This window comes from Amycolatopsis sp. WAC 01376 (genome assembly GCF_003947415.1).
Lineage (GTDB): Bacteria > Actinomycetota > Actinomycetes > Mycobacteriales > Pseudonocardiaceae > Amycolatopsis.
Genome location: NZ_QHKL01000001.1, coordinates 282,152 through 338,559 on the forward strand (window position 1 = coordinate 282,152; position 56,408 = coordinate 338,559).

Genomic DNA, 56,408 nt, shown 5'->3' on the forward strand with positions numbered 1-56,408 from the left:
CTCGACGAGCACGGTGTCCTGCCCGATCTGGCCGTTCACCAGGCCGTACAGGAACAGCGAACGCGCGAGCCGGTGCTTGAGCGAGCCGGTCGGGTGGACGGACTCGTCCTTCAGGTAAAGGTCGATGCCCCATTCGGCGGGCAGCGGGAAGACGTGCAGATGCGTGTCGGCGCTGCGGTTCGCGTCGGCCTCGATGATGCGGACGGCTTCGCGGACCCAGCTGCGGCTGTGCAGACGGCTCACGCGGTGCCGTCCGCTCGGTCGCCGCGCAGCTGGGAGCGCAGTTCGGCACGGGCGCGAGCGCGCTTTTCGTTGCGGCGGGCGAGTCCGGCGGTCACGCGCGCGTTCAGCGGGCGGAACAGCAGCAGACCCAGCGGCAGCCCCACGACCAGGCCGATCAGCAGCGCGACCAGCAGCGGGACGTTGACCAGCAGTAACCCGCCTGCGATGACCCCGACCAGGAGAAACCTGGCCAGTACGTACAGCGTCAGGTCACGGGGCAGGTGATTATCGCTCACATCAACGCAGGCTACGCGCTGCCGTTGCGGCCGTCCTCCAGGCCCGCGTTGTTGGGGCGCCCTTCGAAACGAGTGGAAAGCACGACGGTGGTGTTCGTCCGGCCGACGCCGGGAATCCGCCGCAATCTGCCGAGCGTCCGCTCCAGATCGTCGACGGTCGCCACCCGCACCTTCACGACGAAAGCCTCGTCGCCCGCGACGGCGTAGCAGCTTTCGACCTCGTCCAGGGCCCCGAGCGCGTCCGCGACGTCGTCTTCGGTCGCGGTGTCCGTGGGGTGGATGCCGACCAGCGCCGTCACGCCGAGTCCGACCGTGTTGGGGTCGACCATGGCGTGGTAGCCGGTGATCACGCCGGCGGCCTCGAGTTTGCCGACCCGCTCGTGCACTGATGAAGCCGAGAGCCCGACAGACCGGCCGAGGTCGGCGTAGGTAGCCCGCCCGTTCTCCCGCAATGCCGCGATGATCTTCCGATCCACCTGGTCCACCGCTACACCTTAGGTGCCACGGCCCGATTCGCGTGATCAGGGCGCGTTTTCGTACATCCGTGACAAGACCTGGGCGGCCACGGGCGCATGTCTCGGTTGTCGGTTTTGACCTTTAAGGGCTCTTTACTGTTGGACAACCGTTCGAGTACCTGACGGGTGAGATGCAACGATTGCCGTGTTGGCTACCCGGCACGACGGGCATTGGGCCCGCCTCCGGTTTAGCACTGGAACCGTGAAGGAGGCGGAAAATGACCGCGACCATGGGCGGCAGGTTGCTCACCCCCGGTGAAGTGGCGGCCCTGTTCCGGGTCGACCCGAAGACCGTGACCCGCTGGGCGACCGCGGGCCGGATCGGCTCGATCCGCACTCCCGGTGGGCACCGCCGGTTCCGCGAGGCCGAGGTGAACGAGCTCCTCGCCGAGCTGACCACCGACGCCAGCGAGTCCGCGCGCAAGGTCTGACCTGGCATTTCCCTTAAAAAGGACTCCGGTGACGAAGGGCACGAAATCGCCCTTCGTCACATTGGGGTATCCATGAGTCCCCCCGCGCGCGGCAAAGAGGCTAGCCTCGTGGGACTGAGCAACGTCCTCCACGCGGAAAGGGACCGAGCATGATCTATTTGCTCGCGGCCATCGGAGCGCTCACCGTCGCCGTGGTCTTGTGGCGCGCGTTCGGGATCGAGCGCGTCGGGGTGCCCTCGTCGCGACCGACACTCGCCCCGGACGACGACCCGGACTTCCTGCGCAAGCTCGGTGAGCAGCAGCGCAAAGGTAAAGACGAGGACAAAGAGTAAAGTCCGGCCCTAGGGCTGAATCGGCTGGTAGTGCTGGCCGCCGAAGCCGTCGGCGACGGTGGCCGCCAGTTCCAGCAAGGCCAGCCGCGTGTCGTCGTCGAGCCGGTCCAGTTCGATCTCGGCGCCTTCTTCCAGGTGCGGATCGAACGGGATACGGCAGACCGAGCGGACCCGTGCGCCGAAGTGCGCGGAGAGCTTGTCGAGATCGACGGAGCCGCCCTTCGGCCGCACCGAGTTGATCACCGCGACGGATCGTTTGACCAGGTCGCCGTAGCCGTGCGCCTCCAGCCAGTCGAGCGTGGCCGACGCACTGCGCGCCCCGTCGACGGAGCCGGACGAAACCACGACCAGCGCGTCCGCGACGTCCAGGACGCCCTTCATCGCCGAGTGCATCAAACCGGTCCCGCAGTCGGTGAGCACGATGTTGTAGAAGTGCTCCAGCAGGTTGACCGTGCGCCGGTAGTCGTCCTCGGAGAAGGCTTCCGAAACCGCCGGATCCTGCTCGCTGGCAAGGATCTCCAGCCGGCTGCCGCCCTGCGACGTGTACGACCGGACGTCGCTGTACCTGGTGATCTTGTCCGCGTCCCGCAGCAGGTGCCGGACGGTCGCGGTGGTCTCGATCGGGATCTTCTGCGACAGCGTCCCGCGGTCCGGGTTCGCGTCGACGGCGACGACCCGGTCACCGCGCAGTGAGGCGAAAGTCGAGCCCAGCGTGGTCGTCGTGGTGGTCTTGCCGACGCCGCCCTTGAGGCTCAGCATCGCGATCTTGTAGCACCCGCGCAGCGGCTGGTTGATCTGCGCGATCAGTTCACGCTTGCGCGTGTCCTTGGGGCTCTCCCCCGGGTTGACGAGCTTGCCGGTGCCCACGTAGAGCGCCTTGCGCCAGCCCGACTGCGGCTTGCGTTTCTGCGGCTTCACCAGGCTCGCGGTGGCGAGTTCGTCCGGGAGCGCGTGCCTGCCCTGCGGCTGCGGAAGCCCGGGCACGCCGGGCTGCTGGACCGGCTGTTGCTGCGGCGGCGGCGCGTACTGCTGCTGCGGCGGGTACTGGGCGGCCTGCTGCGGTTGCGCCTGCTGAGGGTGCAGCGGGGGCAGGTTCTGGTCGTAGGGCTGCTGATACTGCCCCTGCGACGGCTGCGGCAACGGCGGCTGCTGCTGTTGAGCGGGCTGCTGTTGCGGGTACTGACCCTGCTGCGGGTACTGGGGCTGGACGACCTGGGTCGGCTCGGCCTCGAAGCCACCCGCGTTCGGATGCGGCGCCGAATCCGTCCTGTCCTCGGAGAACAACTCCGAGGGTGGGACGCTCTCGGTGGGTTCGGGGTGGCCAGGAGCCGATTCTTCGCTGGGTCCGGTCACCGCTGAATTCCTCCTCCGCGCACGTCTTCCCCCATTACCTCAGTATTGACGGTAGTCGGCTCGCGTGCAGCGGCGGCGGTCAGCCCCCGGCGTAGGAATGCAGGCCCGACGTCACCAGGTTCACGAAGAACATGTTGAAGATCGTCGCGGAGAATCCGACGATGTTGATGATCGCCGCCCGCTGCCCGCGCCAGCCCGCGGTGGCACGGGAGTGCAGGTACGCCGCGTAGACGACCCACGCCACGAAAGCGACGGTCTCCTTGGGGTCCCAGCCCCAGAACCGGCCCCACGCCGCTTCGGCCCACACCGCGCCGCAGAGCACGCCGAAGGTGAAGATCGGGAAGGCGAAGATGGTGGTGCGGTAGGCGATGCGGTCGAGCACGTCCGCGGCGGGCAGCTTCGAGCCGAACTTGGCGAACTTCGCCGGGTTGTCGTCGTGGGCGGCGCGGAAGAGGTAGAGGACGCTCGCGACACCCGGCACCAGGAAGACACCCGAACCGATGATCGCCGCGGAAACGTGGATGATCAGCCAGTACGACTGGAGCGCGGGCTGCACCGGCGCGGCCGTCGTGTACAGCATGGTGCCGTTGACGAACATCAGGATCACGACCGGCAGCAGCAGGAAGCCGCTGAGGTGGCGGACCGGGAACTTCCGCATGATGACGAGCCAGGTCACGACGGCGATGAAGGTCGTCGCCATGCCGTATTCGTAGAGGTTGCCCCACGGCGCGCGGTGCACGGCGAGCCCGCGCAGCACGATCGCGGCCAGGTGGAGCAGCGCGGCCAGCACCAGCAGCGCGGCGCCCATGCGGCCGATGCGCTCGGGGCGGCCGATCTCACGCGAGGGCTCGATGGGCGTCCCGTAAGCCGGCGGACCGCCCGCGCCGACCAGTTCGCGGGAACGCTGGATGCTGCGTTCCGCCGCCAGACGGCCCTTCGCCCCGAAACCCTGCTCGATGAGGGCGAACATCAACGCGACGACGTAGATCGCCGCCGCGGTGGTGTAGGAGTAGTCGCTGTACTGGGACAGCGTCTCGTTGATCGGCATGACCTCTAGTTGCCTCTCTGCCCCTGGACCAGCTTGGCGCTGATCCGCTGGAACTCTTCGCCGTAGCCCGCCTGATCGGTGCGCGCCAGCCCGGCGACCTCGATCACGGTACCCGTCTCACCTTCGCGCGCCGGGCTCACCCGCACCCACACCCGGCGCCGTTTGACCAGCAACGATCCCGCCAGCCCGATCAGCATCGCGACCGCGCAGACCAGCACCCAGCCCTGCACGGGATCGTGCGAGACCTGGATCGCCACCCATTGCTGGACACCGTCGAAGCGGACCTTCGTGCCGTCGTCCAGCACGGTCTCCTGGCCCTGGTCCAGGTTCTGCCGGGTGAGCTTCTTGAGCCTGCCGTCCGCGACGAGCGACTGGTCGATCTGGAAGATCGACTGGCCTCGACCGGCGTCGAGGCCGAGGTCGCCGCGGTAGATGTCGACGGCCACGGCCGGCTTCTTCGCCTCGGGCCTCGACGACGTCAGCACGTTGCCGTGCATGAACGCGGTCGGCGCGAGCAGGCCGGTGATCGCGAGCTGCCGGGTGCGGCGTTCGATCGGGTCCGCGATCCCCGGCTGGTCGATCTTCGTGGCGCCTTCGGAGAGCTTCGTCGGCTCGTCGGCGGGACGCCACGGAGTGATGTTGGTGCGCACGGTGCCGTCGGGGAAGGTCACCGTGAACTTCGGCGAGTAGCCGAAGTTCAGCAGGTAGACGCGGTCGCCCGCGGTGCGCAGCGGCGAGTTGACCTCAAGCCCGTACGGCTTCCACGCACCGGTCTTCAGGTCTTCGCCGGACTGGTACTCCATGTTGGAGTGGTAGTAGTTCGCCTGCCCGCTCTCGGTGTAGCGCGCCTCGAAGTCCTTCAGCCGGATGCAGAACGCGTTGAGGTCTGTGCCGTCGACGCGCAGCCCGGCGTTGAAGGTGTCGTAGCCGAGGATGCCGGAGTTGCACCACGGGCTGTTGTCGGCCTGGACGATGACCTGGCCTTCGTAGCCGAACAGCTTGCCCAGCGCGAAGAAGATGATCAGGCCCAGCATGCCGAAGTGGAAGACGAGGTTGCCGGTCTCGCGGAGGTACCCGCGTTCGGCGGAGATGCTTCGGGTTCCGTCGGCGTCTTCGTGCTCGACGCGGCGCCAGCCTTTGAGCAGCGCGTGAGTGTCCTTCATGACCGTCTCGGGGACCCGGTCGGTCGTGGTGGACACGTGATGCGGCATCCGCGAGAGCTTGCGCGGCGTGAGCACCGGCTTCGCGCGCATCGCCTTCGCGTATTCGAGGCTGCGCGGCGCGAGACAGCCGATGAGCGAGATCATCAGCAGGATGTAGATCGCGGAGAACCAGACGCTGCCGTACACCTCGAAGAACTGCGTGCGGTCGAGCAGTTCGCCCCACCAGCCGTGCGCGGCGATGTACTCGTCGGTCTTGGCGACGTTGAGGTTCCGCTGCGGCAGCAGGGCGCCCGGCATCGCGGCGAGCGCGAGCAGGAACAGCAGCACCAGCGCGGTGCGCATCGACGTCAGGCCGCGCCAAGTGTTGCGTAGGAAGGCGAGGACGCGCTTCAGCGGCGTCGGACGGTATCGAGTGGTCACAAGGGCAGCCTGAGGTCGTTCACGAGGGTGTTCCGGATCCAGCCGATCATGTCGCCCCACAGTCCGGTCACCAGCAGCACACCGACGATCATCAACAGGACGCCGCCGAAGATCTGCACCTGACGGCCGTGGCGGCGCAGCCAGTCCGTCGCGCGGACGGCCCAGCGGGCGCCGACCGCGATGAGCAGGAACGGGACGCCGAGGCCGAGGCAGTACACGAGGATCAGCGCGTACCCGCGGACGGCGGCGCCGCCGGTGGCGCTGGCCAGGGTGGTGACCGCGGACAGCGTCGGCCCGATGCACGGCGTCCAGCCGAGCCCGAACACCGCGCCGAGCACCGGCGCGCCCCACAGTCCGCCGCGCGGCACGTGATGCGAACGGAACTCGCGCTGAAGCCCCGGAATCCAGCCGAGGAAGACCATCGCCATCGCGATGGTCAGCACGCCGCCGAGGCGCTGGAGGAGGTCCATGTTGAGCTGGACGGCGTCGGCGATCCACACCAGCGTCCCCAGTGTCACCACGAAGACGACGGTGAACCCGAGCACGAACAGCGCCGCCGCGCCGACGACGGCGTACCGGCCCTTCTTGCGCCCCTCGTCCGCGCTGACCGCGGGAGCGTCGGCGCCGACCAGCGCCGCCAGGTACGCGAGATACCCGGGCACCAGCGGCACGACGCAGGGCGACGCGAAGGAGATCGTCCCGGCCAGCAGCGCGACAGCCGCGGCGAGCAGCAGCGGCCCGGACAGCGCCAGCTCGGTAACACCGTTCACGCAAAGGAGCGTAGGCAGTGTGGTCCAGGTGAAAACGCCGGGGCTGGCCCAACGGGACCTACGTCGCACCCGGTCAGGACCTTGGTCCCGGCCCCTTCATCGCGTTTCGTCCTCTGAATGCGGTAGTTGCACACGCAAGGACCGCATTCAGAGGACGAAACGCGGGAAGTGGTCAGGCGGGTTCGGCGACCAGGCGTTCGACGACGGGCAGCAGGTCCGACGCCAGCAGGTCCCGCAGGAACACCGCCGCGACGCGGTGCTGTTTGTCCAGCACGATCGTCGACGGGATGATGTTGCGCGGATAACCCGAAAGCTGCAGCAGCGTCCGCCCCGACGGGTCGTAGATCGACGGGTACGTCAGCTTCCGGTCCCGCATGAAGTCCTGCGCCGGTGCCCGGTCGTTGTCCCGCAGGTCGATGCCGACCACCTGGACGCCGGATGCCTTGGTCTGGTCGTAGACCTTCTGCATCTCCGGCGCCTCGACGCGGCACGGCCCGCACCATTGGCCCCACAGGTTCAGCACGACGACCTTGCCGGGGAAGTCCGCGATCGAAAGCTGTTTGCCCTCGTTCATCAGGTCGTCGCCGGACAGGGTCGGCGACGGCTGGCGGTCCGCGACGTCGTAGGTGATGTCGACCTTCCCGCCCGGCGACACGAAGTTGAACGAGCCGCCGGTGACGACGGCGTCCTTGCCGGTGGTGCAGCCGGTGACGACGAGCGCCAGCCCGACGACGGCCGCCACGAGTCGCTTCATGCGCCGGTCACCTTCGGGTCGGTCGTGCCGGCGGGCTCGCTGTAGACGATCCGCACGAGTTCTTCACCCTCGAAGACCAGGCTGGTCAGCGACGCGAGCGAGCACTGCCGGTTGCGCGGGTCGTGCCAGAGCCGCTTCGCCTCCAGGAAGCGCCGCACGGTCCAGATCGGCAGCTGGTGCGAGACGCACAGCGCCTCGTGCCCCTCGGCCGCGCGCCGCGCGCGATGGATCGCGCCGAGCATGCGGTGCGCGATCTCGACGTACGGCTCGCCCCAAGACGGCCGGAACGGGTTGACCAGCTTCGGCCAGTGCTTCGGCTGGCGGAGGGCGCCATCGCCGACGGCGACCCGCTCGCCCTCGAACTGGTTGTCCGCCTCGATGAGCCGATCGTCGGTGTCGACGTCGAGCCGGTGCGCGGCGGCGATCGGCGCCGCCGTCTCCTGCGCGCGCTGAAGCGGCGAAGCGACGACGTGCGTGATGTCGTGCTTCGCGACGGCTTCGGCGACCGTCAGCGCCTGGCGCTGGCCGCGGTCGGAGAGCTTGAAGCCGGGAAGACGGCCGTACAGGATCTTGTCCGGGTTGTGCACCTCACCGTGGCGGAGCAGGTGCACGATCGTCGTCTCGCTCACGCCTGGACCGCCTCGGCGGCGGCGCGGGCGGCGACGCGCAGCGCGGACTCGATGATCTCGAACTCGGCGTCGCCCATGGCCGCGTTGACGAACCAGGCCTCGTACGCGCTCGGCGGCGCGTACACGCCGTTGTCCAGCAGCGCGTGGAAGAACGCCGGGAACCGCCAGGTCTCCGAGGCCTGCGCGCCCGGGTAGTTCGTCACCGGGTTCTCGCTGAAGAACACGCTGACCAGGTTGCCCGCGTACTGCACGGTGTGCGCGACGCCCGCCTCGGTCAGCGACCGGTCGAACAGGTCGCCGAGCCGCTTCGCGTTGGCGTCGAGGGCGGCGTACACGGCATCGTCGGCCGCGCGCAGCGTCGCGAGCCCGGCGGCGACGGCGACGGGGTTCCCCGACAGCGTCCCCGCCTGGTACACCGGCCCGCCCGGGGCCAGTTTCGCCATCACGTCGGCGCGGCCGCCGAAGGCCGCGGCCGGCAGTCCGCCGGACATCACCTTGCCGAAGGTGTACAGGTCACCGGCGACGCCTTCGAGGCCGAACCAGCCCGCCTTCGAGACGCGGAACCCGGTCATCACCTCGTCCATGATCAGCAGCGCGCCGTGCTCGTGCGCGATCTCCTTGAGCCCGGCGTTGAAGCCGTCGGCCGGGGCGACGGCGCCCATGTTGCCTGCCGCCGCTTCGGTGATGATCGCCGCGATCGAGTCCGGATTGTCCACAAAGGACTTCCGGACCGCGTCGAGATCGTTGTAGGGCAGGACGATCGTGTCGGCAGCCTGCGCGCCGGTGACACCGGGCGACGTCGGGAGGCCGAGGGTCGCGACGCCGGAGCCCGCTTCGGCGAGCAGCGCGTCGACGTGGCCGTGATAGCAGCCCGCGAACTTGATGATCTTCGCCCGGCCGGTGAATCCCCTGGCCAGCCGGATCGCGCTCATCGTCGCCTCGGTGCCGGAGTTGACCAGACGGACCTGCTCCACCGGTTCGACGCGGCCGATGATCTCCTCGGCCAGTTCGACCTCGCCGCTCGTCGGCGTGCCGAACGACAGTCCGTTGACGGCCGCTTCGCGGGCGGCGGAGACGACGTCCGGATGCGCGTGCCCGAGGATCATCGGTCCCCACGACGAGACCAGATCGACGTAGCGGTTGTCGTCGGCGTCCCAGAGATACGGACCCTCACCGCGCACCATGAACCGCGGGGTGCCGCCGACGGAGTTGAAGGCCCGCACCGGGGAGTTCACCCCGCCCGGGATCGCGGCCTTCGCTCGTTCGAACCATGCCTTGGACTGATCGACTCCGGTAGTCACCTCCCCAGTCTCGCAAATCCCGGATGACACCCGCCGCCGAGTCCTCGCGGTTCCGGGCATGGCGTGACCAGGCCCACTAGGGTGGGAGCACTCCCGCCGAAACCCTCGCGGAGGAACCCACGTGTCCACGGTGCCGTCACCACCGACCCACCACCGTCGCCTGCGCTGGCAGGCCTTGGCCGGATTCGTCGCCATGTCGGCGATCGTGGGGATCGTGGCCGGGCTGGCGGTCGCCACCCGCTCCGAGACGCACAACGCGCTGGCCCGCCCGTCGTGGGCGCCGCCGGGCTGGCTCTACGGGCCGACGTGGTCGGTCCTGCTGCTCCTGGTCGCCTTCGCGGGCTGGTGCTACTGGCGCACCGACGGCGAAACGCGCGGCTTCGCCTTCTACGGCGTCTGCCTGCTGCTGACCCTGCTGTGGACGCCGCTGTTCTTCGCCGGCGGCGCGCACGTCCTGGCGCTGGCCGACGTCGTCGTACTGGACTTCGTGGTGCCGATCACGATGATCGAGTTCGGTCGCCGGTCGAAGCTCGCCGCCTGGCTGCTCGTGCCGTATCTGCTGTGGCTGCTGTTCTCGACCGCGGTCAACGCCGCCGTCGTGTGGCTCAACTGAGCTTGGGTTCCTTGGGCTTGCGTCCCTTGGCCCGGACGGCGAGCAGGAACTGGCGGATCGCGTCCACCACCAGGATCGCGGCCAGCACGCCCAGCCCGATGGCGCCGGCGAGCGGGCCGCCGAAGTAGCGCTGTGATTCCAGCGTCGTCGTTTCGCCGTAGGTGATCACGACCGGGACGACACCGGCCTTCCAGCAAGCGAAAGCACCCCACACGGAGAGCGCGGCGAGGATCAGTTCGACGGCTCCCACCACGGCGCGCAGGGGTTTGTGCAGCCGGGCGTTGCGCCGGGTGTCCTCCGGTGGCCACAGATCGGCGCCGGTCGGCTGGGGAAGGTCGATCACAGTGAGCAGCTTCTCATGACTCTGTGGTGCGAGCACGCACCAAATCCTGGAGAGCCTCGCGGAGGGCGTCCGGATCCTGGGCCCAGGCGCGGACGAAAACGCCGTCTTCGAGCTTCAAGCCGACTTCACCGTGCTTCTTGGGGATCGTCCAGCCGCCGCCGAGGACCCGCGCCCCGACCGGGGCGTCGTCTTCGAGGACTTCGGCGATCCGGGCCGCCTCCAGGGTTTCCCTGCCCTGCCGGTAGCCGTCCGCGGTGACTTCGAGCGAGAGGTACCGGCGGCGCGCGTACACCCACGGCACGGTGATCGCCACCAGCCCCACCGCGACCAGGATCCAGGCCAGCCAGTGGACCGGCCCGCCGGTCGCCAGTTCCGCGAGCAGCCCGGCGAGGGAGAACAGCGGCGCCCACAGCAACGCCGTCCAGCCGACGCCGGGTTCGGCGTAGAGGGCGGGCTCCGGCGTCATGGCAGCTTGCGCCCGACCTTCGGGAAGTAGCCGGCGACGCTGGGCAGGTACATCAGGATCAGCGCGATCACCGCGATCAGCGTGGCGATGACGACGAAAAGCGCGCCACCGAGGACGAGGAGCCCGACGAGGGCGAGGAAGACCGCGAGGCCGGTCAGCACCGCCCTGGCCGAACGCGTTCCTTCGCGGGCCTTGTAGGCGAAAATGGCGAACAGCACGGCGAACGTGATCGCGCCGACGAACAGGTTCGTGATCAGCCCGTCGACACTGTCGACGATCCGCGACGGGTCGACCCTCAGCGCGGGGTCAGGCTGCTCCGCGTTCTGCTTGAGGTACGTGTCGATCACCGTCTGCCTGCCGATCAGCAGATAGACGGGCCCGGCGATCAGGGCGAGACCGGTCGCGATCCACAACCAGAACGAGAGGGCGACAGGCTTCGGCACGACGTGGTTCGGTGCCTCCTGGCCAGGCAGGATCGGGTCGGGCGCGCGTCCCCGCTTGCGGCGCTCGTCGTCCGTTTCGTCGGCTTCGCTGTCGCTCACGCGAGGCAGCCTAGTCCAGCCAACCCGCGGCTTCGGCGGCCCAGTAGGTGAGGATCATGTCCGCGCCCGCACGGCGGATCGAGGTCAGCACCTCGAGGATCGTGCGCTCGCGCTCCAGCCAGCCGTTCGCCGCGGCGGCCTCGACCATCGCGTACTCGCCCGAGATGTTGTACGCCGCCAGCGGAACCGGCGACGCCTCGGCGGCCGCCCTGATGACGTCCAAATAGGACAGCGCGGGTTTGACCATGATCATGTCGGCGCCCTCGGCGATGTCCAGCTCGATCTCGCGCAGCGCTTCACGCACGTTGCCAGGATCCTGCTGGTACGTCTTCCGATCGCCCTTCAGCTGCGAGTCGACGGCCTCACGGAAGGGGCCGTAGAACGCGCTGGCGAACTTCGCCGAGTAGGCGAGGATGCCGGTGTCCGTGCGCCCGGCGCGGTCGAGCGCGGCACGGATGACGCCGACCTGGCCGTCCATCATGCCGCTGGGCCCGAGCAGATGCGCGCCCGCTTCCGCCTGCGCCAGCCCCATTTCCGCGTACAGGCGCAAGGTCGCGTCGTTGTCGACACCGCCGTCGGCGTCGAGGACGCCGCAGTGGCCGTGGTCGGTGAACTCGTCGAGACACGTGTCCGCCATCAGGACCGTCGAGTCACCGAGTTCGGCCTTCAGGTCACGCAGGGCGACGTTGAGGATGCCGTTCGGGTCGATCGCGCCGGACCCCTCGGCGTCCCGCGTCTTCGGGATGCCGAACAGCATCAGGCCGCCGACCCCGGCGTTGACCGCGTCGACGGCGGCTTTGCGCAGCGTGTCACGGGTGTGCTGGACGACCCCTGGCATGCTCGCGATCGGGCGGGGCGTGTCGATGCCCTCGGCCACGAACATCGGGAGGATCAGCTGGCGCGGCCGCAGCGTCGTCTCGCCCACCAGCCTGCGCATGGCCGGAGTGGTACGGAGCCTGCGGGGACGATGTTCGGGAAACACCCTTACGACGGTACTCCCGCACGCGCGAGACGCGGTCCGCAGCCTCACTGGGCCGCACGGGCGCACCTTTCCTAAGGGACGGTAAAGAGTCGAGTTTGTCCGATTCCACCGCGGTGTGACGTGGGTTACCTTCCACGTCATGTCGAGTTCAACGGTGACCGACCAACTGGAAGAACCGCCCGTCGGCTGGCGCGCACGGCTGCGCCAGGTCGGGCCAGGGATCATGGCCGCGGCGACCGGGGTCGGCGCGGGCGACCTCGTCGCGACGATGGTGGCCGGATCGCGCTTCGGGTACACGCTGCTGTGGGCGGTACTCGTCGGCACGATCTTCAAACTCGCGCTGGCCGAAGCCGTCGGCCGCTGGCATCTGACGTCGGGCCGGACGATCCTGGCCGGCTGGCGGACGCTGGGCATGTGGGCGCTGATCTACTTCGGGATCTACGCGGTGATCTGGGGGTTCGTCTACGGCGCGACCGCGATGTCCGCGTCGGGCCTGCCGCTGAACGCGCTCTTCCCCGCGCTTTCGGTGCGGTACTGGGCGATGATCTGCGGCCTGCTCGGCTTCGCGCTGGTGTGGTTCGGGCGCTACGCGATCATCGAGAAACTGATGACGGTCCTGGTCGGCGTCATGTTCGTGACCGTGGTCGGGACCGCGATCCTCGTCGTGCCGAACTTCGCCGAACTGTTCAGGGGCGCCGTCCCGACCCTGCCCGACGGCTCGCTCGTCTACGTCCTCGGCCTGGTCGGCGGCGTCGGCGGCACGATCACCATGGCGGCGTACGGCTACTGGACGCTCGCGAAGGGCTGGCGTTCGGCGAAGTGGCTGTCGATGATGCGGACCGACAACGCGGTCGGCTACATCATGACCGGGGTCTTCGTGATCGCGATGCTGATCGTCGGCGCGGAACTGCTGGTCGGCCAGAAGATCATCTCGGGCGACAAGGGCCTGCTGTTCCTCGGTGACACCCTCGCGGCGGATTACGGGCAGTGGGCGCGGATCCCGTTCCTCATCGGCTTCTTCGCGGTCTCGTTCACGTCGGTGATCGGCGTCTGGCACGGCGTGAGCCTGCTCTTCGCGGACTGGTGGCGCATTCTGCGGCTGCCCGCGGACACAACGGAAAGCGTTGAGGCGTATGAGAAAAAGGCCGGAGAGCGCAGCGTCGCGTACCGCGGATACGTGCTGTGGCTGACCTTCCCGCCGATGGCGTTGCTGTTCCTGGACCAGCCCTTCCAGCTCACCGTGATCTACGGCGTGCTGGGCGCGTTGTTCATGCCGTTCCTGGCGGCGACCTTGCTGGTGTTGCTGAACACCTCACGGGTGCCGCGGGAAGGACGATCGCGGTGGCTGTCGAACGGGCTGCTGGGCATCTGCCTGGCGATGTTCGCGTACCTGGCGTACACGGAGGTCGTGAAGTTCTTCAGCTGAGGTGACCGCCCGACGCCGGTGGCTCTCCGGTGCGCCCAATGTGGCATTGGGGACGCTGAGCGTCCCCAATGCCACATTGGGAGCACCCTGGGAGCCACCGGCACCGCGGCGAAGTTTCACTGAAGATCGAAAAAGCCCTCTTCCCACGCGAAACGTGGGAAGAGGGCTTTTCAACGAACGATCAGGAGCGGCGGGCCCGCTTCGCCTTGCGAGGCGGCGGGAGCGCACCTTCGGCGCGGAGCCGCGCGGCGTGCTCGGCGAGCGCGTCGACCAGGTGCGGGACGTCGGCCTTCTCGGGCTGGACGTCGACCCGCAGCCCGAACTCCACGGCGGTTTCCGCGGTCTTCGGGCCGATGCACACGACCAGCGTGCGGGTGTGCGGCTTGCCGGCGATGCCGACGAGGTTCCGCACGGTCGAGGACGAGGTGAAGCAGACCGCGTCGAAACCGCCGGTCTTGATCATCTCGCGCGTCTCGGCTGGCGGCGGCGCGGCGCGCACGGTGCGGTACGCGGTCACGTCGTCGATCTCCCAGCCGCGTTCGCGCAGGCCTGCCGACAGGGTTTCGGTGGCGATGTCCGCCCGCGGCAGCAGCACGCGGTCGACGGGGTCGAGGACGTCGTCGTACGGCGGGAACTCGGCGAGGAGGCCTTCCGAGGACTGCTCACCTTCCGGGATCAGCTCGGGGATGATGCCGAAGGAGCGGACCTTCGCGGCGGTCGATTCGCCGACGCAGGCGATCTTCACGCCGGAGAAGGCGCGGGCGTCGAGCCCGAACTCCTCGAACTTCTCCCACACCGCGCGGACGGCGTTGGTCGAGGTGAAGACGATCCACTGGTAGCGGCCGTCGACGAGACCCTTGACCGAACGCTCCATCTGAGCGGGGCTGCGCGGCGGCTCGACCGAGATGGTCGGGACCTCGTGCGAGGTGGCGCCGTGGCCGCGAAGCCGCTCCGCCATCTCACCGGCCTGCTCCTTGGTGCGCGGCACCAGGACCTTCCAGCCGTACAGCGCGCGCGACTCCCACCACGACAGCTTCGAGCGCTGGCCGACGGCCTGGCCGATGGTCACGATGAGCGGGCCGACGAGCTCGCCCGCTTCGTTCGCGACGGTGGCCAGCGTGGTGTCCAGGGTGCGCTGGGTGTTGATGGTGCCGTTGGACGTCACCGCGACCGGGGTGGTCGGCGCCAGCCCGTGCTCGGTCAGCGCGGACGCGGCCTCGGCGAGGTGCGCCGACGTCGCGTGCAGCACGATCGGGCCGGGAGTGGCGGCCAGTGCGGCCCAGTCGACGTCACCGCGGACGTCGACCTCGGTGTGCGTCCCGCCGAGCGCGACACCGGCGTACGCCGGGACGGCCGCGCCGGGCGAAACGCCGGGGATGATGTCGAAGACGGCGCTGGTCCGGGAAACGGCCTGCACCTCGGCGACGACGGCGGGCTGGGTCAGCGGGTCACCGGCGATCAGCCGGAGCACCAGCCGTCCGGCCTTGGCCTCGTTCACCAGGTCCTTGGCGACCTCGGTGGCCTCGCCGACGGCGGGGCGCACTTCGGCGCCCTCGGCGGCGAAGGCCAGGACGCCCGAAGGGACGTCCGGGTCGGTCACCACGACCTCGGCCTTGGCGAGCAGCTCCTGAGCGCGGACGGTCAGCAGACCGGCGTCACCGGGGCCCGAGCCCACGAAGGCGACTCGCCCGGTGGTCTTACGCGCGGGGGTCATCTGTGCGATCTCCTCTTGAGCGGCCGCAGTCGAGCGCGGCCCTACCTTCAACGTTCTGACTCACTTGGCGGGGCCGGACAGTGCGCCGGCCCCCAGGTCGAGCAGTTCGGCGGCCAGTGTCCGGCCGAGTTGTTCGGCTTGATGCTTGTCGGCGAGCGCGGAAGCGCGCACCATGTCGACCGCTTTCCCGTCCTCTTCGACGGCGGCGGTGCCCCGCAGCGAGATCCGCTCGACGACCCGCCCTTCGGCGTCCAGGTCTTCGACGATCTCCGCCAGCGCTCCGACCGGTGCGCTGCACCCGGCTTCCAGCGCCGCGAGCAACGCCCGCTCGGCGGTCGCCACGGCGCGGGTGCCTTCATCGTCCACTGTGGACCCGAGCAGGTGCTCGATGTCCACGTCACCGGTCCGGCACTCCACCGCCAGCGCACCCTGCGCGGGGGCGGGCAGCATCTGGATCGGGTCGAGGGTCTCGGTGATCTCCTCCGCCCGGCCGATCCTGGCCAGTCCGGCACGCGCCAGGACGACGGCGTCGAGCTCTCCGTCGCTCACCTTGCGCATGCGGGTGTCGATATTGCCTCGGATCGGCACGATTTCCAAACCGAGACCGAGCGCGCGCAGTTGCGCGGTGCGCCTCGGCGAGCCGGTGCCGACGGTCGAACCCGGCGGCAGCTCGCCCAAAGTCAGCCCGTCACGGGCGATCAGCGCGTCACGCGGGTCCTCGCGGGGCGGCACGGCGGCGAGCGTGATGCCCGGCTCCGGCTTCGTCGGGAGGTCCTTGTACGAGTGCACGATGACGTCGACTTCCTCGCGCAGCAAGGCCTCGCGCAGCGCGGAAGTGAAGACGCCGACCCCGATCGTCGGGATCGGCGCGGACGACTTGTCCCCGGGCGTCGTCACGGTGACGAGCTCGACCTCGGCGCCGGTGGCGCGCAGCGCGTCGGCGATGGTGCCGGTCTGCGCGAGGGCGAGTTTGCTGCCGCGCGTCCCGATGCGGATGACTCTGCTCACTGATGATCACTCGTCCTTTTCGCGGTGCGGCGCGCGAGCTCGTTTCCCGAAGGCGGGATCGGACCGCGCTCGCCACCGCCACCCTTTGGTGCAGTAGGACTCGCCACCGCGGCGGGCGCCTGCGGGTCGAGGCAGAACAGCTCGCGCAGCGCGTTGGCGTAATCGGTGTCGGCCGTCTCGGCGGCCAGCTGCTTGACCCGCACCGTCGGCGCGTGGAGCAGCTTGTCGACCACGCGGCGGACCGTGCGGCCGACCTCCTCGCGGACCCCGGCTTCGAGGTCCGGCAGGCGGTTGTCCAGCCGCAGCAGTTCGGCGTCGACCACCTCGGCCGCCCGGCGCCGCAGCGCCGTCACGGTCGGGGTGACCTCGGCGCTGCGCTGTCCGGCGAGGTACTCGCGCACCTCGTCGAGCACGATGCCGGTGGCCTTCGCGGTCTGCCGTTCGGTGGTCGGGGTGCCCGCTTCACGCATGCGGCGCTGGATGGTTTCGAGGTCGACCACGGTGACGTCGGCCAGCTCGGCGACCTCGTGCTCGACGTCACGCGGGAGGCCGAGGTCGCAGACGACCAGCGGGCGCCCGGCGCGGGCGGGCACGTGCGCGGTGGTGAACACCGCGGCCTGCGCGCCGGTGCAGCAGACGACGACGTCCGCCTCGGCGACCGCGTCCGCGATCCCGCTCATCTGGACGGCCGTCGCGGGCACTCCCTGCTCGACGCTCGCGGCGGCGAGACGGGCGGCCCGTGCTTCGGTGCGGTTGGCGATGGTGATCTCGCCGATCCCGGTTTTACGCAGGTGGGAGGCGGTGAGCGCGCCCATCGAACCGGCGCCGATGATCAGCGCGTGCTTGCCCGCGATGTCCCCGGCCGCGGCCAGCGCCTCGGAGACGACCGACGCGCCCAGCTGATCCAGGCCCGTTTCACTGTGCACACGTTTGCCGACGCGCAGCGTGGTCTGGATCAGTTCGTGCAGCGTGCGGCCGACGGTGCCCGCCTCGCGCGCGGTGGCGTAGGAGGACCGGATCTGGCCGAGGATCTGCGTCTCGCCGACGACCATCGAGTCCAGGCCGGAGGTGACCGAGAACAGGTGCTCGATCGCGGCGCCCGCGTAGTGCACGTACAGCGAGTCGTAGAGGTCCGCGGGCTGCATCCCGGCCTGTCGGGCGAGCACGTCGGAAACGTCGTTCAGACCGCCGTGGAAGGTCTCGACGACCGCGTAGACCTCGATGCGGTTGCAGGTCGAGACGAGGATCGCCTCACTGACGTGTTCGGCCTGCTGCAGTTCGTGGAGCACCTTGGTCACGTCGGTCGCGGGGACCGCGACACGCTCCAGGGTGTTCAGCTCGGCACTGCGGTGCGAGAGCCCGACCGCCAACACGCTCATTTCAGCGCACCACCATTCCGTTGCCGTGGCCGTTCACGCTGCCATTCTCGGCGCCCCCGGGGCCACCGTCGCCTCCGCCGTTGCCGTTAGCGGCGAGATCGGCGCGGCGAGCGACGTGGAACGACAGGATCTGCAGTTCGACCGCGAGATCCACCTTGCGCACCTCGATATGTGCCGGAACCTGCAGCACCACCGGGGCGAAATTCAGGATGCACTGCACGCCACCTGCGACAAGACGGTCGCAGACCGACTGCGCGGCGGTGGGCGGAGTGGCGATGACGCCGATGGAGATCTGCCGTTCGGCGCAGACTTTGGGGATCTCGTCGAGATGCGAGACCGGGAGGCCGCCGACCGGCACGCCGACCAGATCCGGGTCGAGGTCGAACAGCGCCTCGACCGGGAAACCGCGGCCGGGGAACCCGCCGTAGTTGGCCAGCGCGTGCCCGAGGTTACCGATACCGACCACGGCGACCTTGTGCTTGCGGGTCAGGCCGAGGATCCGCTCGATCTGGCTGACCAGCACCTGCACGTCGTAGCCGACGCCGCGAGTGCCGTACGAGCCCAGGTACGACAGGTCCTTCCGCAGTTTCGCGGAGTTGACGCCCGCGGCCTGCGAGAGTTCCTCGCTGGAGATCGTCGTCGCGCCCTGCTCGGCCAATCCGGAGAGGACACGGAGGTAGACGGCGAGGCGGGCGACGGCGGCCTCGGGGATCGACTTCGCGCGAACGGCTTCCGGTTCGGCGGCGGCCTCGACGGCGGGCATCTCCGCGGTGGGCGCGTTGTCGGCGTCCGGTGTCACCCGGGTGCGCCGGCCTCGTTGCGACACCACGCTTGTCCGCTCCTCTGGTCCTGCTGACGACATGAATCGCCTGAACCTGGAAACCGGCTCTTGACCCGCCGCGCTGAGTCCGGTTCGATGCCGGGCGCTTTCGGAGGCGACGTATCTACGGTAGCCACTTGTGAACGCAGGCACAAAGTCACAGGTCGCAGCTGTGTCTCAGATCGCGCGCTGACGGAAACGTCCCGCAGGGCGCAGACCCGGGTCAACTCACGTCGACCAGGATGGCGCCCTGCAAAACGCTCCCGTGGCCTTCGGCCAAAAGAGGCGCGCGAGGTGAAGTCTCCGTCGGGCGCAGAGCGCCCTTTGGGAGACCCGTTGTGGTCACCGACCTGCGCATCGGCATTCCGTCAGCGCGCGTTAACAGACACCGTGTGCCAGCCGGTGGCCCCGTCCGGGACCGTTCCGGCGAGCTCCTGCGTCTGCGTGTAGCCCGACTGGTCCGTCGCCCGGACGGCGATCTCGTGCTGACCGGCGGGGACCTGGACCTCGGTCCACCACATCCGCCAGGTGTCCTTCGACGTCTCGGCCGACAGGACGGCCTCCTGCCACGGCCCCTGGTCGACCCGGACCTCGACCTTCGCGACGCCGGTGTGCTGCGCCCACGCGATCCCGGACACCACGACCTTGCCCGCGTTCACCGCCGAGCCGGGCGCGTCGATCCGCGACTGCGTCTTCACCGGCGCTTCCTTGGCCCAGCCTCGGCCGAGCCAGTACGCCTGCCGCTCGTCCCAGGTGGTGATCTCCAGCTCGGTCACCCATTTCGTGGCGGACACGTAGCCGTACAGCCCGGGGATCACGATCCGCGCGGGGAAGCCGTGCTCGATCGGGAGCGGTTCGCCGTCCATGCCGAGGGCGAGCATCGCGCCACGTCGCGGATCGAGGGCGGCTTCGATCGGGGTTCCGCAGGTCCAGCCGTCGACGCTGGTCGCGAACATCTGCTCGGCGCCGGGTTTGACGCCCGCTTCGTTCAGCAGGTCTCGCAGGTCGATGCCGATCCAGCGGGCGTTGGAGATGTACGGGCCGCCGACCTCGTTCGAGACGCAGCAGAGGGTGACGTCGCGTTCGATCAGCGGCCGCGAGCGAAGGTCTTCATACCTATAGGTGACTTCGCGATCGACCATCCCGCGGATCTGCAGGCTCCAGTCCTCGGTGCGGACCTGCGGGACGACCAGCGCCGTGTCGATCCGATAGAAATCCTTCGAAGGAGTGAGATACGGCGGGGTGCCGAGCTTCGCGAAGTCCGCGTCGGGCGGGATCGGCGGCGCCGTCCTCGCGGCGACGAGCCTGCCGACGGCGGCACGCGACTCTTCCGCGTTCTTCCTGGTCCCGACGAGCTGGCCGGTCAGCGCGGCGACCCCGGCCCCGGCCGCGACGGAAGCGCCGGTGATCAGCACCTTCCGCCGGTCCGGCCCCTCGCCCTCGCGGACGTCGAACAGCACGGCAGGCAGGAAGAACCGGTGCAACCACGTGAACACGACGAGCCCGGCGGCCACGGCGGCCACGGGCGCCAGCAGCGCGATCTGCCCGAGGTCGGTGCGCACGAAGACGGCGGCGACGCCCGCCGCGCCGAGCAGGCCGACGAGCACCTGACCCGGCAGCGGCTTGCGGCGCGAGAGCTGCCCGGCGAGCAGCGCGAACAGCACCAGCACCACGGCAAGGCCGATCTTGAGGACGGGCTTGTCCCAGGTCTCCAGCGTCTGTTCGGCCCAGGCGACCACCGCGTGCGGACTGTGGTCGATGACGAAGTTCGCGACGGCGACGAACGGCGAAGCCGTGTACCCGACGAAGCCCGCCACGAGGTGTCCGACGCCGAGGGCGGCCGCCAGTGACAGGAGCCCGGTCAGTGCGGCTTGCGGGAAGCTGAGCCTGCGTTCGTCGTCCACGTCTCCATCTTCGTCAGCGATAGGCACGGAGGTGGGCCGATCGCCCCTTACGAGACTGTTACGCCAGTGCCTTCCGGAGCCTGTCCTCTTCGACCCGCCAGTAGCCGTGCTCGGCGTCGTCGATCAGGATCACCGGCACGCGGTCGCCGTATTCGGCCCGCCATTCGGGGTCGCTGTCGACGTCCTGCGCCGACCACGCGACGCCCAGTTCGCCGCAGATCCGCTCGATGTCCTGTTCCGCGACCTCGCACAGGTGGCAACCCGTGCGGGTCATGACGGTCACGTGGTGGGCCATGACCCCATCTTTACCTGAGGCGCATACGTCGGAGCTTCCCGGTGGCGGAGTGCGGCAGGGACTCGGCGAACTCGACGGTGTGCGGCACCTTGTACCCGGCCAGGTGCTCCGCGCAGTGCTCGACGACCTGCTGCTCCGAAAGCGAGGCGCCGGGCGCGGGGACGACGACGGCCTTCACCGCTTCGCCGGTCCGCTCGTCGACGACGCCGACGACACCCGCCTCGACGACCTCGTCCAGCATCGAGATCACGTTCTCGACCTCGTGCGGGAAGACGTTGAAGCCGTTGACGATGATCAGGTCGTTGGCGCGGTCCACCAGATGCAGGTCGCCGTCGGTGTCGAGGTAGCCGACGTCGCCGGTGCGGAACCAGCCGTCCTCGTCGGGACCGTGCGAACCGTCGGGCCAGTAGCCGGAGAACAGGTTCGCGCCGCGGATCGACACCAGGCCGGTGCCGCCGTCCTCGTCGAAGGCGTCGCCGAGGTCGTCCGGGTCCAGCGGGACGGGTTCCGCGTCGCCGTCGCTGTCGACCAGCCGGAGCTCGACGCCGGGCAGCGGCCGCCCGACCGAACCCGGCTTCGGGTAGCCGGTGACGAGCGTCGTGGTGACCACGGGCGCGCATTCGGTGAGGCCGTAGCCCTCGTAGACGTCGAGTCCGGTGGCGCCGCGGAGCGCGGTGAGGATCTTGGGGTGCAGCGGCGCCGCGCCCGACGTCATCCGCCGAACGGTGGAGAGGCCTCGCCCGAGTTCCTCGGGGTCCATCGCGGCGAATTCGGCGTACATCGCGGGCACGCCGGCGATCGAGGTCACCCGGTACTCGGCACAGTCGGCCAGCGTCCGCTCGGCGAGGAAACGTTCGGACAGGATCGCCGTCGCACCGACCGCCGTGGTCTGTAGCAGGCCGGGACCCAGGCCGTAGACGTGGAACAACGGGATGGTGATGAGCACGCGATCGCCGTGCACGAGCGGCGTGGGGACGATCCGGTTCAGCTGGTCGAGGTTCGCCAGCAGCGCCCGGTGCGACAGCATCACGCCGCGCGGCGGACCGGTCGTGCCGGAGGTGTACGAAATGACCGCGATGTCCTCACCGGATCCGGCGGCGCCGACCGGTTCGGCTGCTCCATCCGAGGTAACAGGCGGTGAGAGGCTTGTCACTCCATCGGGGAGTCCCTCGGTCGTTTCGCGTTCGAGGACGAGCCGCGCGCCGCTGTGCTCCAGCAGCCCGTTCAGCTCCGCCGGCGGGGCCTGCGGCGAGATCGGGACGACCACCGCGCCCGCCCGGAGCGCCCCGAACAGCGAGACGGCGAACGCGGCCGACGTCGGCAGCCGCAATGCCACCCGGTCCCCGCGCTCGATTCCCCCGTCGAGCAGGGCGTGGGCCAGCGCGTGGGCGGCGTTGTCGAGCTGCGCCCAAGTCAGCGCGACCCCACCCCCGGTCTCCTGGACGGCCGCCTTGCCGGGCCACTGGCGGGCGGCCTCGACGAGCAAGGTGGGCACGCTTCCTTCGGCAACCTGCTCCGCGCTCAACTGCGAACCTCTTCCCTCGGATCGACGGCGTTGTCAGTTTGTCATCTCGGCCATCGTCATGGGGGTCACTCCGTTTCGTCGCAGTTCCGTAACCCCGGCACCGCTACCTACTTCGCGGTAACTACACGTATGCTGCTGGACGTCGTCGAGTGGTGTTGATCACTCGATGGTGAGAAAGGGAGTCCGGACGTGCAGATCTTGCAGGCCCACGCGGCGGTGGGACATGCGGGCCGGTACTCCCTGTCCGGAACGGGAGGTGCACCGTGACCCTTCCCGCGCCGAACCCCGTCTCCATGCTGGCGGGCCACATCCTCCGCCGGAGCGGTTTCCCCGCGGCGCCGCCGTCCCGGCCGAAGGTCGAAGAGAGCGACGCCGCCGCCGAAGCCGCGAAGGCCGAAGCCTGGGAGCTGGTCAGCGCCGCACAGGGCGGCGACACCTCCGCTTTCGGACGGCTCTACGACCGCTACGTCGACGTCGTCTACCGCTACGTCCTGTTCCGCCTCGGCGACCGGGACCTCGCCGAGGACGTCACCAGCGAGACCTTCCTCCGCGCGCTGCGCCGCATCACGTCGGTGAGCTACCAGGGGCGTGACGTCGGCGCCTGGTTCGTCACGATCGCGCGCAACATCATCCTCGACCACGTGAAGTCGAGCCGGTTCCGCCTCGAGGTCGTCACCGACGAGGTCGCCGAGCCCAACGGGGCACCGATCGGGAACGTCGGCGTGCAGGCCGTCGCCGGGCCCGAACAGCAGGCCATCAGCCGCGCCACCCGCGCCGAACTGTTGCGTTGCGTCGCCGAACTCGGCGAGGACCAGCGCGAGTGCATCGTGCTGCGGTTCATGCAGGGGCTCTCGGTCGCCGAGACCGCGGCGATCATGAAGCGCAACGAAGGTGCCATCAAGGCCCTTCAGCACCGCGCGGTACGCCGTTTGGCACAACTTCTGCCCACCGGATTGCGTTAAAGTCCCATATTTGTCCCTCACCGGGCCTTGCCGTAACCCTTGGGCGTCCCCGCTCGTTTTCTCAGCCAGACCGGTGTCAGGACCGGGCTGAGCAGATGGAGACTTCGCCGTGGGCGTGCCGGGATGGTTCGCGCGGGAGCGGGCGGACGGTGACCGCTTCGCCGACCTTGTCGACGGCACCGCGTCCCCGGCGGACGACGAGTTCGCCCACGAACTCGCCCTCGTCGGCGGCTTGCGCGAACTGGGCGCCGGCGGCGCTCCCGACGCCGAAACACGGCAACGGATCCGCGACGAGATCGCCGGACGGCTCGCCGAAGCCGAAGCCGCGCCCAAGCGTCGCGGTCACGCCGTGGCCAACCTCGCCGCGGCCGCCGTCGCGCTCGTACTGGCGCTGGGCGGCATCACGCTGCTGCTGTCCAAGGACGCGTTGCCGGGCGATCCGCTCTACGGCATCAAACGAGCGGGTGAATCGGCCGCGCTCGGGCTCACCTTCGACGAGCAGGACAAGGCGAAGAAGCATCTGGAGTTCGCCGCGAACCGCGTCGGCGAGCTCGCCGAGCTGACCCGGCAGGACGCGCCCACCGACGCGTATTTCACCGGCCTCACCGATTTCGAGACGGATCTGCGGGCCGGGGTCTCGCGGCTGACGGCGATCGTCACCGATCAGGGTGGCCAGACGCGGCTGACCGAACTCCGCTCCTGGGCGCGGCAGCAGTCCGACCGGCTCGGTGTCCAGGTCGGGCAGGCCCCCGCCGAAGCCCGCGACAAGTTCGCCGCGGCCCGCAGCCTGCTCGACAAGGTCCAGGCGCGCACGACGGATCTCGGCTCGCGGCTGGTCTGCTACACGATCACCACGGGCTCCTCCGACGAACTGGGCGCGGTCCCGGCCGCCGGTGACTGCGTCCGCGACCCCGATTCCCCCGACGCGGCCGTGCCGCCGGTGTCGTCTCCCCCGCCGTCGTCCGCGCCGACCGGTTCACCTTCGCCGACGTCGGTGCCGCCGGCATCTTCCGTCGTGGACACCGCCGCCCCGACCGGACCGCTCGCGCCACCCACCGCGGGCACGCCGCCGCCCGTGGCGCCCACCCCCGGCCCGACGAACCTGCCGCCCCTGCCGACGCCGACCGTCACCCCGAAGCCGCCGCTGATTTCGATTCCGCCGCTCATCCCGGGGTTACCGCCGATAATCATCGGCTGACGCTCTGTCGACGAGGGAGGCGCCACACCTGGTACGAGCCGGTCGAGCGCTCGCTACGCTGTGCGTAGGCACCTGGGATTCCGGAGGCGGTGTGCGTGTCAGTTTGGCGGGGCAGGGACAAGAGTCAAGAGCTCGAACGGCTGGCCGAGCTCGCGGGCGAGGCGTCGGCCGAGGCCGCCATGGCGACCGCGTCCGCCGAAGCCCTCGAACCGCCCGCGCCGCCCGCTCCGCCGGACCTGACGGCGGCCGCGTTCTTCGACGTCGACAACACCATGATGATGGGCGCGTCGATCTTCTACTTCGCCCGCGGACTGGCCGCGCGCAAGTTCTTCACCTCCGCCGATCTGGCCGGATTCGTCTGGCAGCAGGTGAAATTCCGGCTCGGCGGCCGTGAGAACAAAGAGGACATCAAAACCCACCGCGAGCGCGCACTGTCCTTTGTGGCCGGTCGCACCGTGCAGGAACTGACCGACATCAGCGAAGAGATCTACGACGAGCTGATGGCGGACAAGATCTGGTCCGGCACCAGGGCGCTCGCGCAGATGCACCTCGACGCCGGGCAGCGCGTCTGGCTCGTCACCGCGACCCCGATCGAACTCGCGGCCATCATCTCGCGGCGCCTCGGCCTCACCGGCGCACTGGGCACCGTCGCGGAGACCAAGGACGGCGTCTACACCGGCCGCCTCGTCGGCGACCTGCTGCACGGCCGCGCGAAAGCCCACGCCGTACGGGCGCTGGCGTCACGCGAAGGACTGAATCTCAAGCGCTGCACGGCGTATTCGGACTCGCAGAACGACGTCCCCATGCTTTCGGTCGTCGGGACCGCGGTCGCGGTGAACCCCGACGGCGGTCTCCGCGACGTCCCGCGGGCGCGCGGCTGGGAGATCCGCGACTTCCGGACCGGCCGGAAGGCCGCGAAGATCGGCGTGCCTTCGGTGCTCGGCGTCGGCGCCGTGGCCGGCGCCGTCGCGGCCGGCATGGCCTACCGACGCCGCTGACCCGCGTCACTCACGTGCTTGAAGCCGTAACTCGCGTGTGTGGGGCCGTAACTCTCGAGTTACGGCCTCAAGCACGCGAGTTACGGGTCTGATCACGCGAGTCACGAGTTCCAGCACTGCGGAGGAAGCGGACCCGCCACTCCTGACTGTCCAGAAGGGACGCCAGTCCAGGCCAAGGTGCCCGAATTGGGGGCTTTGCGCAGTTTCGCGCCTACCGGCGCCGCTGACCCCGCCACTCGCGTGCTTGAAGCCGTAACTCACGTGTCTGAAGCCGTAACTCACGTGTCTGAAGGCGTAACTCTCGAGTTACGGCCTCAAGCACGCGAGTTACGGGTCTGATCACGCGAGTTACGGCTTCAAGCACGGCGGAGGGGGCGCTAGCCCTTGAAGACGCTCCGCCGCTGCGAAAGGCGTTTGTAGAGCGACTGCTGGATCGACTCCCGGACCTGGTCGGTCAGGGTGAAGACCAGCATCGGGTCGTCGACGGCGTCCGCGTCGTAGGTGTCGGTGCGGATGGGCTCGCCGAACTCGATGCTCCACTTCGTCGGCAGCGGGATCGCGCCGAGCGGGCCGAGCAGCGGGAAGAACGGCGTCACCGGGAAGTACGGCAGGCCGAGCACCCGCGCGAGCAGCTTGATGTCGCCGACCTTCGGGTAGATCTCCTCCGCGCCGATGACCGACACGGGAATGATCGGCACCCCGGTCCGCAGCGCGGCGGACACGAAACCACCGCGGCCGAACCGCTGCAGTTTGTACCGCGACGAGAACGGTTTCCCGATCCCCTTGAACCCTTCCGGCCAGACGCCGACGAGTTCTCCCTTGCGCAGCAGGCGTTCCGCGTCCGCGTTGCAGGCGAGCGTCTGCCCGGACTTGCGGGCGAACGAGCCGATCAGCGGCATCTGGAACACCAGGTCCGCGCCGAGGCCGCGCAGATGCCTGCCGCCGGGGGCGTGGTCGTGCACGGCGACGGCGGTCATCAGCGCGTCGAGCGGCAACGTGCCGGAGTGGTTCGACACCAGCAGCGCGCCGCCGTCGGCCGGCAGGTTCTCGACGCCGAAGGTGTCGACCCGGAACCACTTCTCGTACAGCGCGCGCAGCGGCGGCAACAGCAGGGTTTCGGTGAGCTCGGCGTCGAAGCCGAACTCGTCGACGGTGTAGTCGCCGGTCAGCCGGTCCCGCAGGAATCCCAGCGCCGTCCTGAGCGAGGCCGGGAGGAGGTCCGCGTCGGCCGGGCGGGTCCGGGCGGGCGAGACCCGCGCCGTCCCGGGGAACTCGACGACGGGTGCGTCCGCCCGGCGTTCCTGCCGCAGATGTTCTTGTGCCTCTTCGGACTCGCGAAGATCCCGATCCGCTTGGACGGCCTGGTCCGGCTTCTCTCTGCCGGGGCCGTGCAACGGGATGACCTGCGCTTCAGCGCCGCTCACGTTTTCCGCCTCGCCTTCATGAGAGTTTTCGGGGTTGTTCTCGTGCGGCCTGCTCATCGGTGCGTCGCCTGTCCGGTCGCCGCGGCCACCAGCACCTTGCCCGCGAGCCCGGCGAGCTTGCCGCCGTCCACCACGGGCCGGAGCCCGCGGCCGGTGATGTAGTCGTCGAACGCTTCCCGCGTCGTCCAGCGCGGGGTGTAGCCGAAGTCCTTCTTGAGTTTCGTGATGTCCACGACGCGGCCGAAGTTCAGCAGCCGCACCTGGTCGGCGGAGAAGTCGACCACCCTGGCGCCGCGCAGCACCTTGCCGACCGACGGCACGACACCGCTGGGCATCGGCAGCTCGAGCCGCCCGGCCCGCCGGATCGCCTGGGAAAGGGTGAGCACCCCTTCCGAGCCGACGTTGAACACGCCGGGCCTGTCGTTCAGCGTCGCGTGTTCGAACACGGCCAGCGCGTCGGAGGCGTGGAGCAGCTGGATCCGCGCGTCGTAGCCGAAGACGGTCGGGACCACCGGCAGCGCGAAGTAGCGCGAGAGCACGGTGTCGATCTCGGGGCTGATGATGTTGGCGAACCGGAGCAACGTCGTCGTGATGTCGGGACGACGGCGCATGAGCCCGCGGACGTACCCCTCCATCTCGACGGCGTCCTTCGCGTAGCCGCTGGTGGAGGTGGGGATGAGCTCGGAATCCTCGGTGAAGACGGCCTGGGAGCGCGCTCCGGCGCCGTACACCGCGGCCGTCGACTTCACCACGAGCTTGCGCACGAGCGGCGAGCGCTGGCAGGCCGCCAGCAGCCGCATCGTGCCGATGACGTTGACCTCTTTGATCGCCGTCCGGCGAGCCGGGCCGGCCGGATGCGCGGTGCACGAGGCGTGCACCACGGTGTCGACCTTGGCCGTGCTGATCACCTTGGCGATCAGCGGGTTGCGGATGTCGGCACGGACGTATTCGGCGTGGCCCATCCGCTGCAGGACCGACTTCTGCGGAGGCGTGGTGTCGACGCCGATCACCCGCTCGAACTCCGGATTGTTGCCGAGTCTGGCGAGCAGCTTCCCGCCAAGGTCTCCCCCGACCCCGGTCACGAGCACGATGTTCGACGGCATAGGACTCCCTGCGGCGTTGGGGCGGTTCTCGGACTTCGATCACGGGGTCCTGATGACCTTGAGCGCTGGTCGAGCCACCGAGTGTGCGCGTACCTGCACTCGTTGGAAGCATCGCGCGGGTGCCCTTGAGATGTTACCGCTCATTAGGGGTAGTCGACCCAGCGCTTACATGCTATTAACCAGCCGCTCGCGGAGGGGATGCACGTCTCACTCGAATGGGCGGAAACCGCCCACCGAATGGGAATGGCCCGTCCAGAAACTGGACGGGCCATTCACCGGCTGTGTCTTACTTGCCGGCCTTCCTACGCTGAACGCGCGTCCGGCGCAGCAACTTGCGGTGCTTCTTCTTCGACATGCGCTTACGGCGCTTCTTGATCACAGAGCCCATCGAGAGCGCTCCTTCCTTCGTCGTCGGTCACGCTGCCCGGCGCAGCGTCCAACGGGTGGAGCGCACAGGCACGAGCGGTCTTCCAGGGTACTCGCGCCCCGGAAGACGCCCTCGGGCGGGCACGTTGTGCCCCGCGAAGCGGGCCTCAGCCCACGTCGAAGTACGCGCCTTGGAGATATTCGTGAACAGCCTTTTCGGGCACTCTGAACGACTTCCCGACGCGCACCGCGGGCAACTCGCCCGAGTGAACGAGGCGGTAGACGGTCATCTTGGAGACCCGCATCAGCGTGGCCACCTCGGCGACCGTCAGGAACTGGACCTGGCCCACTGAGGGCAGGTCATCCTTCTTGTTCTGCGGCATGATTCACCGTGTCCTTCGACACGTGTCGCGCCACGAGGCTTCCCCACCTGTGGTATCGACACGCACGTGCTCTCCTGAGAGTAGCGGGACTGGTGGGACTAAAGCGACGCGAGTCACCGAGATGGGCCCGTACGACTACGCATTTCGTCCTCTGAATGCGGTAGTCAGACGACGAACTACCGCGTTCAGAGGACTAAACGCGGGGGTCGTGGGCGGCGCCCAGTTCGGTCGAGCGGTCCTTCGCGGCCTCGATGGCGGCCAGGAGCGCCGCGCGGACGCCGTGCTTCTCCAGCTCGCGGATGGCGTTGATGGTCGTCCCGGCGGGCGAGGTGACGGCTTCGCGCAGCAGCACCGGGTGTTCGTCGGACTCGGCGAGCATCTTCGCCGCCCCGACCGCCGACTGGATGATCAGCTGCCCGGCGAGCGCGCGGGGAAGGCCGAGCAGGATCCCGGCGTCGATCATGGCCTCGACCAGGTAGAAGAAGTACGCGGGCCCGGATCCGGACAGCGCCGTGACGGCGTCCTGCTGCGACTCCGGCACCTCGACGACCTGCCCGACGTGCGAGAGCAGGTCCTTCACCACCGCGATGTGCTCGGCGGTCGCGTGCGCGCCCGCAGAGACCGCGCTCATCGCCTCTCCGACGAGCATCGGGGTGTTCGGCATGACCCGCACCACCGGGACGCCCTCGGCCAGCCTGCGCTCGTACAGGGCGGTCGGCAGGCCCGCGCACAGCGAGACCACCAGTGACTCCTTGCCGAGCAGCGGCGCGAGCTCGTCCAGCACCGGTTCGATGTCCTGCGGTTTGACCGCGACGACCAGCACGTCGGCCCGGCGCGCCGCGTCCGCGACGGTGACGCCGTGCACGCCGTAGCGTTCGGTCAGCTCCGCCGCGCGCGCCGGATAGCGTTCGGTGAACAGCAGGTCGGCGGGGCTGTGCCCGCCGTGCAGCAGGCCCGAGAGCAGGGCCTCCCCGATCTTCCCGGCACCCAGAACCGCGATCACAGTCATGCGCTTCAGCGTGCCAAACGGCCGTCAGCCGCCGGGCGCCGGGGCGAGCGCCAGCTGCCGCGCCTGACAGACCAGCCTGCCCTGCGAGTCCACCACGAGGGCGTCCGAGTCGAACCAGGCCTCGTGCACCGACTGGCTCTCGACGATCACCCGCAGCCAGCCCGGCGCCGGCCGGGTGCGCAGCAACGCGGTCAGCTGCACGGTCGGTGCCCAGCCGACCCGGCCGAGGTTGTAGACCACCGGCGGGTTCACGTCGCTCGCGAGCAGCGCGAAATACGGGTCCGGGAGCCCGTGCCGCGGCCGGACCCACAGCCGGATCTTCGGCGGGTCCCCGATCCGGCCGTGCAGGTAGCCGACACTCGCCGGATCGAGCCGGACCTCGCAGCCCTTCGCGAGGTTGAACACGCCTTCGGACGTCTCACCGGTCATAGGCACGGCGCCGGGCGGCGGCTCCACGGGCATCGACGGAACGTCGGTCCACTCCGGCCGCCGCATCGGCAGGCGCCCGGTGGTCACCCTGGCCTCGACGCAGCTGCGGCCCCGCTGCTCCAGCAGGACCGCGACGACCGAGGCGCGCCTTCCGACCTTCCGGACGTCCATGCGCAGCAGCACCGGCCCCACCGCGGGCGGGTGCAGGAACTCCGCGCTGATCGCCAGCGGCTCGGACGGCGGTTCGCCGCGCTCGTGAAGGAACGTGAGAGCGGCCCTGGCCATCAGGGCCATCAGGAAGCCGCCGTGCGGATGTCCGCCGATCGACCATTCGGTACGGAGTACCGCCGTGAAAGTGCCGTCACCCAGTGATCTCGTCGCGCAGGCAGCGTCGAAGGAGGTGCTCGTTTCGCCGGCCGCGCTCACCGAGCACTGACCCAGGCCACGAGCCGATCCATCGGGGTGCGGGAGATCAACAAGCGCAGCTGGTTCACGGTCGGAACTTTACGTGTACCAGCGCCTCGGGCGCAGGGAGGAATGATTCTCCGCACCTGGAGACGATCTTTGTCACTGGCCGAGGTGCAGCCTCGCGAACAAGAGTGACTCCGCGAGGTCTCGCGAGCGCCGCGCCGCGCTCGGCGACCGGCGCGTGTTGATCTCCAGCACGATCTGTCCGGAGAAATCGCTGTTCACGAGCTTTTCGAGGAGTTCGGCGCAGGGTTCGATCCCGCGTCCGGGCACCAGATGCTCGTCCTTCGGGAGGCCCGTGCCGTCCGCCAGATGGACGTGCGCGAGCCCGGAACCCATCCGATCGGCGAGTGCGAGGGCGTCCATCCCGGCTGCCGCTGTATGGGACAGGTCGAGCGTGTAGTGGCGAAACCCTACGTCCGTAGGGTCGATCGAGGGCCGGAAGGCCGAGACACGCGACGTCCGCGAGCCGCCGGGCAGGCGGACCTTGAACATGTTCTCGACCGCGATCTCGATCCCGCTGGCGTCTTCGAGCTCGTCGACGAGGTCGCCGAACGCGTCGCCGTAGCGGCGCTGCCACCGGAACGGCGGATGCACCACGACCGTGCGCGCGCCCAGTTCCTGTGCCGCGTCCACGGACATCCGCAGGCGCACCTCGGGATCCGGCGACCACACGCGCTGGGTGATCAGCAGCGACGGCGAGTGGATCGACAGCACCGGCACCCCGGTGCGGCGCGACCACCGGCGCAGCGCGGAGATGTCCTGGCTGACCGGGTCGGCCCAGACCATCACCTCGACGCCGTCGTAGCCGAGGTCGGCGGCCAGTTCGAAGGCGGTGCCCGCCCGCAACGGCCAGACGGACGCCGTCGAAAGGCCTACCGGAACCTGCTGAGCCATTCCGGCATTCTTCCCGAGGCCGCTAGCGCGCGACCAACAGGAGTGCGGCCGGTGAGACCGTCACCACCAGCCCGACCAGCACCGCGAGCACCAGGGTCTGGAGATCGTCCGCCTTGCGGATCTTCCGGACGATCCACACCAGCGCGACGATCACCAGCAGCGCGGCGACCAGCGCGGCGGCGGGGATGTTGACCCACAGCCAGTTGAAGCCCAGCCAGACACCGGCGCCGCCGACCACGCCGAGGGCGAGCTGACCGGCCAACGCCAGCCACTGCTTCCCCGGCGAGACCTTTTCGGCGGGTGCCGCGGGCTCGTCGTTCTCGACGACGTCCTCGGCCCGGTCGTCTTCGTAGTCGTCCTCGTACTCGTCGGCGCGGTAGCCGTACTCGTCGCGTCCGAAGTCGGGGCCGCCGTCCGGGTACGCCGGGTCGGCGAACTCGCGCTCGTAGTCGTCGAGTTCGTCCTGCCGCTCGCGGTCGTCGAGCGAATGCGGTGGTACGAACGGCATGGGTGCCGGATGGCCCATGGTCGGGGGGCCCGCGTCGAACGGGTCCGGTTCGGGGTCGGTGTCCGGCTCGACGGGTGCGACCGGGGGCGGGATCGGCGGGATCCCGCCGATCTCGGTGTCCTCGGACTGCACCTTCTGCCTGCGTTTACGCCATCCGGCGAGCCCGGCGGGCGGCGACGGCGGCTTGACGGACGCGGAAGCCTCGGGTTCGGGCGCCGGCTCGTCGCCGACCGCGGCGAACTGCTCGGTGCTCGGCTCGGCCTTGGGCTGGGCGGGACGGGCAGGCGGACGACGCCGGCGCGCCGGCTGCGCGGGCGGCGTCGCGAAGCCACCGCTGGCCATCGGACCCGGCTGGTCCTGCACTTCTTCGGACGGCGCGTCCAGTCCTCCGTCGAGTCTCGCCGACAGCCCCGAGGACGGGGGTCCGGCAGGCGGCTCGGGGCGACGGCGCACCGGCGGCACCGCGCCGCGGGTCTCCTCCGGGCCTGCCGGGCGGGGACGGCCACGCGGGGGCAGGCCCTCGGAGTCCGGCGGACGCTGGTAGCCGGACTGCTCCTGCGGCGGAGTCGGCCGAACGAACTGACCCGATTGCTGCGGCGGGCGCTGCTGGTAACCGCTCTGCTCCTGCGGCGGCGTCGGCCGCGCGAACTGACCGGATTGCTGCGGCGGGCGCTGCTGATAGCCGCTCTGCTCCTGCGGCGGGCGCACCGGCGGCGTCTGCCGGGTCGGGGTGGACGCGACGTCCGGCGGCACCGGCAGCGGCGCGGAGTCCTGCTGCGGCTGCGGAAGCGGACGCGAGCCGGAATCCTGCTGTGGCTGCGGGAGGGGACGTGGTCCCGGGTTCGAGGTACTTTTTTCCGCCGAGAACCCATCAGGCAGAGCCTGTGGGCGCGAGCGGCGCGGCGGACGGTTGAGCGGCGGCGGGGTGTCGCCGGACACCCTGTCGATGATCGCCTGAGGCGCGGTGTCACTCGCCGACGGCGCGCGCCTGCCGCGAGTGGGCTCGGGAGCCTCGTCCTCGTCGTCGGCCGCGCGGCGTCGCCTGCGGCGCCCGCCTTCCGGCTGGGCTCCATGCTGCGCGAGCAGCTCCGCCACGGTCTTCTGTGGCCGGCCGCTCTCTGTCTCGTCCGTCATACCGTGCTGTCCAATGCGCGCTCCGGCCGTTGTGAACCGGCACGCGACGGAGCATCGGCGGCGTCGCGCGCGCTATCCACCGTCATCCGCATTTCCGTCACCTCTTCACCGTGCCCGTTCTCCGTCGACTAAGTCCAGTCGGGCGCTGCCGCCCACAGTCTCGTCCGCACCGTTCGAATGGTCCAGCCGTCGAAGGATGACACCTTCTCGCAGCGCCCACGGACAGATCTCCAGTTCTTCCAGGGAAAGCGCCCGCATGGTGGCTTGCGCGACGAGCGCTCCGGCCACCAGCTGATGCGACCTGCCCGCGCTGACGCCCTCGAGTTGTGCCAGGTCATGGGCGGTCATCCGGGAGATGAACGCGATGAGCTGGCGCAACGCGGTGTCGGTCAGGGTACGGCGCACATGCGGTCCGCCCGCCGACGGCGCCGCTCCGGTCAGCCTGGCGAGCGACCGGAACGTCTTGGACGTCGCCACGACACGATCGGGTTCACCCAATTTGGCGACCTTCTTCGCGAGCGGGGCGAGTTGTTCTTCGAGCCACGCCGAAGTCGCGATGAGCTCCGAGCGGGTCGGCGGGTCGTGCTGGAACCGCGTCCGGGTGGTCCGGCCGGCGCCGAGTGGCAGCGATTCGGCCAGATCCGGCTCCTCGTCGCGGCCCATCGCGATCTCCAGCGAGCCGCCGCCGATGTCGAGCACGAGCAGTTTTCCCGCCGACCAGCCGAACCAGCGGCGGACGGCGAGGAAGGTGAGGCGGGATTCGTCGATCCCGGAAAGCACCTTCAGTTCGACGCCGGTCTGTTCCTGGACCTTCGCCAGCACCTTCGGGGCGTTCTTGGCTTCGCGGACCGCGGAGGTCGCGAACGCCATGACCTCTTCGCAGCCGAGCCGGGCCGCGGCCGCCTTCGCCGATTCGACCGCCCGCACGAGGCTGTCCGCACCCGCGCGGCTCAGGTCGCCGTTGCGGGTGATCTGCTCGGCGAGCCGGAGGACGGCCTTTTCGGAATGCATCGGGGTCGGGTGGGCGCCACGGTGGGCGTCGACCACGAGCAGGTGGACGGTGTTGGAACCGACGTCGAGTACCCCTAGGCGCACGAGCGTCTACGGTACCCGCCCCCACGTCAGGTCACGAAACCGTAACCGTGATCTGTATCGCAGGAGGCGGGTACCGGCCTGTCACGTCTCGAACTTGTAGCCCAGGCCACGCACCGTGACCAGGTGCCGGGGCGATCCCGGGTCCGGTTCGATCTTCGACCGCAGCCGCTTCACGTGGACGTCGAGCGTCTTGGTGTCGCCGACGTAGTCCGCGCCCCACACCCGGTCGATCAGCTGCCCGCGGGTGAGCACGCGGCCCACGTTGCGCAGCAGGTACTCGAGCAGGTCGAACTCCTTCAACGGCAAGGAGACCTCCTCGCCGTCGACGGTCACGACGTGCCGTTCGACGTCCATGCGCACCGGCCCGGCGGCCAGCACGAGCGGTGCCAGGTCGCCTTCGGAGCCCGGCTCGCCGCCGCGTCGCAGCACCGCGCGGACCCGCGCGATGAGCTCGCGGGCCGAGTACGGCTTGGTGACGTAGTCGTCGGCGCCGAGTTCCAGGCCGACGACCTTGTCGATCTCGCTGTCGCGTGCGGTCACCATGATCACCGGCACCGCGGAACGCTGCCTGAGCTGCTTGCAGACGTCGGTGCCGCTCATACCTGGGAGCATGAGGTCGAGTAGGACGATGTCGGCGCCGTTCCGGTCGAACTCCTCGAGCGCCTGCTGCCCCGTCACGGCGACGGCGGCGGTGAAGCCCTCTTTGCGGAGCAAGAACGCGAGCGGATCGGCGAACGACTCTTCGTCCTCGACGATGAGAACCCTCGTCACAGGTTTCCTCCATGGTCGGGGCTTTCTTGCCCTGTTGCCACGAGACGGGGTGTCCGCTCGGGGGTCTTCTCCGGCCGGGATGCCGGCGGAGCCTGTTTCACGGCCGCGGCCGGTTCGGCGGGGATGTGCGCGGGGATCCGCAGGGTGAAGGTCGATCCGGTGCCGGGACGGCTCCAGAGTCCGACCGAACCGCCGTGGTTGGCGGCCACGTGCTTGACGATCGCCAGGCCCAGCCCGGTGCCGCCGGTCGCCCGCGACCGCGCCTTGTCCGCGCGGTAGAACCGCTCGAAAACACGCTGCTGCTCGTCCTCGGCGATGCCGATGCCGCGGTCGGTGACCGCGATCTCGACCTTCCCGTCGACGAGCCGCCTGCTGATCGACACCGGGCTGCCCGGCTGTGAGTACGCGACGGCGTTCTCCAGCAGGTTCGACAGCGCGGTCACCATCAGCGTCCGGTCGCCCTCGATGAGCAGCCCGCTGGCCGTGTCGGTGGTGATGGTGATCTCGGCGGATTCCGCCGAAAGCGTCGTCCGGCCGAGTGCCTCGCGGACCACGGCGTCGACCTCGACCACGTTCAGATCGGGCAACCGCTCGGCGCCCTGCAGCCGCGACAGCGCGATCAGCTCGGTGACGAGCTGGCCGAGCCGCGTCGATTCGCGGAGGATCTTGCCGCCGAAGCGGCGGACCTCCTCGGTGTCTTCCGCGGCGTCGAGGATGGCTTCGGTGAGCAGCGCGATCGCGCCCACCGGCGTCTTCAGTTCATGGCTGACGTTCGCGACGAAGTCACGCCGGACGGCTTCGAGGCGGGCCGCCTCGGAGTGATCGACGGCCTCGACCACGGTGAACCCGTCGCCGAGCGGGCGGACCTCACCGAGGACGGCCTCGGGCTGACGGCCCCTCGCTTCCAGCGGGGAAAGGTCGATCTCCATCGGCTCGTCGGTCTCGACCACCTGCTCGGCGGCCTTGCGGGCCCGCGGATCGGCCTGGTTGACCTTCACCAGTCCCAGCTCGTAGGCACGTGGGTTGTGCAGGACCATGTCGCCGAACTTGTTGAGCACGACGACGCCGTTGTTGCTGGACCGCACGAGGCGTTCGAGCAGCTCGGCCACGGTGGGCCCGGCCGGACGCCGTTCCTCGCGGCGGGTGCGGCTCCTCGCGATCAGGAAACCGAAAACCACACCGACGATCAGTCCGCCGACGGCCAGGGCGAGTGCAACAGGCGTGGTCACAGGGGAATCGTAAGCGCGTGGGTAGTCTTTTGGCCTAGTCCCGGCCGCGTACTCGTGATGCCTATGACACCTGGGGACACCCTGTTCGCCTGCAGGTCAGACCCCGTTCATGTGACCGACCCCGCACCGAGACCTCCTGGGTGAGACGAGTCACCCGAAACGGGGACATCGATGCCGAGTCGTGCCCGGATCCCGACTTTCGTCGTGACTATCCGGACCGGGTGCTGCCCACTCACCGGCGAATAGCGACGTTCCCGTCACGGTCGCCGGGGAATGTTGGAAGACTGTCGCCGTGGAACTCGTCAGTGACATCTCCCTGATTCGCGGAGAAGAAGAGCTGTTCGACCGGACGGCTCATCTGTTCGTCGCGGCGACCGACATCGCGTGCGCGGCCGATGACCTCTACACCTGGGCACTTTCCCGGCCGTCGCTCACGCGGCAGGGCGAACGGCTGGTCCGCGACAAGCGGATCCGCAAGCTGTACCGGCCCGGCGTCCTGCTGAACGAGCAGACCGCGCAGCATCTGCACCGTCTGTCCGGCCTCGGCGCGCAGATCCGGATCGGCACCGAGGAGATCAACGAGACGATCCTGCTCGACGAACGCGTCGCGATCATGGCGGGCGACGAGGGCAAGGCGGTGCGCTCGTACAGCGTCATCTCGCGTCCGGAGCTGGTGCAGGGCATCCTGTCGCTGTTCGAAACCGCCTGGCAGGCGGCCGCGACCCTGGAGACGTTCGACGCGCGGTTCGCCGACATCCGGATGGAGGCACCGCAGATCCTCGAGTTCCTGACCACCGGCTGCAAGGACGACAAGGCCGCGAAGAGCCTCGGCATGGGCGTGCGCACCTATCAGCGGCGCGTGTCGGAACTGCTGGTCGCGCTCGGTGTGACCTCGCGGCTCCAGGTCGACGCGCGGGCGCGGGAGCTCGGCCTCCTGTGAGGCGCTGGGCAGGCCTCGCCGTACTGCTCGCGCTCGCGGGCTGCACCACCACGGTCTCCGGCGCCGCCCGGCCCGAACCGGAAACCCCGCCCTCGAACCTCGCGCTGGTCGATCCGGCGCGGACGGCGTCGGTGCTGACAGCGGTCAAGACGGCGACCGAAGCGGTGTTCTCCTACGACAGCACGGCCGTGCCCGCCTACGAGAAGGCGATCGCCGACAACCTGACGCCGGGGGCGCGCGACGAAATGGCGAAGCTGTTCGCCGAGGTCCGGAAGTCGGCGGAGCCGATCAAGCTGGTGACCAGGGTGATCGTCTCGGCCGCGGTCGAGCAGACGCCGGACAAGGCGCAGGTCCTGACCGTGCTCGACCAGAGCAGCACCCGGGCGGGCACCACGAACAAAGGCATCGCGTCGGTACTGCTCGCGACCGTGCGCGAAGGTGACCGCTGGCGGATCGGCGAGATCAAGGTGAACCCGGCCGGATCGCCGGCCGCGACGGAGAAACCGGGCGCTGGTGACCGGGTGCTCGCGCGGGTCCGGGATTCCGCCCGCGACGGCGCCCTGCGTGCCGCGCAAGCCCTGCTGAGCGTTGATCCTGCCGATCCCGAAGGCACGTACGCCCGCTACGAGTCCGTGTCGACCGGGCAGTTGCTGACCCAGTTCCGGCAGGACAAGGCGACGGGGGTCGGCAAGATCCGGGCCGCGGGCGCGAAGTCGTCGCTGGCGCCGAATCCGGCCGCCGCGGTCATGGAGGTCGTGGACGACAAGGCGAGCGTGCTTCTCCACGCGACATCCGACGTCACCGACGCGACCGGGCAGGCGACGAAGAAGCACCTGCCGATCGTCCTGCGTCTCCAGCGGCTGCCCGAAGGCTGGAAGGCGGCCGGGATCGAACTGGTCGCGAGCCTCCCCTGACGCCTGGCCAGCCCTGCCCCAGATGTCAGGAAAGGGTCGTTCAAGACGTTTTTCGTCTTGAACGACCCTTTCCTGACACTTCGGGGCGTGGGGTCAGCGGCCCTGGTTCGCCACGGCGGCCGCGGCCTTCTTGGCGGCCTCCGGGTCCAGGTACGTCCCGCCGGCGGTGACCGGCTTGAGGTCGTCCGTCAGGTCGTAGCGCAGCGGAATGCCGGTCGGGATGTTGAGCCCGGCGATCGCGTCGTCGGAGATGCCGTCGAGGTGCTTCACCAGCGCCCGCAGCGAGTTGCCGTGCGCGGCGACCAGCACGGTCTTGCCGGAGCGCAGATCCGGCACGATCGCGGACTCCCAGTACGGCAGCAGCCGTGCGACGACGTCCTTGAGGCACTCGGTCAGCGGAGCCGTGTCGCCGAGGTCGGCGTAGCGCGCGTCGCCGACCTGGCTGAACTCGTCGGCCGGGTCGATCGGGGGCGGCGGGGTGTCGTAGGAGCGGCGCCAGAGCATGAACTGCTCCTCGCCGAACTCGTCCAGGGTCTGCTTCTTGTTCTTGCCCTGCAGCGCGCCGTAGTGCCGCTCATTGAGGCGCCAGTCGCGCTTCACCGGGATCCAGTGCCGGTCGGCGGCGTCGAGCGCCAGGTTGGCGGTCGAGATCGCCCGGCGCATCAGCGAGGTGTGCACGACGTCCGGCAGCAGACCGGACTCCGCGAGCAGCTGCCCGCCCTTGCGCGCCTCCTGCTCGCCCTGTTCCGACAGCGGCACGTCCACCCAGCCGGTGAACAGGTTTTCGGCGTTCCACGTGCTCTGCCCGTGACGCAGCAGCACCAGAGTCCCAAGCTCAGCCATGCGCCCCAGCCTGCCAGAGTGAGCGGAAGCGCCGGTCAGAGGGCCGGAATTGCCCTTTCTTCTACGGAGAGTGCGTTACCCGCGAGTAACACCTTCACCCGTCCAGAAGACGGAGTGCCAACAAGTCCCGATCTCCGAAAAACAGGCTGCACTCCGTTATCCCCGATTTCGAAGTTCACTCGAACGGAGTAACCGGTAGTCTTGTGATTACAGGTGGAGATCTGACAGGTTGACTAAGTCCCGCGCGGCCGGATTCCACGCACTCCCCGGTTCGACGCGGGTGACGACCGCGACTCGTCTCCCCCCTGCCGAGTCGCGGCGCCCGCCGGCCCCGTTGGCATCCCCCTCGTCACCGGGTCCACCTTGGCGGGAACTTCAGCGGGGCGGCTCGAGATCGCGACTCCCCCCTCCCTCGAGCCGTCCCGCCTGTTCACTTTCAGGGACCCTCGCGAGTGGCGATGACGGTTCTGGCCACGGGTGTCTTAGGTGTCCACTGCCGGTGCGCGGGTGGCGATTTGGCGTGACTGAACGGACGACACGCGTGTTTGAACGGACGACACGCGTGATCGGGCGGACGACTCGTGGCGGGACCCCGGCCGCGGTCGTGTCGTCCATCCAGTCACGTGTGTCGTCCGCCGGATCACGCGTGTCGTCCATCCAGTCACGTGACGACGCCGGCACTGGGCCTAGGCGCCCTGTTCCCCTTCAGTCCAGCGGGGGCGCGGACGGCAGATCCGAAGCGGTCGCCATCGCGGGCTCCGCCGGACGACGCCGCTTGCGCAGCCACCACACCAGCGCGGCCGCGGGGACACCGAAGACCAGCACGAACGGGGCCATCGCGCCGAGCACGGTCAGCAGGCCGCCACCGAAGGTCAGGAACGCGTCCCAGCCGTTCGTCAGGCCGCCGAAGAACCCGCTGCGCGACTCCTCCTCCGCCACGACGGTCTCCGCCTTCACCTGCAGCGAAATCGTCGACATGGCGACACTTCCGGCCAGGCTCTCACGCCGCTTCTGGAGCGACTCGAGTTCGGCCTCGCGGCTCGTCAGCTCGCTCTCCACCGAGGCGATCTCCGAAACCGACGTCGCCCTCGCGAGCAACGCGCGCACGCGCTCGACGCTCGCCCGCTGGGTGGCCAGCCGCGATTCGATGTCGACCATCTGCTCGGTCACGTCCGTCGCGGTGACCTCGCGCCTCACCTGCTTGCCCAGCTTCGCCAGCTGGTCCAGCACGCCGTCGAGCCGTTCGGAGGGCACGACGACGTTGACCGTCGCCCGCTTCTCCTGGGTGCTCTCCTGCCCGGTGTAGCCGGCGGCGCCCTGCGTGATGACGCGGACCTGCGAAATCACGTCGGCGACGTTCGGCGCGGTGAGCTCCAGGCTCGCCGTGCGCACCAGTTTGCGGTCGGTGATCCCCGGCTGCCCCACCGGCGCCGGGTCCTTGCCCGACCCCGCCTTGCCGGCGCTGTCGGTACTTTCCTTGTTCGGCGAGCCCTGATTCGGCGCCGCCTGCTTGGTGTCGGCCGACATCGGCATCGCGGACTCGCTGCTACCGCCGGAATCGTTCGCCGAGCAGCCCGCGAGCGCCAGCACGATGCCTGCCGCGGCCACCCATCTCAATCGCTTGCGCATTCGTCCTTCTCCCTCCAGTGCTGCGGAGAGAGACGGAGCCGGGCTCAGACCCGTTGCACCATTCGGGTCACGAGTCGGTCAAGGCTCCGGGTTCGTGCCCGTTCGAAGGCTCGACGAGATGTTTGAACGCCTGCAGGTTCGCCAGGGACTCGCCGCGGGAAACCCGCCAATCCCATTCGCGTTTGATCGATTCGGCGAAGCCGAGTTCCAGCAAGGTGTTGAAGTCGCCGTCGGCGGCCTCCAGCACCTGCCCGAGGATCTTGTCCAGTTCGGACTCGGTGACCGTGTCCAGTCCGAATCGGCCGACCAGGTAGATGTCGCCCATCGCGTCCACCGTGTAGTGCACGCCGTACAGCTTCGCGTTGCGGCGCAAGAGAAAACGGTAAACGTCCTCATGGGACTCATCGGGGCGACGGCAGACGAAGGCTTCGACGGCGAAGGCGTGGTCCCCGGCGACCAGCCAGCAGTTGGTCTGCAGTTTCTTGGTGCCGGGCAACGTGACGAAGTACTTTCCCTCGCCGCGCCTGTCGTATTCCAGGCCCGCGTTGTCCAAAGAGGACCGCAAGGTCTCGTCGAGCGTCAAACCGCCACCTCCGCGCGCTGTTCGAGGGCACGCCGGAACGCGCCGGTCGCCTGAGCGTACGTGTCCAGCAGCCGGTCCGTCGTACGGCGCCAGGAGAAACGCCGCGCGTGGACGACGGCGTTGGCCGAAAGTTCGGCACGCCAACCGGGCCGCAGCGCGACGTTCGCGAGCGCGCGCGCCCAGTCCCGCGGATCGTGCGACGGCACGAGCAACCCGGAAACCCCGTGCGGCACGGCGACCGGCAACCCGCCGACCTCGGCCGCGATCACCGGCGTCCCGCAGGCCTGCGCCTCGAGCGCGACCAGCCCGAACGACTCGTTGTAGCTCGGCACGGCGACGACGTCGGCCGCGCGGTAGACGTTGACGAGCGACCGGCCGGGCTGCGGCGGCATGAACCGGGTCTGCTCCTCGATCCCGAGGGAGACGGCCAGCTCGCGCAGGGCCTGCGGCTGCTCCAGCCCGGTCCCGGACGGGCCGCCGACGATCAGCACCACCAGCCGCGACGCGAGCTCCGGCCGCTCGCGCAGCATTTCGGCCGCGGCCAGCAGGAGGACGTCCGGCGCCTTCAAGGGCTGGATGCGACCGGCGAAGGCCAGCACGATCGCGTCCTGCGGCAGCCCCAGCGCCCGGCGCGCGGCCAAGCGGGAGCCTGGGGTGAACCGGTCGAGGTCGACGCCGGGTGGGATGGCGTGCACGGAATGCGGGTCGGCGTCGTACAGCTCGATCAGCTCGCGGGCCTCGACGCGGGTGTTCGCGACCAGGCAGTCCGCCTCCTCGACGACCTGCTCCTCGCCGATCACGCGGGTGCGCGGCTCGGGGGTGTCTCCTTCGGCCAGCGCGGCGTTCTTGACCTTGGCCAGCGTATGCGCGGTGTGCACCAGCGGCACTCCCCAGCGGTCGCGGGCGAGCCAGCCCGCCTGGCCGGAAAGCCAGTAGTGCGAATGGATGAGGTCGTAGTAGCCCGGCTCGTGGAACGCCTCGGCCCGCAGCACCCCGGCGGTGAACGCGCACAGCTGCGCGGTCAGCTCGTCGCGGCCCAGCGGCTCGAACGGCCCTGCCGGGATGTGCCGCACCAGCACGCCGGGCGCCAGTTCGGCGACCGGTGGCTGATCCGAGGACGTCGCGCGTGTGAACACCTCGACCTCGACGCCGCGGCGGGCCATCTCGATGGCCGTCTGGCTCACGTAGACGTTCATCCCCCCGGCGTCGCCGGTACCCGGCTGCTCCAGTGGAGAGGTGTGCAAAGACAGCACCGCGACGCGCCTTGGCGCGGCGTCGAACCCGTGCAGAGGGATCGTCACCTGGTCAACACTCCCGAAGTCCTACTGATCGGCGAACCCGCGCAGCAGTTCACCGAACTCGTCCACCGCTTCGGCGAACGGCAGATGCCCCACCTCAGGTAGCCAACGCACGACGGCCCCCTGAATCTTCCCGGCCGTGTATTCCGCCGACGTCGGATCGATCACAGCGTCCGCGAGACCATGGACGATAAGTACCGGTTTGTCCAGATCACGAAGTACGTCCTCGCTCCCGACGTCGCGCCGGAACAACGCGGAGCGCACCGCGGGCGGAGTGGAAAGGCAGGCGCCGAGCAGCGATTGGGTGAGTGTGCCGGACACCGGCGTGGCGGTCATCCGCCCGCTGAACTGCACCAACGCGGGAATCGCGACCGACGGATCGTCCGAAAGCACCGCCGGGATGGCCTCGCGCATCGCGGGGCCGACCTTGCCGCCGGGCCGGTTCTTGCCGATTTCTGTGATAGCGCCCACAAAAACGACGCCACCGAGCCGGGCGGAGCCGTGCACGCGGAGGTAGTCGGTGATCACGAGCCCGCCATAGGACCAGCCGACGACGATCGCGTCGTCACCGGCGAAGTCGAGGACGGAGGCGAGATCCTCCGCCCAGACGCGCGGATCGTCGTAGCCGGCGGAGGGCACTTCGGAGTCACCGTGACCGCGCAGATCCATCGCGACCAGGCGGAACCGCTCGCTGAGGGCGGGATCCGCCATCTGCGGCGCCCACGCCTTGGCGGACTGGGCCCAGCCGTGCACGAACACGATCGGACGGGTGTTCTCGGCGCCTTCGACCCACAAGCCGATGCGGGTCCCGCCGTAGCCGACTACCTCGGTCTTCATGCCCGCACTTTAGGAGGTCGGCCGGGGTGGTCGTGAGTGGCGATTCGGGTTAGAACCCGAATCGCCACTCACGACCCGCTGTACCGAACGGCCACCGCCGCCCTCGCTCACCTACTTGATCGCCGAGAGCGCCTTCCACGACTTCCAGTCGTAGAACCAGTTCTTGACGTCCGATTTCATCGGGCTGCCCAGTTTCGACCCGGTGATCTCCACCGGGTCGCCGATCATCGCGGTGTCGAAGTACTTCTTCGCGTCCGAGTCGAGCAGGTTCACGCAGCCGTGCGAGGTGTTGGCCTTGCCGATGTTCGCCGCGTTGTCCTGGTTCTCGTGGATGTACTCGCCGTTGTTCGAGATCCGGCAGGCCCACTTCTTGTTGACGTTGGTGTAGCCGTAGCGCGCGTTGTCGAACCGAGCCGTCGGCTCCTTCGTCATCACGATGAACGTGCCGTTGGGGGTGTTGCGCTGGACGTCGGAGTCGAGTCCGTTCGAACACGGGTAGCTCGCCGATTCGGACCCGCCCCGGTAGACCTTCATCACCTTGTCCGGAGTGTTGATCTTGACGACCTGGTTGCGGCCGATCTTGAAGTCGGTGGTCACGTCGGCCTTGCCGTACGCGCCGCCGCCGAGCGCGACGCCGTAGAGCTTCGCCTCGACACTGACCTTGATGTTGGCGGGCCAGTACTCCTTGGGCCGCCAGTCGACCTGCGTGTCCGAAAGCCAGCCCCAGGAGCCCTCGACGTCCTTGTCGGTCTTCACCTTGAGCGCCTTTTCGGCGGCCGCCTTGTCCTTGACCGGGGACGCGAACTTCACGCTGATCGGCATCGCGACGCCGACTTCGGCGTCGTCGGTCGGGTTCAGCGTGGCGCGAATCTCCTTGGCGGGCTTGACCGTGGTGAAGGAGCCCTTGAACTCGGCGGGCTTGTTGTCGCTGCCGGTGGCCTTCGCGGCGTACGTGTACGTCTTGCCGTAGCCGAGGACTTCGGAGCTGGTCCAGGTGAGCCCGTCGGGGGAAAGTTCACCCTTGACGTCCTTGCCGCCGTCCGCGCTGACCTTGACCTCGGTGAGCTTCCCGTCGGCGACCTTGACCACGACCGGGGTCACCACGGAGGCGTCCTTGGCGTCGGCGGCGGGTTCCGCGGTGATCTTCGCGACCGGAGCGGCGTTCTGTTCTTCGCCACCGCTGCCTTCCGGCTTGGCGTTACCGCCTTCTTCGCTGGAGCAGGCCGCGGCCAGCATGGCCGCCCCCGCGGCGAGCGCGGCCTTGAACACCGTGCGCCGTTCGATCACCGTCTACCTCCCACTGGCCCCCCGCGAGCTTCTACCCGCTCAGCGCTGAGGACCTCTCCGACGTTACCCGCGGCGACGGAACTCACCCTCGCCCCTCACGGGGATAGACGCACGGGAGCGGCGCGGGGTTGTTCACCACCCGCATTTAGTCCTCTGAATGCGGTCTTTGCGCGTGCAAGTACCGCATTCAGAGGACTAAATGCGGGTAGGGGCTAGAGCGAGCAGTTGATGAGCAGGGGTTCGGGGTGCAGCGAAACACCGAAGCGAGCCTCGACGCCGTCGCGCACTTCGCGCGCCAGAGCGAGAAGGTCCTCTGTCGAGGCCTTGCCCCGGTTCGTGAGCGCGAGCGTGTGCTTCGTCGACAGCGAGACCCGGCCGCCGGGCCCCTCGTGGCCCTTCCCGAATCCGGCCCGCTCGATCAGCCACGCGGCGGACAGCTTCGTGCCGCCGGGTGCCGGATACTGCGGCACGCGCACGTCCTCGCCGACGACGTCCACGATCCCCGCGAGCACCTTCGCCAGCCGCGCCTCCCCGATGATCGGGTTGGTGAAGAACGAGCCCGCGCTCCACGTGTCGTGGTCGTCGGCGTCCAGGACCATGCCCTTGCCACGACGCAGGCCGAGGACCGCTTCGCGCGCTTCGGCCGTCGGGACCCGGTCACTGATCTCGACGCCGAGCGTGCGGGCGAGTTCGGCGTAGCGAATGGGGGCCGAGAGGCCGTCTTCGCTGACCTTGAAGCGCACTGTGAGTACGACGCCCGCGTCCGTCCCCTTCAGGATCGACGTGCGGTAGCCGAAGCCGAGTTCCTCGGCGGTCAGCGTGCGGATTTCGCGGGTGGCGCGGTCGTAAAGATCGACCGAGACCAGCGACTCGGCCACTTCGCAGCCGTACGCGCCGACGTTCTGGATCGGCGTCGCGCCGACCGAACCGGGGATGCCGGAGAGGCATTCGAGCCCGCCGATGCCCTCGGCGACCAGCCCCTCGACGAAACCGTCCCAGTTCTGGCCCGCCGCGACCTCGACGAGATCTCCGTCACGTGTCCATCCTGTGTTGCCGACCTTCAGTACCGCGCCGTCGAAGCCGTCGTCGGCGACGACGAGGTTCGAACCGCCGCCGAGCAGCAGGACCGGCTCACCCGCTTCGTCGGCTTCGCGGACCGCCTCGACCAGGGCCTGCACGGTCTTCGCCTCGGCATATCGCCGCGCCGGACCGCCGAGCCGCAGGGTGGTGTGGTCGGCGAGGGCGGCGTGCTGGGTGGGAGTTTCGGCAGTGCTCACGCCCGTGAACGGTACTGTCTGGCGCCATGGCCTCCCGTATCGAGCACCGCTCAACGTTCTCCGCCGACGTCGCGACCACGTTCGACGCGGTCGCCGGCGAGGCGGCGCTGCGGGCAAGGCTGGAGCAGATCGGCGGCGACGACGCGGAGCTGCTGGAGTTCGTCCCGGCCGGCGACGGCGTGCGCTACAAGCTGCGTCAGGGCATCAGCTCGGACAAGCTCCCCTCGGCCGTGCGGACGCTGCACCGGGGCGATCTGGTCGTCGAGCGCGAGCAGACCTGGAAGGCCGCCGGAGCCGGCTACACCGGCACCGCGACGGCCTCGGTCTCGGGCGTGCCGGGCGAGATCACCGCGAAGACGTCGCTGACCGGCGAAGGCGAGCAGGCGACGCTGGTCAACAGCGGCGAAGTCAAGGTGCGGATCCCGTTCGTCGGCGGGAAGCTGGAAGGCGTGATCGCCGAACAGGTCACCAAACTGCTGGAACGCGAGGCCGAATTCGTCGCGAAGTGGCTGGCCGAGCGCTGAAACCGGTCGGGGCACCGACACGGGGCACGACCAATCCCAACCGGCTCCGCCGCGTGGACCGGTGGCTCGCGAGCGACCCCGGCGTGACGCGGCTGCTGCGCCGCGCGGACGAACCGCTCGTCGTGGACCTCGGCTACGGCGCCTCACCGGTGACCACGGTCGAGATGGCGCGGTGGCTGCGCACGGTCCGGCGCGACGTCCGGGTGCTGGGCCTGGAGCTGGACGCCGAACGGGTCGCCGTCGCGCAATCCGCCGTCGACCGGCCGTGGCTGGACTTCCGGCGCGGCGGTTTCGAACTCGCCGGGACGCGGCCGGTGCTGGTGCGCGCGTTCAACGTGCTGCGGCAGTACGACGAAGCCGAGGTCCCGGGCGCCTGGTCGCTGATGCTGGACGCGATGACGCCGGGTGGACTGCTCGTCGAAGGCACCTGTGACGAGATCGGACGGCTGAGCACCTGGATCGCGGTCGGCGCCGACGGGCCACGCACGCTGACCCTTTCCGTCCACCTCGCCAGTCTGGAACGTCCGTCCACAGTGGCCGAACGACTGCCCAAGATCCTCATCCATCGCAACGTCCCCGGCGAACGCGTCCACGAACTACTGTCCACTCTGGACGTTTGCTGGGCGACGGCGGCGCCGCATCAGAACTTCGGCGTCCGTGCCCGCTGGGCGCACGCCGTGCACCTGCTCACCGCCCGGGGCTGGCCGGTGCTGAACAGGCCGTCACGGTGGCGGCTGGGTGAACTCACCGTGCCGTGGTCGTCAGTGGCCCCCGACTAGGAATTCATCGGCCGAACCCCGCTCCGTCACCCCAAAGCGACCTGCGGTGATCACGATGGAACCGTGGAACTGCTGGAGTACGTCACCGAGCTGCTCGAGGGCACGCTGGGATCGCCCTGGCTGTGGGTGATCGTGTTCCTCGTGTCCGGGTTGGACGCGCTCCTGCCGTTCATGCCGAGCGAGACCACCGTCATCACCGTCGCCGTCCTGATCGGCACGGATTTCCCCCAGCTGGCGCTACTCGCGCTGGTCGCGGCGCTCGGGGCCTGGCTGGGCGACTGCCTCGGCTACACCCTCGGCGCGGCCGCGGGTCCGCGAGCGCTCGCCCGCCTGCAACGCGGACCGGACGGGATCCGGCGCTACGAATGGGCGAAGATCCAGGTGCGGCGCAACGCCGTCCTGCTGATCCTCGCCGCCCGCTATCTGCCCGGCGGCCGTGTCGCGAGCGGGCTCGCCAACGGCAGCCTCGGATATCCGCCGGGCAAGTTCGTCCCGCTCGACGCCCTCGGCGCGAGCATCTGGGCGGTGTACAGCGTCCTCATCGGTCTCGTCGGCGGAGCGGCCTTCGCGGACGAGCCGGAGAAAGGCCTTCTGCTCTCCTTCGCGCTCGGCCTGCTGCTGGTCGCGGCGATCGAGATCGGGCGGCGGGTCCGCGTGCGCATACTGACCCGGCGCCGCGCGGCGGCCGGGACCAGCGACAATGGTGTGTGTGTCGAACCCTGAACGTCGCTATGTGATCTCCTTCGGCTGCCCCGACCGCACGGGCATCATCGCCCGGATCTCGGGTTTCCTCGCCGAACACGGCGGTTGGATCGTCGAAGCGGCGTACCACACGGACCCGGACACCGGCTGGTTCTTCACCCGCCAGGTCGTCCGCGCCGACTCGCTGCCGTTCGACGCCACCGAACTGCGCACCCGCTTCGCCGAGGTCGCGACGTCGCTCTCGGCCGAGTCCAGCTGGCAGGTCAGCGACACCGGCGAGCGCCGCCGTGTGGTGATCCTCGTCTCCAAGGCCGGGCACTGCCTCTACGACCTCCTCGGCCGCGTCGCCTCCGGGGAACTGGACGTCGACGTCGCCGCGGTCATCGGCAACCACGCGTCGCTGGGCGACATCACCCGCGCCCACGGCATCCCGTTCCACCACGTCCCGTTCCCCGCCGGTGACGCTACTGCCAAGGCGGCCGCCTTCGCCGAGGTGCGGAAACTGGTCGACGAACACGACCCGCACGCCGTCGTCCTCGCCCGGTTCATGCAGGTCCTGCCCGCGGAACTGTGCGAAGCGTGGGCCGGGCGGGCGCTCAACATCCACCACAGCTTCCTGCCGTCGTTCGTCGGCGCGCGGCCGTACCACCAGGCCCACGCGCGCGGCGTGAAGCTCATCGGCGCGACCTGCCACTACGTCACCGCCGACCTCGACGCGGGCCCGATCGTCGACCAGGACGTCATCCGCGTCGACCACGGCGACTCGGTCGAGGACATGGTCCGCAAGGGCCGCGACATCGAGAAGGTGACGCTGGCGCGCGGGCTGCGGTGGCACCTCGAGGGCCGTGTGCTGGTGCACGGGAACCGGACTGTCGTCTTCTGATGGTTCACTAAGGTCATGGGGACCTCAGAGATCAAAGTGATCGAGACGCGCGAAGCGCTCCGTGAACACCTCGGCCACCCGGCCGAGCGCACCAAGGGGAAGATCATCCCCTTCCTCGACCAGCACGCGCGCACGCTGATCGAACACTCGCCGTTCTACCTGCTGGCGACGGCGTCGGCCGACGGGACCTGTGACGTCTCCCCGCGCGGCGACCCGGCCGGTTCCGTGAAGGTGCTCGACGACAAGACGCTGGTGCTGGCGGACCGGCCCGGCAACAAGCTGCTCGACAGCCAGACCAACATCCTCGAGAACCCGCACGCCGGGCTGCTGTTCCTGATCCCGGGGATGAACGAGACACTGCGGATCAACGGCCGCGCGAAACTGGTCGCGGACGCGCCGTTCTTCGACGACCTCGTGGTCAAGGGAAAGCGGCCCGCGCTGGCGATCCTGGTCGAGGTCGAAGAGCTGTACATGCACTGCGCCAAGGCTTTCCTGCGGTCCTCGCTGTGGAAGCCGGAAACCTGGCCGGAGCGGTCCAGCCTGCCGACCGCCGGCCAGATCTTCCGGGACCAGATGAAGCTGGACATGACCGCGGAGGCGCTGGACGCGGCGCTGACCGAAGGCGCCCTCACGACGCAGTACTGAGCCCCCGCGCGTGCAATGAAAGGACCGTTCCTTGCAAATTTTGCAAGGAACGGTCCTTTCATTGCACTTGAGGCAGGGTCAGACGCGGACCAGCATCTTGCCGGTGTTCGCCCCGCCCAGCAGGTCGAGGAACGCCTGCGGCGCGTTGCGGATACCGTCCACAATGGTCTCCGAGTACTTGAGCTCACCGGAGGTGACCAGCGGCGCGACCTCCTTCACGAACTGCGGCTGCAGCGCGTAGTGGTCGCCGACCAGCATGCCGCGCATGGTGAACCGCTTCGCGATGATCGAGGCGAGATTGCGCGGCGCGGCGGCCGGTTCGGTGTTGTTGTAGACCGAGATCATCCCGCAGATCGCCATCCGGCCGTGCAGGTTGATCGAGTCGATGGCCGCTTCGAGGTGCTCGCCGCCGACGTTGTCGAAGTACACGTCGATGCCTTCGGGCGCCGCCGCGCGCAGCTGCTCGGCGACCGGGGCGTCCTTGTAGTTGAACGCCGCGTCGAAGCCCAGTTCGTCGGTCAGCCACTTGACCTTCTCGTCGGTGCCCGCGCTGCCGATGACCCGCTTCGCGCCCTTCAGCTTCGCCAGCTGGCCGACGACGGAACCGACCGCGCCCGCCGCGCCGGACACGAAGACGGTGTCGCCTTCCTTGAACTCCGCGACGTCGAGCAGCCCGGCGTACGCGGTGAGCCCGGTCATGCCGAGGACGCCGAGGTATGCGCTGATCGGCGCGGCCTCCGGGTCGACCTTCACCGCGTGCTTCGCGGCGACGACGGCGTGGGAGCGCCAGCCGAGGCCGTGCAGCACGATGTCGCCCGGCTGGAAGTCGTCCACGGTGGACTCGAGCACTTCACCGACGGCGCCGCCGTGCATGACCTTGCCGACCTCGTACGGCTCGGCGTAGGACTTCGCGCTGCTCATCCGGCCGCGCATGTACGGATCCACGCTCAGCACCTGGTTGCGGACCAGGATCTGCCCCTCGCCCGGAGTCGGGATTTCGACGTCGGCGATCTCGAAGTTCTCGAGCGTCGGGACACCGTGCGGACGGGAGGCGAGCCGGATCTCGGTTGCGTTCACGGGGTAACTCCAAGTCTGTTGCGAACCTCAAGCGGGGCGATCGCCCCGTATTCACGACGGGTACAACGAGCTAACCGGGGCGACCATTCCGATTGTGGCGAGCGCTACACGACCTCGGCGAGTTTGCCGAGCACTCCCTCGTAGATCCGCTTGAGCCCGCCGGGCGCGAAGGTCTTCTCGAAGAAACCGCCGATGCCGCCCGCGCCGTCCCAGGTCGTCTCGATGCGGACGAGACTGCCCTCCGGCACCTCGCGGACGGTCCACGTGGTGACCATGCTGGAGTTCGCATCGGTCTCGACGAGGGTGCCTTCGGACGGCTCGGTCACCGTCGCGGCGACGTCACGCACGCGCTTTGACGTCGCCTGAAGCTTCCAGCGCGCCTTCGTGCCCGCGCCGACTCCGCCTTCGGTGACCTCGTAATCGCGGTAGTGCTCCGTCAGCAGCTTCGGCCGGGTTTCGGTGTAGTCCGCGACGAGCGCCCTGACCTTGTCCGCCGGCGCCTCGATGGTGCGCTCCGCGATGGCCGTGACCTTTCCCATCCCACTCCCTTTCACCCGTGTTGCAACGACAGCGTCCACGATTGCACCGCTGTCCGCGGCCGGAGCGGGCGCCCCTCCCCGAATGCAATGAACGGTCCGTTCCTTGCGAAATTTGCAAGTAACGGACCGTTCATGGCGCGCGAGGTGACCTAGATGAGGGACTTCTCCTTCAGCCACTCCTTCGCGACGTCGCCCGGCTTCTCGCCGTCCGCGTCGACGCGCTTGTTCAGCTCACGCAGCTGCACGGTGTCGAGGGCCTTGCTCACGGCGTTGACGGCGGCCGCGAAGTCGGCGCCGCGCTCGTCGAGGACCTTCTTGTTCACCGCGGGCACGACGTTCTCGGTCGGCACGATGGCGAGGTCGTCCTCCAGCGCCACGAACTGCGGGTCGCCGACGAGCGGGCTCACCGAGTCGACCGGGATGACGGTGACCTTGCCGGACCGCAGCTGCTCGACGCGCGGGCCCGCTTCCTGCACGGTCTGGAAGGTGGCCTTCAGCTTGTAGACGTCGGTGAAGCCCTTGAAGCAGGGGAGCCGCTCCGCGCACTCGGGCGCGCCGGCGACGACGACCTTGTCGACCTTCGACAGGTCGCTGATCTTCGCCAGCCCCTTCTCCTTGGCGAGATCGGCCTTCACGATGTAGGTGTTCTTGTTCTCCGCCGGCGACTGCTCCAGCAGGGCGACGCCGTCGGGCTCGAACAGCTTCTTGAGCTGCTCGTGTTCGCCCTGCGCGTCTTTCGCGGCTTCCTTGCCGAATCCGGTGCTGATGGCGGCACCCTGGTACTCCGGGACGAACTGGAGCTCGCCGGACTTCAGCGCCGGGTAGATCAGCTCGCGCGAACCGAGGTTCAGCTTGCGGGTGATCGGGTAGCCCTTGGCCTCCAGCGCGTTCGCGTACAGCTCGGCGAGGATCACGCTGTCGGTGAAGTTGAAGGAGGCGACCACGATCGGCGCCCCGCCCTTGCTCTGCACGGCCGGGGCCGCCGCGTCGTCGCCACCCCCACAGGCGGTCATACCGAGGACGGCGGCGGCGAGCACCGCGCCCACTCGAACATTCCGTGTCCAGCGCACGTGCACACTCCTATGACTCGTTCAGAGGAATGGACAGTATCCCCGGGTCACGACAGAATCCACATTTTGAGAGTTGCGCCCCGTACGCTCCCAGAGAACGGAATCCGGCGCCCCGAACGGGGTAAGGTCGGCCGGTGCGAGCCTCCTCCGTGTTCCCCGTTCCCGCCCAAGGCGGACGGCCGCTCTTCGAGTGGCGGTGGGTGGACCGCCATCTCGACGAGATCTTCGAACGGCTCGGCGAGCACATCACGTTGACCGCGGCAGCCCTCGCCATCGGGCTGGTGGTGTCGATCGGTGTTTCCGTGGTTTCGCTGCGTCGCCGGTGGTTCTACGTCTTCGCGCTGAGCGTGGCGGGTTCGTTGTACGTCATCCCGAGTCTCGGCGCCTTCGCCGTACTGGTGCCCTTCACCGGCCTGACGTCCTTCACGACCGCGGTCATCCCGTTGGCGACGTACACGTTGCTGATCCTCATCCGCAACATCGTCACCGGCGTCGAACAAGTACCCAAGGAAGTCCGGGAAGCCGCCATAGGCATGGGTTTCACGCGTTCGCGGTTGCTGTGGCAGGTCGAACTGCCGCTCGCGCTGCCGGTGGTGATCGCAGGGCTGCGGGTCGCGGCGGTGACCACGATCGGGCTGGTGACGGTGACTTCCATGCTCGGCAAGGGCGGGCTGGGGTACTTCATCCGTAACGGGATCCAGACCGCGACGCCGAATCCGACGTCGATCATCGTCGGCGTCGGGCTTTCCGTGGTACTGGCCGTGGTGGTGGATCTGCTGCTGTGGCTCGGTGGGCGCGCGCTCGCGCCGTGGTCGCGGAAGGCGGCGCGATGAGCATCATCGACCAGGCGATCGAGTGGCTGGGCGAACCGAATCGCTGGAGCTGGTCCGATCCGGCGGGTGTGCCGTACCGGACGGTCGAGCATCTCCAGTTCTCCTTGGTGGCACTGGCGATCTCGGCGGTGCTGACGATCCCGCCCGCGTTGTGGCTGGCGCATTACCGCCGCGCGCAGTTCCTCGCGACGAGCGCGGTGAACATCGGCCGCGCGATTCCCAGCTTCGGGCTGGTGATCCTGTTCTGGTTCCTGGCTTCCCGGCTGGAGGTCGACACGACGTTCTGGCCGCTGATGCTCGCGCTGGTGGCCTTGGCGCTGCCGCCGTTGTTCACGAACACCTACGCGGGAGTCCTGCAACTGGAGCAGGAAACCGTCGACGCCGCGCGCGGAACCGGTTACCGCGAGTGGCAGATCATGCTGCGCCTGGAGTTGCCGCTCGCGTCACCGGTCATCCTCGCGGGTGCCCGCGTCGCGTTCCTGCAACTGGTGGCGACCGTCGCGATCGGCGCGATCGTCAACGACGGCGGCGGGCTCGGACGGTACATTGTGGACGGTTTCGCGCTCGGCGATCCTGGCCACGGCGAGATCCTGGCGGGCGGCATCGCGGTCGTCATCCTGGCTTTGGTGTGCGAGGGCGTTTTCGCGCTCGTCACTCGCTGGGTGACTCCGCGCGGGCTGGCCATCCAGTCCCGCGCGGATGCCCGTACCTGATCCCGCCGCTATTCGAGTAGCCAAACCCAGAACTGGTCACCGTCGAGGATGTGGTTCCGGCCGAGGAAGTCGCTCAATGCCTCCTCCATCGCGTGGCAGACCGGCGAGAGGACCGGTTTCACCGTGAACGACGGCCCTTCCGTGGTCCCCGGCGAAAGGCCGGCCCCGTCCAGCGTCGTGTTGAACGGGTACACGGCGCACTCGATGACCGTTCCGTCCGGACCGGTATGCCAGTCCGGACCCCAGCGCGCCGCGCAGTACCGCTCGGCGACCGCCTTGTTGGTGTCCCTTGCCGCCCGGTCGTGCTGGATCCGCGTGAGCGGATAGGTGCGCTTTCCGCTGCGCGTGGACGCGTTCCCCGCGTAGTAGCGGCCTTCCGACGGCCCGGGATACGTGCCGGCGATATCACCACGGAAAGCGTCGGACACCAGTCTTCCGTACGAATCGCGGACGTCCAGGAGAAACATCGGCGTTTTCGGGAAGACGCACCTGCTCCCTTGGACGTAGTCGGCGACATCGCACCGCACGTCGGACGAGAGGGGCGGTGCGTCCAGGTCACCGATCTCGCCCTCGATGAACAGGGATCGGCCCAGCTTGTACCAAGTACGCTTTTCGGCCTGGATCTGCGGCGGGTCCGCGGAATTCGGGACGTCCTCGCCGCGCATGGTGAACCCGGTGTACTCGATCCGCTGCGCCTTCCAGTCCGCGATGCTCTTCGTGAGCTTGGTTTCGGACGCGTCGCAGTCCGCGGACCCGGCCGGATTCTTCGCGGTGCAGGTCATGTCGATGCCGAAACGCGTGGTGTCGGGCAGACCGTGGTGGGAGAGGATGGCCACCTCGTGGCCGATGACGACACGGCGCTGCGAGGGCTCCATGTTCCGGATGACGACCACCCGCGCGAGCAACTCGGCGACGAGCGGGCAGGCCGAATCCGGGCAGGCGCGCCGCTGATGACGCACATTCGTGATCTGACAGGTGGAAAACCGATTTTTGAGGTAGCCGACCAACGGATCCGGGCGGCTGGGCGAGCATTCGCCGAAGGTGACCGGCTCCGGCGTATTCGACCCGGATTTGGAAACTTCCCGGAATACCTCCGAAGGCTTCGCCAGTGGCACGCTCGGCACCGATGCGACGGTCAAGATCGCCATTGCGACAACGAGAAAGAGACGGCCGGATCTTCGACGGTTCACAGTATCCCCGTTCAGAGAACAAAGGTGGACCGCTCACGGTAAAGGAGCGTCACCGCCGAGTGCACTCCGGCATTCGAGGGGCGGCGGTTCCGTTATCGCGCGAATGGAGGCATTTCTCCCGAGCGCGTGGCTCGCCGGAACGGCCCGAAAGAATCAGAATTCATTACGGCGGCGAGAGCAGCCACCTCCGGCCCCAAGGACCGATCCTCGGCCACCGGCGGCACCAACGCCCGGAGCCGCTCATAGGTCGCGCGAAGCCCTGGCGAACCATCCCCGGCTGCCAGGAATCGCGCCTGCGAACCCGTGATCAGTTCGCAGGCCGTGATGGCGAACATCCGCGCACAAGCGTCACGCAGCTGGTTCCCCGCCGCCCAGGCGAACGCCTGCACGTCCTCCTGCCCACCGGAAGTGTCGACGGAACCCAACGTCGCGGGCGTGGCCAGCCGCCGCAACGCGTGCAGTTCCCCCACCGCGCGTTTGTGCAACGGCACCAGCCCCGCCTGCGGTCCCGGGTCCATAGCGAGTTGCGCGGGGAGGCCGCTGAATCGCTCGTCGAGCAACCGGTGCGTCCGCTGCACGCTCACTTCGCCGAGATGCACGAGCGCCGCCGTCACCGCGTCCATCCGCAGCCCGAGTTCGACGGCGTGGAATCCCGTCGTGGACACGAATTCGCCGTCGAGGAAGGACGGCGAGTCGGTCGGCATCGAACGCCGCAGGACAGCGCCCAGCTCGTCGTTCACCCGCGTCAGGTGGGCGATCGCCCGCGGCGCGACGCGCACGGAGATCGGCGCCTGGACGACTTCCGGGCGCACGGTGAAACCATCGAGCAAGCCACCGATCTCGTACAGCACCGACTCCAGCACACGGTCGTCTCCCGCCAGCGCGGGGCGATAGATCGCTTGCGGCGCACCGAGAACGTCGATCGCGATCGCGGCGGCCAGCGTCTGGAAGTCCACCACCTGCTGGACTTCGGTCCGCGCGAACGCCGCGAGCGTCTCGGCCAGTGGCGAGCCCTGGATGAGGGTCGCGCCCTCCTTGAGGCCCGGCTCGTACGGCTTCGCCAGCACCTCCGACGCGGGCGTCTCGACGCCGTCCACCAGTACGGTCCCGGCGCCGAGAAAGGTCTGGAAGGCATGCGCCAGCGGGATGATCTCGCCGGCGCTGCCCAAGCCCGTCCTCGGCACGGCGGGCGTGAATCCCTCGTTCAGCCGGTCGACGAGGAACGTCACCAGCTCCGGGCTCGCGCCTGCCTCGGGCGCGAGCAGATCCCGCAGGCGCACCAGCAGAAGCCAGCGCACTTCGGCGGCCGAGAGCCACGGCGGACCGCCGACGGCCCGGCCGATCAGCAGATTCCGCTGGTGTGCGCTCGATGCGGGCGAAGCGACTCCCGCGAGCCGCCCCATCCCGGTGTTCACGCCGTAGACAGGGCGGTCGGACAGCGCGGCGAGGACGCGGGCGCGGTTCTCACCGAGGCCGGCGAGCAACGCGGCGTCGATCTCGAGGCACTCGGCCTCGAACGCCGAAGCCAGCGAGAAGTCCTTAGTGGACAGTCTCACTCGACGGGACGCGCGAGACCGTCGATCACTTCGGCACCGGGCAGGGACGCGAGGGTCGAGCCCG

General features: G+C 69.1%; 61 protein-coding genes (2 of these 61 running past the window's edge). 16 read left to right on the top strand and 45 right to left on the bottom strand.

Annotation, left to right across the window (positions count from 1 at the left end; translation table 11 throughout):
* The 3 genes in view from DMH03_RS01410 to DMH03_RS01420 are tightly spaced (at most 11 nt apart) and all read right to left on the bottom strand, a layout consistent with a single transcriptional unit that may run on beyond the window.
* Positions 1–243 carry the 5' end (the start) of a PLP-dependent cysteine synthase family protein gene (locus DMH03_RS01410; RefSeq protein ID WP_125790204.1) on the bottom strand. Its footprint begins 840 nt before the window's first position, so the window shows 243 of its 1,083 coding nt (coding positions 1–243); it begins with the start codon at positions 241–243; its stop codon lies off the left edge, out of view.
* Entirely contained in the window at positions 240–518 is a 279-nt protein-coding gene (locus DMH03_RS01415; protein ID WP_125790205.1) for a DUF4229 domain-containing protein, read from the bottom strand. The genes DMH03_RS01410 and DMH03_RS01415 overlap by 4 nt, the downstream gene beginning before the upstream one ends.
* Before the next feature lie 11 nt (positions 519–529).
* Entirely contained in the window at positions 530–1,003 is a 474-nt protein-coding gene (locus DMH03_RS01420) for an Lrp/AsnC family transcriptional regulator (RefSeq protein WP_199746236.1), read from the bottom strand.
* Positions 1,004–1,251: 248 nt separating this feature from the next.
* Between DMH03_RS01420 and DMH03_RS01425 the strand changes: the two genes are divergently transcribed.
* Together DMH03_RS01425 and DMH03_RS01430 are read left to right on the top strand one after the other, a co-directional pair.
* Positions 1,252–1,464 carry a BldC family transcriptional regulator gene (locus DMH03_RS01425; RefSeq protein WP_125790206.1) on the top strand — a complete coding sequence of 71 codons (213 nt, stop codon included), beginning with the start codon at positions 1,252–1,254 and terminating at the stop codon, positions 1,462–1,464.
* Positions 1,465–1,613: 149 nt separating this feature from the next.
* Complete coding sequence (locus DMH03_RS01430; protein WP_005151794.1) at positions 1,614–1,796, top strand: hypothetical protein; 183 nt, start codon at positions 1,614–1,616, stop codon at positions 1,794–1,796.
* Positions 1,797–1,805: 9 nt separating this feature from the next.
* Here the strand turns inward: DMH03_RS01430 and DMH03_RS01435 are convergent, their stop codons facing one another.
* The 7 genes from DMH03_RS01435 to hemL form a co-directional block, all read right to left on the bottom strand.
* Complete coding sequence (locus tag DMH03_RS01435; RefSeq protein WP_125790207.1) at positions 1,806–3,149, bottom strand: MinD/ParA family protein; 1,344 nt, start codon at positions 3,147–3,149, stop codon at positions 1,806–1,808.
* Positions 3,150–3,228: 79 nt separating this feature from the next.
* A complete protein-coding gene (gene ccsB / locus DMH03_RS01440) occupies positions 3,229–4,197 on the bottom strand; it encodes a c-type cytochrome biogenesis protein CcsB (RefSeq protein WP_125790208.1) in 969 nt (322 codons plus the stop codon).
* Between the two features lie 5 nt (positions 4,198–4,202).
* Positions 4,203–5,702 carry a cytochrome c biogenesis protein ResB gene (locus tag DMH03_RS01445; RefSeq protein ID WP_233611344.1) on the bottom strand — a complete coding sequence of 500 codons (1,500 nt, stop codon included), beginning with the start codon at positions 5,700–5,702 and terminating at the stop codon, positions 4,203–4,205.
* A gap of 74 nt (positions 5,703–5,776) precedes the next feature.
* Positions 5,777–6,550 (bottom strand): cytochrome c biogenesis CcdA family protein, encoded by a 774-nt coding sequence (locus tag DMH03_RS01450; protein ID WP_125790210.1) that lies wholly within the window; start codon positions 6,548–6,550, stop codon positions 5,777–5,779.
* Positions 6,551–6,722: 172 nt separating this feature from the next.
* The gene (locus tag DMH03_RS01455) at positions 6,723–7,304 is read right to left on the bottom strand and encodes a TlpA disulfide reductase family protein (protein WP_125790211.1); all 582 of its coding nucleotides are present in this window, start codon (positions 7,302–7,304) and stop codon (positions 6,723–6,725) included.
* Entirely contained in the window at positions 7,301–7,933 is a 633-nt protein-coding gene (locus DMH03_RS01460) for a histidine phosphatase family protein (protein WP_125790212.1), read from the bottom strand. Before DMH03_RS01460 ends, DMH03_RS01455 begins: the two co-directional genes overlap by 4 nt.
* Entirely contained in the window at positions 7,930–9,234 is a 1,305-nt protein-coding gene (gene hemL, locus DMH03_RS01465) for a glutamate-1-semialdehyde 2,1-aminomutase (RefSeq protein ID WP_125790213.1), read from the bottom strand. Before hemL ends, DMH03_RS01460 begins: the two co-directional genes overlap by 4 nt.
* 121 nt (positions 9,235–9,355) lie before the next feature.
* On the opposite strand from hemL, the gene DMH03_RS01470 reads away from it, so the two are divergent.
* A complete protein-coding gene (locus DMH03_RS01470; protein WP_125790214.1) occupies positions 9,356–9,847 on the top strand; it encodes a TspO/MBR family protein in 492 nt (163 codons plus the stop codon).
* Here the strand turns inward: DMH03_RS01470 and DMH03_RS01475 are convergent.
* The 4 genes from DMH03_RS01475 to hemB are packed head-to-tail and all read right to left on the bottom strand — an operon-like array spanning position 9,840 to position 12,180.
* Positions 9,840–10,226: a hypothetical protein gene (locus DMH03_RS01475; protein ID WP_125790215.1), complete on the bottom strand. Its 387-nt coding sequence runs from the start codon at positions 10,224–10,226 to the stop codon at positions 9,840–9,842. The genes DMH03_RS01470 and DMH03_RS01475 overlap by 8 nt on opposite strands.
* Positions 10,204–10,656 carry a hypothetical protein gene (locus DMH03_RS01480; protein WP_125790216.1) on the bottom strand — a complete coding sequence of 151 codons (453 nt, stop codon included), beginning with the start codon at positions 10,654–10,656 and terminating at the stop codon, positions 10,204–10,206. Before DMH03_RS01480 ends, DMH03_RS01475 begins: the two co-directional genes overlap by 23 nt.
* Positions 10,653–11,198 (bottom strand): hypothetical protein, encoded by a 546-nt coding sequence (locus DMH03_RS01485; RefSeq protein WP_125790217.1) that lies wholly within the window; start codon positions 11,196–11,198, stop codon positions 10,653–10,655. The genes DMH03_RS01480 and DMH03_RS01485 overlap by 4 nt, the downstream gene beginning before the upstream one ends.
* 10 nt (positions 11,199–11,208) lie before the next feature.
* A complete protein-coding gene (hemB, locus tag DMH03_RS01490; RefSeq protein ID WP_125790218.1) occupies positions 11,209–12,180 on the bottom strand; it encodes a porphobilinogen synthase in 972 nt (323 codons plus the stop codon).
* A gap of 139 nt (positions 12,181–12,319) precedes the next feature.
* Between hemB and DMH03_RS01495 the strand changes: the two genes are divergently transcribed.
* A complete protein-coding gene (locus DMH03_RS01495) occupies positions 12,320–13,606 on the top strand; it encodes an Nramp family divalent metal transporter (RefSeq protein ID WP_125790219.1) in 1,287 nt (428 codons plus the stop codon).
* Positions 13,607–13,787: 181 nt separating this feature from the next.
* Here DMH03_RS01495 and DMH03_RS01500 read toward each other — a convergent pair whose 3' ends face one another.
* From DMH03_RS01500 to DMH03_RS01530, 7 genes are all read right to left on the bottom strand, one after another.
* The gene (locus DMH03_RS01500; protein ID WP_125790220.1) at positions 13,788–15,320 is read right to left on the bottom strand and encodes a bifunctional uroporphyrinogen-III C-methyltransferase/uroporphyrinogen-III synthase; all 1,533 of its coding nucleotides are present in this window, start codon (positions 15,318–15,320) and stop codon (positions 13,788–13,790) included.
* Between the two features lie 60 nt (positions 15,321–15,380).
* The gene (hemC, locus tag DMH03_RS01505; protein WP_199748628.1) at positions 15,381–16,328 is read right to left on the bottom strand and encodes a hydroxymethylbilane synthase; all 948 of its coding nucleotides are present in this window, start codon (positions 16,326–16,328) and stop codon (positions 15,381–15,383) included.
* Complete coding sequence (locus DMH03_RS01510; RefSeq protein ID WP_125790221.1) at positions 16,325–17,707, bottom strand: glutamyl-tRNA reductase; 1,383 nt, start codon at positions 17,705–17,707, stop codon at positions 16,325–16,327. The genes hemC and DMH03_RS01510 overlap by 4 nt, the downstream gene beginning before the upstream one ends.
* Position 17,708: 1 nt before the next feature.
* Entirely contained in the window at positions 17,709–18,536 is an 828-nt protein-coding gene (locus tag DMH03_RS01515; RefSeq protein WP_005151741.1) for a redox-sensing transcriptional repressor Rex, read from the bottom strand.
* A 359-nt stretch (positions 18,537–18,895) separates the two neighbouring features.
* Positions 18,896–20,431 (bottom strand): molybdopterin-dependent oxidoreductase, encoded by a 1,536-nt coding sequence (locus tag DMH03_RS01520; RefSeq protein WP_125790222.1) that lies wholly within the window; start codon positions 20,429–20,431, stop codon positions 18,896–18,898.
* A 58-nt stretch (positions 20,432–20,489) separates the two neighbouring features.
* Positions 20,490–20,726, bottom strand: coding sequence for a glutaredoxin family protein (locus DMH03_RS01525; RefSeq protein ID WP_005151738.1), 237 nt, complete (start codon positions 20,724–20,726; stop codon positions 20,490–20,492).
* A 10-nt stretch (positions 20,727–20,736) separates the two neighbouring features.
* A complete protein-coding gene (locus DMH03_RS01530) occupies positions 20,737–22,221 on the bottom strand; it encodes an AMP-binding protein (protein WP_125790223.1) in 1,485 nt (494 codons plus the stop codon).
* A 293-nt stretch (positions 22,222–22,514) separates the two neighbouring features.
* Between DMH03_RS01530 and DMH03_RS01535 the strand changes: the two genes are divergently transcribed.
* The 3 genes from DMH03_RS01535 to DMH03_RS01545 all read left to right on the top strand — a co-directional run bounded on the left by DMH03_RS01535 (position 22,515) and on the right by DMH03_RS01545 (position 25,409).
* Positions 22,515–23,213, top strand: coding sequence for a sigma-70 family RNA polymerase sigma factor (locus DMH03_RS01535; RefSeq protein WP_125790224.1), 699 nt, complete (start codon positions 22,515–22,517; stop codon positions 23,211–23,213).
* A gap of 109 nt (positions 23,214–23,322) precedes the next feature.
* The gene (locus tag DMH03_RS01540) at positions 23,323–24,411 is read left to right on the top strand and encodes a DUF5667 domain-containing protein (RefSeq protein WP_125790225.1); all 1,089 of its coding nucleotides are present in this window, start codon (positions 23,323–23,325) and stop codon (positions 24,409–24,411) included.
* A gap of 95 nt (positions 24,412–24,506) precedes the next feature.
* The gene (locus tag DMH03_RS01545) at positions 24,507–25,409 is read left to right on the top strand and encodes an HAD family phosphatase (RefSeq protein ID WP_199748629.1); all 903 of its coding nucleotides are present in this window, start codon (positions 24,507–24,509) and stop codon (positions 25,407–25,409) included.
* A gap of 377 nt (positions 25,410–25,786) precedes the next feature.
* Here DMH03_RS01545 and DMH03_RS01550 read toward each other — a convergent pair whose 3' ends face one another.
* The 11 genes from DMH03_RS01550 to DMH03_RS01600 all read right to left on the bottom strand — a co-directional run bounded on the left by DMH03_RS01550 (position 25,787) and on the right by DMH03_RS01600 (position 36,225).
* Positions 25,787–26,890, bottom strand: a complete 1,104-nt coding sequence (locus tag DMH03_RS01550; protein ID WP_125790226.1) for a lysophospholipid acyltransferase family protein — start codon at positions 26,888–26,890, stop codon at positions 25,787–25,789.
* Complete coding sequence (locus tag DMH03_RS01555; RefSeq protein ID WP_125790227.1) at positions 26,887–27,936, bottom strand: NAD-dependent epimerase/dehydratase family protein; 1,050 nt, start codon at positions 27,934–27,936, stop codon at positions 26,887–26,889. The genes DMH03_RS01550 and DMH03_RS01555 overlap by 4 nt, the downstream gene beginning before the upstream one ends.
* Positions 27,937–28,222: 286 nt before the next feature.
* Positions 28,223–28,324, bottom strand: coding sequence for a 30S ribosomal protein bS22 (locus DMH03_RS01560; RefSeq protein WP_007030867.1), 102 nt, complete (start codon positions 28,322–28,324; stop codon positions 28,223–28,225).
* 145 nt (positions 28,325–28,469) lie between these two features.
* Positions 28,470–28,685: a helix-turn-helix domain-containing protein gene (locus DMH03_RS01565; RefSeq protein WP_125790228.1), complete on the bottom strand. Its 216-nt coding sequence runs from the start codon at positions 28,683–28,685 to the stop codon at positions 28,470–28,472.
* Between the two features lie 193 nt (positions 28,686–28,878).
* On the bottom strand, positions 28,879–29,694 hold the full coding sequence (gene proC, locus DMH03_RS01570; protein ID WP_125790229.1) for a pyrroline-5-carboxylate reductase: 816 nt from the start codon (positions 29,692–29,694) through the stop codon (positions 28,879–28,881).
* 24 nt (positions 29,695–29,718) lie between these two features.
* Entirely contained in the window at positions 29,719–30,549 is an 831-nt protein-coding gene (locus DMH03_RS01575; protein ID WP_125790230.1) for a thioesterase family protein, read from the bottom strand.
* Positions 30,550–30,690: 141 nt separating this feature from the next.
* Positions 30,691–31,488, bottom strand: a complete 798-nt coding sequence (locus DMH03_RS01580) for a sugar phosphate isomerase/epimerase (RefSeq protein ID WP_125790231.1) — start codon at positions 31,486–31,488, stop codon at positions 30,691–30,693.
* Positions 31,489–31,510: 22 nt separating this feature from the next.
* Positions 31,511–33,130: a hypothetical protein gene (locus tag DMH03_RS01585; protein ID WP_125790232.1), complete on the bottom strand. Its 1,620-nt coding sequence runs from the start codon at positions 33,128–33,130 to the stop codon at positions 31,511–31,513.
* A gap of 105 nt (positions 33,131–33,235) precedes the next feature.
* A complete protein-coding gene (locus DMH03_RS01590) occupies positions 33,236–34,225 on the bottom strand; it encodes a Ppx/GppA phosphatase family protein (RefSeq protein ID WP_125790233.1) in 990 nt (329 codons plus the stop codon).
* Between the two features lie 81 nt (positions 34,226–34,306).
* Positions 34,307–34,996, bottom strand: a complete 690-nt coding sequence (locus tag DMH03_RS01595; protein ID WP_125788664.1) for a response regulator transcription factor — start codon at positions 34,994–34,996, stop codon at positions 34,307–34,309.
* Positions 34,993–36,225: a cell wall metabolism sensor histidine kinase WalK gene (locus DMH03_RS01600; RefSeq protein WP_199748630.1), complete on the bottom strand. Its 1,233-nt coding sequence runs from the start codon at positions 36,223–36,225 to the stop codon at positions 34,993–34,995. The genes DMH03_RS01595 and DMH03_RS01600 overlap by 4 nt, the downstream gene beginning before the upstream one ends.
* A 292-nt stretch (positions 36,226–36,517) precedes the next feature.
* Here DMH03_RS01600 and DMH03_RS01605 point away from each other — a divergent pair, with 292 nt between their 5' ends.
* Both DMH03_RS01605 and DMH03_RS01610 read left to right on the top strand, forming a co-directional pair.
* Positions 36,518–37,165, top strand: coding sequence for a DNA-binding response regulator (locus DMH03_RS01605; protein WP_125790234.1), 648 nt, complete (start codon positions 36,518–36,520; stop codon positions 37,163–37,165).
* Positions 37,162–38,079, top strand: a complete 918-nt coding sequence (locus DMH03_RS01610) for a hypothetical protein (RefSeq protein ID WP_125790235.1) — start codon at positions 37,162–37,164, stop codon at positions 38,077–38,079. Before DMH03_RS01605 ends, DMH03_RS01610 begins: the two co-directional genes overlap by 4 nt.
* Before the next feature lie 93 nt (positions 38,080–38,172).
* Here the strand turns inward: DMH03_RS01610 and DMH03_RS01615 are convergent, their stop codons facing one another.
* The 7 genes from DMH03_RS01615 to DMH03_RS01645 form a co-directional block, all read right to left on the bottom strand.
* Complete coding sequence (locus tag DMH03_RS01615; protein WP_125790236.1) at positions 38,173–38,922, bottom strand: phosphoglyceromutase; 750 nt, start codon at positions 38,920–38,922, stop codon at positions 38,173–38,175.
* A 705-nt stretch (positions 38,923–39,627) separates the two neighbouring features.
* Entirely contained in the window at positions 39,628–40,551 is a 924-nt protein-coding gene (locus DMH03_RS01620) for a DUF4349 domain-containing protein (RefSeq protein WP_125790237.1), read from the bottom strand.
* Positions 40,552–40,618: 67 nt separating this feature from the next.
* Positions 40,619–41,134, bottom strand: a complete 516-nt coding sequence (locus DMH03_RS01625; RefSeq protein ID WP_125790238.1) for a YbjN domain-containing protein — start codon at positions 41,132–41,134, stop codon at positions 40,619–40,621.
* The gene (gene mshA / locus DMH03_RS01630) at positions 41,131–42,435 is read right to left on the bottom strand and encodes a D-inositol-3-phosphate glycosyltransferase (protein WP_199748631.1); all 1,305 of its coding nucleotides are present in this window, start codon (positions 42,433–42,435) and stop codon (positions 41,131–41,133) included. Before mshA ends, DMH03_RS01625 begins: the two co-directional genes overlap by 4 nt.
* Positions 42,436–42,456: 21 nt before the next feature.
* Positions 42,457–43,269, bottom strand: coding sequence for an alpha/beta fold hydrolase (locus DMH03_RS01635; RefSeq protein ID WP_125790239.1), 813 nt, complete (start codon positions 43,267–43,269; stop codon positions 42,457–42,459).
* Between the two features lie 111 nt (positions 43,270–43,380).
* Positions 43,381–44,556 (bottom strand): Ig-like domain-containing protein, encoded by a 1,176-nt coding sequence (locus tag DMH03_RS01640; protein ID WP_125790240.1) that lies wholly within the window; start codon positions 44,554–44,556, stop codon positions 43,381–43,383.
* Positions 44,557–44,768: 212 nt separating this feature from the next.
* Positions 44,769–45,833 carry a UDP-N-acetylmuramate dehydrogenase gene (locus DMH03_RS01645; RefSeq protein WP_125790241.1) on the bottom strand — a complete coding sequence of 355 codons (1,065 nt, stop codon included), beginning with the start codon at positions 45,831–45,833 and terminating at the stop codon, positions 44,769–44,771.
* A gap of 26 nt (positions 45,834–45,859) precedes the next feature.
* Here DMH03_RS01645 and DMH03_RS01650 point away from each other — a divergent pair, with 26 nt between their 5' ends.
* The 5 genes from DMH03_RS01650 to DMH03_RS01670 all read left to right on the top strand — a co-directional run bounded on the left by DMH03_RS01650 (position 45,860) and on the right by DMH03_RS01670 (position 49,366).
* Positions 45,860–46,357, top strand: a complete 498-nt coding sequence (locus DMH03_RS01650; RefSeq protein WP_125790242.1) for a DUF2505 domain-containing protein — start codon at positions 45,860–45,862, stop codon at positions 46,355–46,357.
* Positions 46,339–47,136, top strand: coding sequence for a class I SAM-dependent methyltransferase (locus tag DMH03_RS01655; RefSeq protein WP_125790243.1), 798 nt, complete (start codon positions 46,339–46,341; stop codon positions 47,134–47,136). Before DMH03_RS01650 ends, DMH03_RS01655 begins: the two co-directional genes overlap by 19 nt.
* 63 nt (positions 47,137–47,199) lie before the next feature.
* The gene (locus tag DMH03_RS01660) at positions 47,200–47,859 is read left to right on the top strand and encodes a DedA family protein (RefSeq protein ID WP_125790244.1); all 660 of its coding nucleotides are present in this window, start codon (positions 47,200–47,202) and stop codon (positions 47,857–47,859) included.
* Positions 47,837–48,721, top strand: a complete 885-nt coding sequence (gene purU / locus DMH03_RS01665; RefSeq protein ID WP_199748632.1) for a formyltetrahydrofolate deformylase — start codon at positions 47,837–47,839, stop codon at positions 48,719–48,721. The genes DMH03_RS01660 and purU overlap by 23 nt, the downstream gene beginning before the upstream one ends.
* A 15-nt stretch (positions 48,722–48,736) precedes the next feature.
* The gene (locus DMH03_RS01670; RefSeq protein WP_125790246.1) at positions 48,737–49,366 is read left to right on the top strand and encodes a pyridoxamine 5'-phosphate oxidase family protein; all 630 of its coding nucleotides are present in this window, start codon (positions 48,737–48,739) and stop codon (positions 49,364–49,366) included.
* A 78-nt stretch (positions 49,367–49,444) separates the two neighbouring features.
* Here the strand turns inward: DMH03_RS01670 and DMH03_RS01675 are convergent, their stop codons facing one another.
* From DMH03_RS01675 to DMH03_RS01685, 3 genes are all read right to left on the bottom strand, one after another.
* Positions 49,445–50,443 carry an NADP-dependent oxidoreductase gene (locus DMH03_RS01675; RefSeq protein WP_125790247.1) on the bottom strand — a complete coding sequence of 333 codons (999 nt, stop codon included), beginning with the start codon at positions 50,441–50,443 and terminating at the stop codon, positions 49,445–49,447.
* A 104-nt stretch (positions 50,444–50,547) separates the two neighbouring features.
* Positions 50,548–50,982: an SRPBCC family protein gene (locus DMH03_RS01680; protein WP_125790248.1), complete on the bottom strand. Its 435-nt coding sequence runs from the start codon at positions 50,980–50,982 to the stop codon at positions 50,548–50,550.
* A gap of 149 nt (positions 50,983–51,131) precedes the next feature.
* Positions 51,132–52,028 carry an ABC transporter substrate-binding protein gene (locus DMH03_RS01685; protein ID WP_125791488.1) on the bottom strand — a complete coding sequence of 299 codons (897 nt, stop codon included), beginning with the start codon at positions 52,026–52,028 and terminating at the stop codon, positions 51,132–51,134.
* Positions 52,029–52,201: 173 nt separating this feature from the next.
* Here DMH03_RS01685 and DMH03_RS01690 point away from each other — a divergent pair, with 173 nt between their 5' ends.
* Both DMH03_RS01690 and DMH03_RS01695 read left to right on the top strand, forming a co-directional pair.
* Positions 52,202–52,885 (top strand): ABC transporter permease, encoded by a 684-nt coding sequence (locus DMH03_RS01690; protein ID WP_199748733.1) that lies wholly within the window; start codon positions 52,202–52,204, stop codon positions 52,883–52,885.
* On the top strand, positions 52,882–53,598 hold the full coding sequence (locus tag DMH03_RS01695) for an ABC transporter permease (protein WP_125790250.1): 717 nt from the start codon (positions 52,882–52,884) through the stop codon (positions 53,596–53,598). The genes DMH03_RS01690 and DMH03_RS01695 overlap by 4 nt, the downstream gene beginning before the upstream one ends.
* Positions 53,599–53,606: 8 nt before the next feature.
* On the opposite strand, the gene DMH03_RS01700 is transcribed toward DMH03_RS01695, so the two are convergent.
* The 3 genes from DMH03_RS01700 to DMH03_RS01710 all read right to left on the bottom strand — a co-directional run.
* Positions 53,607–54,557, bottom strand: a complete 951-nt coding sequence (locus DMH03_RS01700; protein WP_233611227.1) for a transporter — start codon at positions 54,555–54,557, stop codon at positions 53,607–53,609.
* A 323-nt stretch (positions 54,558–54,880) separates the two neighbouring features.
* On the bottom strand, positions 54,881–56,344 hold the full coding sequence (locus DMH03_RS01705; protein WP_125790251.1) for an aromatic amino acid lyase: 1,464 nt from the start codon (positions 56,342–56,344) through the stop codon (positions 54,881–54,883).
* A protein-coding gene (locus DMH03_RS01710; protein ID WP_125790252.1) for a YbaK/EbsC family protein crosses the window boundary here: on the bottom strand, positions 56,341–56,408 show its end. 487 nt of this gene lie beyond the right edge of the window; only the last 68 of its 555 coding nucleotides appear in the window; the start codon falls outside the window, past its right edge; it ends in the stop codon at positions 56,341–56,343. The genes DMH03_RS01705 and DMH03_RS01710 overlap by 4 nt, the downstream gene beginning before the upstream one ends.

Bases quoted from the DNA above. Each gene is read 5' to 3' on its own strand.
- DMH03_RS01555 (WP_125790227.1), bottom strand. From the start codon at position 27,936: ATGCCGTCGAACATCGTGCTCGTGACCGGGGTCGGGGGAGACCTTGGC.
- DMH03_RS01430 (WP_005151794.1), top strand. From the start codon at position 1,614: ATGATCTATTTGCTCGCGGCCATCGGAGCGCTCACCGTCGCCGTGGTC.
- DMH03_RS01550 (WP_125790226.1), bottom strand. From the start codon at position 26,890: ATGAGCAGGCCGCACGAGAACAACCCCGAAAACTCTCATGAAGGCGAG.
- DMH03_RS01565 (WP_125790228.1), bottom strand. From the start codon at position 28,685: ATGCCGCAGAACAAGAAGGATGACCTGCCCTCAGTGGGCCAGGTCCAG.
- DMH03_RS01670 (WP_125790246.1), top strand. From the start codon at position 48,737: ATGGGGACCTCAGAGATCAAAGTGATCGAGACGCGCGAAGCGCTCCGT.
- DMH03_RS01650 (WP_125790242.1), top strand. From the start codon at position 45,860: ATGGCCTCCCGTATCGAGCACCGCTCAACGTTCTCCGCCGACGTCGCG.
- DMH03_RS01495 (WP_125790219.1), top strand. From the start codon at position 12,320: ATGTCGAGTTCAACGGTGACCGACCAACTGGAAGAACCGCCCGTCGGC.
- DMH03_RS01455 (WP_125790211.1), bottom strand. From the start codon at position 7,304: ATGAAGCGACTCGTGGCGGCCGTCGTCGGGCTGGCGCTCGTCGTCACC.
- DMH03_RS01525 (WP_005151738.1), bottom strand. From the start codon at position 20,726: ATGGCCCACCACGTGACCGTCATGACCCGCACGGGTTGCCACCTGTGC.
- DMH03_RS01615 (WP_125790236.1), bottom strand. From the start codon at position 38,922: ATGGCTGAGCTTGGGACTCTGGTGCTGCTGCGTCACGGGCAGAGCACG.
- DMH03_RS01680 (WP_125790248.1), bottom strand. From the start codon at position 50,982: ATGGGAAAGGTCACGGCCATCGCGGAGCGCACCATCGAGGCGCCGGCG.
- DMH03_RS01580 (WP_125790231.1), bottom strand. From the start codon at position 31,488: ATGGCTCAGCAGGTTCCGGTAGGCCTTTCGACGGCGTCCGTCTGGCCG.
- DMH03_RS01620 (WP_125790237.1), bottom strand. From the start codon at position 40,551: ATGCGCAAGCGATTGAGATGGGTGGCCGCGGCAGGCATCGTGCTGGCG.
- DMH03_RS01560 (WP_007030867.1), bottom strand. From the start codon at position 28,324: ATGGGCTCTGTGATCAAGAAGCGCCGTAAGCGCATGTCGAAGAAGAAG.
- DMH03_RS01500 (WP_125790220.1), bottom strand. From the start codon at position 15,320: ATGACCCCCGCGCGTAAGACCACCGGGCGAGTCGCCTTCGTGGGCTCG.
- proC (WP_125790229.1), bottom strand. From the start codon at position 29,694: ATGACTGTGATCGCGGTTCTGGGTGCCGGGAAGATCGGGGAGGCCCTG.
- DMH03_RS01510 (WP_125790221.1), bottom strand. From the start codon at position 17,707: ATGAGCGTGTTGGCGGTCGGGCTCTCGCACCGCAGTGCCGAGCTGAAC.
- ccsB (WP_125790208.1), bottom strand. From the start codon at position 4,197: ATGCCGATCAACGAGACGCTGTCCCAGTACAGCGACTACTCCTACACC.
- DMH03_RS01635 (WP_125790239.1), bottom strand. From the start codon at position 43,269: ATGAAGACCGAGGTAGTCGGCTACGGCGGGACCCGCATCGGCTTGTGG.
- DMH03_RS01480 (WP_125790216.1), bottom strand. From the start codon at position 10,656: ATGACGCCGGAGCCCGCCCTCTACGCCGAACCCGGCGTCGGCTGGACG.
- DMH03_RS01585 (WP_125790232.1), bottom strand. From the start codon at position 33,130: ATGACGGACGAGACAGAGAGCGGCCGGCCACAGAAGACCGTGGCGGAG.
- DMH03_RS01695 (WP_125790250.1), top strand. From the start codon at position 52,882: ATGAGCATCATCGACCAGGCGATCGAGTGGCTGGGCGAACCGAATCGC.
- DMH03_RS01425 (WP_125790206.1), top strand. From the start codon at position 1,252: ATGACCGCGACCATGGGCGGCAGGTTGCTCACCCCCGGTGAAGTGGCG.
- purU (WP_199748632.1), top strand. From the start codon at position 47,837: ATGGTGTGTGTGTCGAACCCTGAACGTCGCTATGTGATCTCCTTCGGC.
- DMH03_RS01445 (WP_233611344.1), bottom strand. From the start codon at position 5,702: ATGCGCACCGCGCTGGTGCTGCTGTTCCTGCTCGCGCTCGCCGCGATG.